This is a genomic window from Conservatibacter flavescens, from assembly GCF_002795425.1.
Classification (GTDB): Bacteria; Pseudomonadota; Gammaproteobacteria; order Enterobacterales; family Pasteurellaceae; genus Conservatibacter; species Conservatibacter flavescens.
This window is the reverse complement of the sequence record NZ_PHHA01000018.1, coordinates 173,015-218,459: the sequence shown is the minus strand read 5'-3', so window position 1 is coordinate 218,459 and position 45,445 is coordinate 173,015. Positions and strand designations below refer to the sequence as shown.

The following is a 45,445-nucleotide window of genomic DNA, read 5'->3' as shown; positions in this document are numbered from 1 at the left end:
AAAATTAAAAATACTTTCAACATTAAGTCAATCAACAAGTGCCCACACAGATTGTCTGATAAATTGTTAAAGAACTCTCTTCTATATATTTAGAAGCATAAGAAAGTGGTCGGCGAGATAGGATTTGAACCTACGACCCACTGGTCCCAAACCAGTTGCGCTACCAAGCTGCGCTACTCGCCGACAGAATATCTTAATTACATTATGATTAAGATGGGGTGGCTAATGGGACTTGAACCCACGACAACCGGAATCACAATCCGGGGCTCTACCAACTGAGCTATAGCCACCATTGAAATGTTGCATTGACTCTGGCGCGCTCGACAAGATTCGAACTTGCGACCTTTGGCTCCGGAGGCCAACGCTCTATCCAACTGAGCTACGAACGCGTGCTGCGTTGTTGCGGGGCGTATATTAAGAGTTTCCTATACGCTTGTCTAGCATTTTTTTAAATTTTTTTATTTTTTCTGTTTCTTTGTCGGTATTTTATGCAAAATGTTTATTTTATATCATATATTGCCTAAAGATTAGGCCAAGCTATTTGTGTAACTTCTTATAAATAGCGGTTAATACAGTTGTTGGTAACAATCTTACCGCTCCCCTCAGTAAAAATTGGGAAAAAATGACTATACTATTATCGTAATTCAGGCTTCGTTTTAATTGAGCAAGCTGCCATTCGCTTTTGAAATAAGCCCAACCTTTGCGACGCCCTACCATACCATTACCAACCCGCATATAAAGTAAGATTTCAGGCAAGTTTGCAGCATGATAACCATTTGCTAAAATTCGTAACCACAAATTATAATCTTCTAAATAAAGATGATGCTGATAGCCACCTAATGCTAATAACATACTTTTTCGATAGGCCACCGTTGGGTGATTAAACGGGCTACGCGTTTTAGAAAATTTCGCAATTTCTACCGCACTTGTTGGTACCTTACGTTCTCCTGTTAAAACATCTGGGTCAGATTCAAATTCCGCTAACTGTGTTCCAACAATGTCGACTTCTGGATTTTGTTGGATGTACGCTACTTGTTTAGCGAAACGCTCCGGATGGCAAAAGTCATCAGTATCCATTCGGAAAATCCATTCATAACTACATTGTTCAATTCCTGCATTTAACGCTTTTCCTAAACCAACGTTTTGAGGTAAGCGCACTATTTTTAGTGGTAAAAGTGCGGTGTATTTTTCCACAGTTTTTTCTAATTCGGTGCCAATTTCACCGTCAAAAACCAAAACAATTTCTGTCGCTTTGATTGTTTGTTGAAGTAAGCTATCAAAACATTGTGCTAAAAATACTGCTTTCTCTTTATAGTAGAGTGACATTAATACCGAAAAATTCATTACAAAAACCTTTTTAAATTCATTGCTAATTTAGGCGAAATACATATTACCATCGCAATTATTAGATGTTTAATACTATGGCTTAATTGGAACATTTTAAAATAATAACTTGCTGCCTGACGAGATAAACTCATCGCATAAGGATAAGACAAAATATAAAGTGAATTGAGAGCGAAATTTTTTGCCTGTATTACCGTTTTCACATAACGTTGCTGAATAAAATTCAATGCTAATTCCGTGTTTTGGCTATGAGTTGACACACTCGCACGCTTAGTGTGGAAGGTGCAAATACTCAATGGCTGTGCCAGGTAAACTGCATTTAACTGTGGAGATGAAACCAGTTTTAGGACAAATTCATAATCCTCTAATGATTTTAAACCGGTTTCTAAGCCACCTAATGCAAAAAAGAAGGATTTTTTGACTGCTAGCATTGGCATTCCCCCCATTTTATTGGCCATTAATAAATTATCTAACGTTAAGTTTTCAGGCAATATTGGCTTTGTTATATACTCAAAACCCTCATTCACCATCACGCATTTTGCAGGGTGATAAATCAAATTCGCTGTGTCATTTTCTTCAATCGCTTTGGCGAGTAAAGCACATTTGCGATCATCAAAACGGTCATCATCATCTAAAAAAAGTAACCATTCGTTGCTCGCCTGCTCTGCCCCGATATTGCGACTTCCTGCTGCCCCTTGATTGACAGCATTACGGAACAGTTTTACAGGAAAAGTGAATTTTTCATGAATTTCAACCGCTTGTGGCGAACAATCATCAATAATCACAACCTCAAAATTCTTCACCGTTTGCTGTTCAAGGCTATGCAATAACGCTTGTACTTCTGCATTACGGTTATAAGAAGGAACAATAATACTAAACATTTTTTGCCTCAGATTGCTTAAACAATACAAGCATTTTGCCATGTGAACCGAATAAAGATAAAAACATTAATAATACCAACATAATGCCGGGAAATGCGTACGTATCTGCTTTAATATTTAACACGCTCAATATCAATAAAAGAGAAAGCGTAAACTTCCAACTACCTTCAAACCAGTTATCTGCAATACGTTTTACAAAATAAGCGGTGAATAAAAAACACACCAAAATATACCCCACCCCGCCATATAAAGCCTGACGGATAAAACCTGAGTCCGAACCGCCATAATAACGAAAATCAGGCGTATAATAATAACCGTCACCCATTAACAGTTGCTTGAGCTCTGGCATAAACAGGTGTTTTTGCATTAATGTATCGGTAGATGAACTAATTTGAGAGAAATCAGTGTCACCCCAATCCCCGACGTTATACATCACTCGAGATAAAATATTGATCACTGGTTCTAAAGCATGTTCCACATAACGATTGTCTGGAAGATAAATCGCCAATCCCAGCACAATCGCAACAAATACTATTAAATAAGGCACATACCGCCATTTAAAATAGAGCAAAATACTCAACGCCGAAAGCACAAAAAAAGTTCTGCCCGACATCACACCAATAAATAAAATCAGTAACAGAAAAATGCCCTGCTGTCGGTTTGTTTTTTCATTATAGGCCAACCAAAAATGCAGTAGTACCACAAAAAACGCACTCAATTGGAAAAAGGCCGATGAGGTAATATTATACAAACGATATTCTTGCTCTGATCCTGCAAAGCGAGGCAAAATGGCACTTGTATTTGTGCCTAAGGCAATGTCCACAAAAAGGCTTATACCTGTTAAAGCCAATAGCCCCATTATTGCTTGTGCAATCACCCCTCGCTCTAGATCTCGAACACATTGCCCCTGAGAATTTGCCGTCCGATAAAATGCGTTATAGATCATCACCCCAAAGCTAAATAACAGTAAGGTTTTAACGTACATTATCAAAACACCTAATTCTTTCGTGCCATTGATAAGCAAAGGAATAATTGATAGTACTATTAACGCAAAAATAGCAATAAAGCTATCCATTGGCACTTTGATCCCATCAATTTTTTGGGTTTTCCACAAATAGAAAAGATAGCCGAATGCGACTATGCCCATTACAAAGCTCATGCGGATAACGTGCATTACCCAAGGATCATAAAGATAAAATAAATTAATTGCACTGCTCATCATGTTAAATTACGTTTTATAGCTAAGGCTTTTTTCAATGGATATTTCACTAATTTTTTAAAAAGATTGTTATTTAATGATCCCCGAATACTTTCTAAATTGCTGACTAAGTCTGGATTTTCTATAGCTAATAAAGGTCTGATTACTCGCGTTTGCATTGCAAATTGCTGTTCAAATAAAGGGTAATCGTCTGCCAACCAATAGGCTTTATGCTGGGTTAAAAATATTAAGAATTTTCTAACCGCACTTTTTTTAATTAAATAACATACCGTACCCGCGAAATAATTTTTATAAGGGAAAGCATAACAATAATTTGTATTGCCAATTTTCGGGCTTAAAACTTCAAAGGTAATGGGGTAATTAATTTCCAACTCAATATCATTAAATTGAAGAATTTTAGATTGTCCCGTTAAAATAATATCGGCTTGTATATTTTGTTGGATAATTTCATCAATTACAGATTGAAAGTTCTCAGCAAATAACGCATCATCTTCACAAATCAAGCAAAATTCATCTTCAGCAATGGCTGAATTATCGGCAATTTTCTGATAAATCGCTAAATGGCTTAACGTACACCCTACCTCGCCTTTCGTGACTTTCCGCCCATAATGTTGCTCAAACTGTGTTAAATCAAAGCGCTGCGCTAGGGTTTCTTCTGTTTCATTCATTGTATTAATGGCGCTGAACACCTCAAAATTTTGCGTGTCTGGCTGCGCAAAGAATAACTCTCTTCTCGCTACATCTTTATCTAAAGAAACTAAAAATTTTTTCATTTTATACCGCACTTTTTATTTTATTGCTGATTATGCCAAATCCTTCAATGGAAATTGATAATAATAAATCAATGAAATCACCAATCTAGTCAAACTACCACCAATTAGCGCATAAGCCACACCAAGTAATTGCTGTTCTCTAAATAGGTAAAATAATCCAATGAATACGACCAATGAAATCACTTGACGCGTAAATAATAATACCTGCTTACCTAAAATAAGCATTTTTTGCGACAACACCCAAGAAAGCCCGGCAAGAATGGCATTCAAAATAAATAACACCAAAGTTGGGGCCACTTCAATATAACGTTCACTAAAAAAGAAACGCACCACCGGCTCAGCGAATAATGGGACTAAAATTAACGTAGCCAGGCTCATTAACGCCATGATTGCTAATACCAATTTTAGTCGATCAAGTTTATTCAATAGGCCAGCATAATAATAATCCACTAACATATTAATAAAACGTGTGGCAAGCGCATCAAAAGCAATGCACACGCTATATAACCCCAGAGTATAACTATTCATTAACGCGGCAATGAGAAATTTATCAATATTGGTCACTGTTGCACCAAACAATTGAAATAAATTTTGTTTGAGCCATGTTGTAAAAAAGAAAGATCGATCAATAGGTTGCAGCTCATTACCATGCTGGCTCGTGAATTTTTTGCTAATACGTTGCAAATAAAATAGACAAAATAAGGATTGAATAATAGAGATGACCGTTAATAACTGAATGACTACGCCTAATGATTGCTCCCCCAAAAGCCAATAACAGATACCATATAATAGCACCGCAAACAGTGGCTGCTGCAACACTAAAGTGCGGTAGGTTTTCAGCTGTGAATCTATTTTGCTTTTTTCTAAAGTGATATTAAAAATAGCCGTTAATAACACGTTTAGTATGAACAATAGAGTAAAATCATGCAATTCCAACACAAATAAAGCCACGAAACTCGCCAACAAAGCATAAAGCAAGAAAATAGCAAGATAGCGCTGCCAATGCCAATATTGCTTTTGACGCATTGAAAGCGTAAGGGCAAACCCGACACCACCACAACTTAGCGTGGCAAGATAAGTAACAGAAGTGATGAACAATTGGAATACGCCGCGCTCCTCCACTGATAATAGACGAGCGAGCAGGAACGAGCTTGCCATCATCAAGAGCGAACTCGCAAAGGTCACAAAGATTAATGTAAAAAGATTACGATCAGTTTTCATAACGTTCACTATAATCAATCTCTTTCGTCCATTGATTATAATATCCACTATTTTTACCGTATGAATTATCGCAAACTTGATTAGGAATACCTAATAAACAAGAAAAAATATGCCCATGCAACCGACTTGTTACCACGACATCATAACGTAAAAACTCCGTATAACAACGGGTAATTACCGCATTCGCATATTGATACCATTGCTCATTAATCTTATTTTTTAACCAAGTAAAATGCAATTTATTCGCTAATTTAGCAAGCTTACTATAATATTTTTCTATTTTAATATCTTTCGTCGTTAGAATATCTTCCCAATCTTTCACTATTTCATCTGAATGTAATTGTGCCTGAATATTTTTCTCAATATGGCTTGCCTCAATATCCTTACGCAAAAAGTATAAAACTTTATTATTTTTAACCGCACTTCGTTGCATTTCCTCTCTAACAGGTAATACGCCGTACAACTGATGTGCCATATCCGGACACAGCTGCACATGTTGTGAAAAATTTTGCATAAGATTAAACGTCGGCAAATCACGCGCAAATAAATAGCAGTGTTTATGTTGAGCAAAAATCGCTGCCGCTTTTTTCATTGCACCATCATTAGAAAAAAAAGCCGTTTGTGGTAATACAATAATCCGATTATGTGGAAATGTCTGAACGAGCGCTTCTCGCATTTGCTGTAAGGCTGGATATAAATCACCAAAATTCCCTCCCCCGTGACACAGGATAGTCGTATTGGGATTGACATATTTCTTTACTTCATCAATATCAAAAGCCTGAAAACAACGTCTTAAACGAACATGAATCTGATAGTCACGAAAAAACTGTTCTGTACCCGCATAGATCAATAAATCCCCTACATTTAAATGTAGCGGGTAATCAAAATATAACACATCATTTTTATCCGGAATTAAATCCACTATTTTGTGCAATTGGTGTTTAAGAGAAGTTAACACACTATTCATAGAAAACCATTTTTATTATTAAACAAAATTTTTAAAGGCGTTATCATAGCTTTAACACCTTAAACCTACAAGAAAAATTCATTATTTAGACATTTAGAAGAATATGAAGTTCATTTGATTTCCAATGATAAATTATGAATAATATTCCTATGTTATCTCTTAAATAAAAAATTATGTTTGAATTAACTCGTTTGATTAGCACCTTAATTCTTCCGCCTGCCAATATACTGATTCTTTGGCTGCTATCCCTCTTATTGCTCAAACTCCAATATAAAAAATTAAGTTTATTTACCGCACTTTTAAGCGCAAGTTTACTGTATATCGTGAGTATCCCCTATACAACAGAAACACTCAGTAAAACGCTCGTGCATGAAGATCATCTATCCATACAAGATTATCGCCAAGCGCAAGCTATTGTGGTTTTGGGTGCCGGACTGCGTGATAACAAAGAGCTTTACAGCTCGCTTACTGTTCCTGCAATTGCTTTGGAACGCATGCGCTATGCCGCTTATTTATATCAAGAAACCCATTTACCGTTATTGGTTACAGGCGCAAGCCCCAACGGCAATTCCGAAGCAAAAGTGATGGCTAGAGAATTTGAACAGTTTTTTCACACCCCCGTCAAATGGCTAGAGGAACAGGCATTAAACACTAAACAAAATGCTGTATTGAGTAAAAAAATCCTAGAAAAATCAAACATTAACAAAATTATTTTAGTCACGAATCAATGGCACATGCAACGGGCTAAATTACTTTTTGAACAACAAGGGTTTCAAGTATTCCCTGCAAGTGTTGGGCAAGGCCTTCCCCCACAAAGTTATGGCATAAAGTTCATGCATTTTATTCCACAAAGTGCCGCATTAAATGCCAATATGCAGCTATTAAAGGAATGGATTGGTTATTGGAAAGAAAAATAAAATTGGTTTAGATAAAAAATAGGGCAATATTGCCCTATTTCTGCAAATACTATCTATCCACGACTTCTCTGACTAATCGTCCGATTTCGTCCCAGTTTTTCGCTTTAATCAACGATTTTTCCACAAACCAAGAACCACCGCAGGCAACCACATTCGGGATAGCAAGATAGTCTTTAAGATTATGTGGCCCAATTCCCCCAGTCGGCATAATTTGCAAGTGGCTATAAGGCCCGAGTAAGGCTTTAATCATCTTCACCCCACCGCTGGCTTCCGCTGGAAAAAATTTCACCGCTGAAATTCCTACTTCTAACGCCGCTTCAATCGACATTGGATTATTTACGCCCGGCACAATCGGTAGCCCTAAATCTTGGCATAATTGCACAATTTTCGGATTAAAACCCGGTGTGACAATGGCATCTGCCCCAGCATTTTTCGCAGCAACCACCTGTTCAGCCGTTAAAACTGTGCCCGCCAAAATCAAAATATCGGGATTATGTTGACGTAATAAACGAATTGCCCCTTCTGCGGCTTCTGAACGGAAAGTAATCTCCGCTACCGGTAAGCCATTTTCGCTTAACGTGTCCATTAATGGTAAAATATCTTCCACATTATCTAATGCAATCACAGGAATCACTTTGAATTCACGTAGCTTTTCAATAATTTGTTGTGTAGTGTATGACATAATGTTTCCTTATATTTTTACTTAACATTTGGGTTAACCCAGTTACTTATCGGTGGCTCAGATTCCAATGCAGCAATCAAATTATCTACCGCACATTCCACCATTTTTAATCGAGTTTCTGTTGTCGCTGAACCGATGTGTGGTAATAACACAGCATTGGGTAGTTGTAATAATGGCGAAGTTGTCGCCAACGGTTCTTGTTCAAATACATCAAGCCCCGCTGCCTTAATTTGGTTATTTTGCAATGCTTCAATCAATGCGGCTTCATCAATAATTTTGCCTCTCGCACCATTCACCAAAATCGCCGTTTTTTTCATCAGCGCTAGTTTTTCCCGACTAATCAGCTTTTCCGTTTTCTCTGTTAATGGCAAAGTAATACAAATAATATCTGCTAATTGGAGCAGCTCATCTAAACTGCAATGTTTTGCCTGATAATGCTGTTCAACAAATTTATTCGGACGATTACTCATATACAACACAGGCATATCAAAACCACAAAAAGCGCGTTTCGCCAAAGCCTGTCCGATACGTCCCATGCCTAAAATGCCGATGGTTTTATGATGTACATCTGTGCCGTAATATTCGCTGCCGATACTATTTTTCCATTTTCCATCCTGTACGAGCGAAGACAACTCTACGGCTCGACGCGCTGTCATTAACACGAGCATAAATAACATATCAGCTGTCGTGTCTGTCAATACATTGGGTGTATTCATTAAACGAATACCCTGTTGATTTAAATAAGCAAGATCAAAATTGTCATAACCCACAGAAATGGTTGAAATGGCTTCTAAGTGCGGTGCATTTTTTAAAATTTTTTCAGGCAGCTCCAAGCTAGACCCAATCAATCCATTTGCGGTTTTAAGGGCTTCGATGAACTCCGCATAATTTTCTTCGTTGACTTCATCAAATGCAGTAACATTAAAATGCTGCGCTAAGCGATGTTGTTGTTCTTGTGGTATTTTTTTATACAGTACAATATTCTTTTTCATTGATTCACCGCCTAAAATGCCCCTAATTGTTCACGTGTCGGCAAACCTTCGCTGTCACCGATAACTTGAATAGCCAATGAACCGATCTTATTGCCTCTTAATGCTGCTTGGTGCAAGTTTTTGCCTTCCAATAATGCACTAATTGCGCCAACCGCAAATCCATCACCCGCGCCAACCGTATCCACGACATGTTCAACCAAACAAGCGTTAACATAACCTTGTTCCCCTTGATTGTCTTTAAAATACGCGCCCTGTTCTCCTAATTTGATAATGACGGCCTTTACACCACGTTGCAGATAGAAGTCAGCAATTTCCTGTTCCGTTGTGAGCCCTGTTAATATCCGTCCTTCTTTAATACCAGGTAAGAACCAATCCGCTTTAACTGCAATTTGGTTTAAACAATTTTTCATTGTCTCTTCATTTTTCCATAAACTTGGGCGCAAATTTGGGTCAAATGAGATCGTTTTACCTAATGCTTTCATGTTATCTGCCAGCGCTAATGCCAATTGATAAGAAGATTCCGAAATGGCCGCCCCCACCCCCGTTAAATGCAGATGTCTTGCTTTTGAACAATACTCAGGATTCAAGTCCGTCGGCGATAAATAACTTGCTGCCGACCCTTTTCGAAAATATTCCACTAATGGATCACTACCGTCCTCCACTTTCGATTTTAATAAAAAACCGGTTGGATATTGCTTATCTCGACTAACAAGTGCGGTCAGAATTTTCTCTTTTTTTAATACATTTAAAATAAAATCCCCTAAAGAATCCTGCCCTACTCGGCTTTGCCAAGCCACTTTGAACCCTAAACGGGCTAATCCAATGGCAACATTTAATTCTGCACCGGCTGGGCGTTTTACAAAAGAAGAGACTTCTGATAATTCACCACATTCCGTCGCCACAAACATTGCCATTGCTTCGCCAAATGTGATGATATCAAGATCTGATTGTTGCATAATTTACCTCACAATATTGTAGATTTTCGGACAATTAATTCTCCTGGATAGAGTACTGTTTTAAATTTAGAACGATCACCTTGTATTCGTTTCAATAGCAATTCAAAAGCACAATATCCAATATCCAATGTCGGTTGACGTATCGTAGTAATCCCATCACCAAGTACCGCAGCCCAATTCGGATCATCAAATCCAATTAATCCGATGTCACGCCCCCATTCGATATTTAGACGTTTCAAGGCAAGCGCTGTATTTAATGTTGCCACTCCATTCACCGCTAAAATCGCTTGTTTTTTCCCCTGCCCTGATTGATAAAATGCCTGTAAAATGGGATCAATTTGCTGCGGTTGAGAAATATCTAAAACTTCAATAATCTCTCCCTTACATTGGGGATAACTTTGCATCAATTGATAAAATGTTTCTGAACGCTGTTGACGCGCTTGTATATCTTCAATTTTTTCCGTAATAAATAACACCTGTTCGAACGCATTTTCAATTAAATGTGTTACCGCCAGTTTTGTTGCTTGGATATTATCAAGATGCACTAGATCCGTTTCACACCCATGAATTGCTCTATCAATGGATACCATCGGTAAATTAAAATCATAAAAATTATGATCATGAGTTCTTAAAGCTTGAATAATCACCCCTTCAACCTGGTAACTCGTCAAGAGTTGTAAAATCTTTTTCTCTTGCTCACTTTCATTATTGGCATTAAAAACCAACAAAGTGTAATCATTCTCCCGACAAGCTGTTTCAACGCCGCGCATGATTTCCATCGCATAAGAAATACTTAAATCCGCAAAAACAAGCGCAATCAACTTGGTTCTACCTTTTTTCATGCCACTGGCCAAACGACTGGGCTTATAATCCAATGTCTCTATAGCAAGTTTAATGCGCCTTTGTATATCTTCAGACAACACTTTAAACTCCCCATTTAAATAGCGAGACACGCTAGTTTTCCCGACTTTAGCTAATTTGGCGACATCGCTAATCGTCGCTTTCTTGGTTAACGTCATAACAACATATCCGTTAATAAAATAGATGGTACAAATACAACAAGTGCTAACACAAATAAGATCACGATAATATAAGGCAATACAGCTTTAAATGAACGGCCAATCGGTAGATCACCAATTACACTTGCTATCAATAAACACAATCCATAAGGCGGTGTCACTAAACCAATAGATAATGTGATAATAATGATAACGCCTAATTGAACAGGATCGATACCCAATGCTTGTGCGACAGGATAAATCACAGGAACAAACAATACCATTGCAGGGATCGCGTCCATAAACGTGCCAATAAAGAGGAAAAATAAAATAATTAATCCTAAGAAGAGATATTGGCTGTTGCCAAAATGATTAAAAAATTCCGCTACAACCATATTAATTCGAAAATACCCTAAAAACTCTCCCAAAGCAGACGCAGCAGCTAATGCAAACAAAGATAAGCAGCTTAATTTTAAGGTTTCGACTAATATTTTCGGCAGATCTTTATAAGTGATCGTTTTATAATAATAGGCACTGACAAAATAAGCATATACCGCTGAAAATGCGGCCGCTTCTGTCGGGGTGAAAATACCGAATACAATCCCCAAAATAATGATTAACGGTGTCACTAATGCGGGAATGGAATCTTTGAACAATTGAAAAAACACATGCCAAGGCATTTTATTTTCTTTTGGCAAAGACTGTTTAATCGCCACATAATAAATAAATGCCATCATACCAAGCCCAATGAAAATACCCGGTAAGATTCCTCCCACAAATAATTGTCCAACAGAAGTATTCGTCAGCCCCCCATAAATGACCATCGTAATACTAGGCGGAATAATGCCACCAATCGTAGAAGAAGCGGCAGTTACTCCGACAGCCATTTCTTTGCTGTAGCCTTTTTCAATCATATTTGGGATTAAAATTTTACCTACTCCAGCCGTATCCGCTTGGGAAGAACCACTCACCCCAGCAAACAACATGGAGACCATCACATTAGCATGCCCTAATCCGCCCGGACAACGTCCTACAATCCCTAAAGAAAAATCAATGAGTTTTCGAGAAATATTTCCCTGATTCATAATAGTGGCCGTTAATACAAACAAAGGAACCGCTAACAACACGTAAGAATTCAGACCGTAAAACATTTTCATCGGGATCATCGTATTCGGAATACCGCTTACCGAGCTAATTCCCACCAACGCCGCGATACTGATAGAAAAAGCAATAGGAATACCAATAATAACCAATAAAATAAATAATAAGGTCACTAATAATAATGTCATGGTTTAATTTCCTCTTACTAATTTAATGGTTTGATGAGTAATATCTTCTAGCAAATAAATGCTCATAGAAATAAAAGTAATCGGCAAAATAAGCCAAGCATAGCCTTGCTTTAAACTCGGAATGGTTACCCAGCGAGAATGCCAAAAGGTTTGTGTAATTTCCATGCTGTATAGCGTGCATAATAGGCAAAAGATCAAAATAATGACATTCTGAAAAATAATAAATAAGTGCTTATTTCTTGGTGAGAAAAAGTTATCTAACAAATTGAAACTAAAGTGCTGTTTTTTTCTCACCATGACTGCTGCCCCCAACAACATCGACCAAATAAACGTATTGACCGAGACCTCTTCAGTCCAAGTGGCACTAATTCCTAAATAACGCGTAATGACTTGAATTAAGGTAACAGATACAAAAACCACTAGAAATACCGTCCCCAAGATCAATTGCATTCGTTCTAAGTAATCAATTAATTTTTGCATAATGTCACCTTTACCTTATTCACTGGGTCTGACGAATTTGATTTAATATTTCTGTCATACCTTCATGCTGTGCAGCCCATTTGTCTTGAACTGCTTTCGCGACTTGGCTAAACGGCGTTTTATCCACAGCATTTACCACCGCGCCATCAGCAATGGCTTTTTCTTTATACTGATTTTCCTCCGCATAAATCGCATTGCGTTCAATTCTCGTCGCTTCTTTTACGGCTGCTTCCAGTACGGCTTTCTGCTCATCGCTCAATTTATTCCATGTTGCTGCTCGAATCAGTAAAAATCTCGTCGTATAATCATGGGCAGTCTCAGAAATATATTTACCATTTGTCGTCCGATGATGTTCCATTGGCACCAAATAAGGATAAGCATTTTCTGCACCATCTACCACATTACTCGCCAAAGCTTGATATAGCTCAGCCCAAGCGACTGAGGTTGGAACAGCTCCGATAGCAGTCCAAAAATCGGACACCACCCCAGATGTCTGCGTTCTAATTTTCAACCCTTTCGCATCTTCCACCACAGTAATTGGTTTTTTACCATACCAATGTCTTACCCCAGCACTCCAGTATCCCAACACACGATATTTATTGCCGGATTTCTGATAAATAATATCCGCTATTTTTTGTCCAATTTCACTATCAACAATTTTTTCCCAATGGGCATAATCATTAAATAAGTACAATAAAGAAAATAGATCCACTTCATCAATACCGGCTGAGGTCATAAAACCTGGTGAAACCAAAACAATATCTGCCCCACCCAATACCAATTTTTCTACCAATTCATTTTCATTTGTACCGATAGTCCCCGCATGCACTTCCACTTGAATCTGATCTGACTTTTCAGCTTCTTCTTTTAATTTCAGCATACCGGATTGATATGGGCTAGAAAGATTCGTTTGGTTATGAGCCGCCACTAGTTTTACAGACTGCCCCGCCCCAGTTTCAGCCGTCGCACTAGGCTCACTACAACTTGCCACCATGAACGGAATCAAACATATGAATAGTTTTTTCATAAAAAGTTACCTTATCTAAGTTTTAGTGAATACTCCCAAAAAACGTCATTAATCTATCATGGAACCGGTTCCATAAATAGTGGTATTTAATCAACTTGTGATCACTATCACATAAAAAATAACCAAATATACTTATAGTGAAATAGACTAAAGTGAGCGTTTAAAATAGTGGCTATATTCTTTCTCAAAGTGATCTTTATCTAAAACATATCGATAAAGGTGTTTCTCAATACAGGCTTTTACGCTTTCTTTATCCTGCTTTCGGATCGCCGCTAAAATATCTTTATGTTCTTCTAAAGTGGTAAAAGAAGGCTTATTTTTAAAAATACAAATTCTTGCACGGTCAAAATGAATATTTAGCCCTCTCATCAATGCATAAATATTTTCTTTGTTCGTCAATCGAAAAAATAAATGATGGAATTCATTATCTAACTCTAAAAATTTTTCATAATTCTCATTCTGTAAGTAGAATTCTTGCAATTTCAAATTATCTTCTAATAAATAAAGATCTTTATGATATTGCTCTTCACACAGCAATGAGGCTACTTCCTTTTCTAGGGTCAAACGTAAAAAACGAGCCTCTTCAATAAGAAAAGGATCAATAAAAGAAATAAAAGTTCCTTTTTGTGATACGACTTTAACTGCACCGCTTTTCTCAAGATCAATTAAGGCTTCACGGATTGGTGTTCGGCTAATACCTAATAATGTACCTAATTCCGTTTCACTGACTTTATCGCCTGGCTTTAATTCCATATTGACGATCATTTCTCTTAAATTACGATAGGCAAATTCCCGTGAACTTTCTCGATGTTTTGGCTCGTTCATTTTAATTCTCAATTCAGATATTTTTGTAAACTCGCTCGTACAGAACCTTTTCCAATGAGCATTTCATTAAAATAAAGTTCTACCTGCTGCGCTAATCCCACATCATACAGATCCACACCGAAAATATTTTTATCGGATAAAATCGGTTTTAAACTGTCTGTTGATACATTTTCGCCCAGTTTAACACAAGAAAGTTTAGCTTTTAACTCAGATAGTAACGGATCTGGGCTAAGCTCAAATAAGTTTCCTTCATCATCTACACCCAATAAATAGCGTAGCCAACCGGCAAAAACCAGTGGAATTGCGACTAATTCTCCAAGATCTTTATTATTTCGGAGATAAGATCTTATCGTTTCGCCAAAACGAATGGATAATTTTTGTGAAGTATCTGTTGCAATCCGTTGTGGTGTATCCGGAATAAATGCGTTAGGTAAACGAATATTTACAACTTCGTCAATAAACTGTTTAGGATTAATAATTTTAGGATCAATAACCACAGGCAATCCTTCTTGATAACCAATACGGTTGACCAATGCAAGCAATTCAGGATCTTGCATTTCCGCAGCAATGGAATTATAGCCTAATAAACAACCGAATATTGCAAGTCCTGTATGCAAAGGGTTTAAACAGGTTGTGACTTTCATTGTTTCAATTTGATTGACGATTTCTCTGCTAGTAAAGATCACACCGACTTTATCCAATGGTGGTCGCCCATTCGGAAAATCGTCTTCAATAGCGAGATACTCCAATTCTTCTGCGTTAACAAAAGGAGCCACATAAGTATTTTTTGAGGTAATAACTGGCTCAAGATTTTCAATACCGTCTGCTTGTAATTGTTGTTGCACATAACTATCAGGGCGAGGGGTAATTTTATCGATCATTGACCAAGGAAAACTTATTTTATTTGAATTTAAATAGTCAATAAAATCTTGTGAAATCACACCGCACTTTTTCCACTCTTGAGCAAACTCTAAGATAACACGCTGTAATTTTTCTCCATTTTTTGACATATTATCCATGCTCACTAACGCCAATGGGTAAGCACCATTTATAAAACGACTGTGTAGTAACGCGACAATTTTACCGATATAACTTTGTGGTTTATTTAGTCCTTGCGAAAAATCTGTTTGTACTGCAGCAGTATACTCACCTTGTTGGTTTTTAATTAAATAACCTTTTTCAGTAATAGTAAGTGAAACCATTTGTAACGAAGGGGAACAAAAAATTTCTTGTAAGCGGTTAAAATCTTCTGCAAATTTACAATCCATTTTTAATGATTCGCTGATACTACCAATAATGATTTTATCAATGGTATGATCGTTTTTTAAACGCGCAAAAATAGATAAATTATCAAAAGGGCGGTAAGCTTTTTCAATAATTTCTTCATCAAAACCTTCTGCAACGATAATCCCTTTATCTGTTAAGCTCTGATTGAGTAGCTGCTGTTGGAGATTTGCTAAAAAGGCACGAAATATATTGCCTGCACCTAAATGTAACCAAATCGGTGCTTGCTTAGTCTGCTGCGCAACCTGAACAACATCATAATTAGGCAAGGAATACCCTTGCCATTTTTCACAGTCTTGTAATGAAGCATAATTCAGTTTCATTATTTTTCTCCTTGTTTGGCTTTCTCAAAAGCATCCCACAGCCCTTGAATATACATAATACCGAGTGCGCGATCATATAATCCATAACCTGGTCGGCATTTTTCCTCCCAAATATGGCGACCGTGATCTGGACGGTAATAACCATCAAATCCTACTTCATGATAGGCTTTTACAATTTCTGTTATATCCAATGAACCATCGCTAGTTAGATGAGAAGTTTCCAAAAAATCTCCATTCTCAAAAACTTTAATATTACGAATGTGAGCAAATGGAATCCGATGATGGAAGGCACGAATCATTTTTGGAATATCGTTGCTTAAATTAGGACCTAATGCACCACTGCATAATGTAATACCATTAGACGGACTGTCTACCATCTCTACGATTTTTTGTAAATCCTCGTAGCATTTCACAATTCGTGGTAAACCGAATACGGAAAATGGGGGATCATCGGGATGAATAGCCATTTTAATACCCATTTCTTCCGCTACAGGAATAATTTGATCTAAGAAATATTTTAAGTTCGCACGTAAATCTTCTTCTTTAACCTCTTTATACAGATCAAACAATTTATCCAAGTGCTTTAACCGTTCCGGTTCCCAACCTGGCAAAGTGAGTTCTTTAGAATTTTCTTCAAATTGCTTGACCAATATTTTCGGATCAATCCCATCAATACGTGCGTGTTCATAGAAAAGTGCGGTCGCCCCATCCTCCGTTTCTTTAAATAAGTCGGTACGAATCCAGTCAAACACAGGCATAAAGTTATAGCAAACCACTTTTACGCCATATTTACCCAGATTTCTGAGAGTTGTTTTATAATTTTCGATATACTGCTCTCGTTCAGGCGTACCCAATTTAATGGACTCGTGAATATTGACACTTTCTACTACATCAATATTTAAACCGTAAGGTTCTACTTGAGCTTTTACCTCAGCAATACGCTCTTCCGGCCACACCTCACCTGCTGCCATATCGTGTAGTGCCCACACTACACCACTCATACTAGGAATTTGTTTAATATAGCTTAATGGAATTGTGTCATTGCCTAATCCATACCATCTAAATGTTGTTTTCATAATTTATCCTTACCACTCTAATAATACTTTACACACGGTATTTTTTTCATTTTTGATCACATCGAATGCCTTCTCAATATCGGTAAATTTGCAGGTATGTGTAATCATTTTTTCTGGCGTCACTTTGCCTTGTTCAAATAGCTCTATCACTTCAGGAAAACGCTTATTATTTAAACGAGTACCAAATACATTAATGCCTTTTTTGGTAAATGCTACTTGCGGAATTTCTGATGGTGTCGCACCTGTACCTAACACAACAAATCGACCAGACGGCGCAACGATATCTAAGGCATCTAAAATACTTTGTGGCGAACAAACCGCATCAATAACAACATGGGCTCCTTCATTTTCAGTAAACGCGGCTACCGCTTCATGTAAACTATGCTCTTTTACGTTAATCGCGTTGGTAGCTCCCATTTCACGCGCCAAAGCTAGACGTTCATCAAATACATCTGTAATGAGTACCTCTGCACCTCTCGCTACCGCAACTTGCATTGCTGCCAAACCAGCGGGACCCGAACCGAATACCACCACTTTGTCACCCGCTTTTACATCGGCACGGGTGTTAATTTCTACTCCTACTGCATAAGGTTCAATTAAACAGGCTGTTTTTTCAGAAATTTTATCGGTATCAACAAAATATACATTTTCCGACCGCACTTTAGCATATTCTGCAAACCCGCCATTCACATGTACGCCAGTCACATTCAAGTTTTTACACACGTTATGATGTCCTGTTCGACAGGCATAGCAATGACCGCAGCTATTAACAATATCGCTAACAACAAAATCACCAACTTTTACATGTTTTACCGCTTGCCCAACTTTTTCCACTCGCCCAACAAATTCATGTCCAATAATAATCGGATATTTCGCCAGAGAATTAGCACCGGTATAAATCCCAATATCCGAACCACAAATGCCGCCATATTGCACCTTGATAATGACATCATCATCTTTTTCAATTTCATAATTGGGGATATCGTTAATGCTAAGCTCAAAAGGTTTTGTTACATTAATGACTTTCATTGTGTTCATCCTTATTTAGTAAAAAATTCAAGAGGTTGCATAAATAAACTTGGGAATAAAATCAAACCTAATACCACAATCAAAATAGCGAGTAGGAATGGCCCAATTTTGCGAACAATACGTTCCATAGTGATTTTCCCTGTACTTGCTGCAACATTTAACACTGTACCTACGGGTGGGGTTAATAGCCCCATCACACACAGAATAATAAATACCACACCGAAATATACGGGGTTAATTCCTGCTGTTTTAACTGCTGGCATTAATACTGGAGTAAGAATTAAGATTGTGGGTACAACATCCATTGCTGTGCCGACAAGTAATACCAATCCTGCAATAACCAACATTAATAAAACTGGAGAGTCAATAAACGGATGCAATAAATCAGTCACAATACGTGGAATATTGCCAATAGTCATCAGCCATGCAGATACCATAGCCGCTGCAGCTAGAAACATAATGGCACTACTCGCTTTAGCAGAGGCGATCATACTTTCTTTAATATCCGCAAAAGTTAGTTCACGATAGACGAATACGCCAATTACAAGAGAATATACAACAGCCATAACACCTGCTTCTGTCGGCGTAAACATCCCGCTACGTAATCCAAGTAAAATTCCAATAGGCATAAAAATTGCCCAAATTGCTTTACGTAATGCCGTAACAACTTCCTTGAAAGATTTACGCGGCAGAGGCTCTGCCGAATCCTTACGAGAAACAATAGCCCAAACAAGACAAAGCATGACCGTGATATATACCGCTGGTGCAATTCCTCCCATAAAAAGATCGGTAACAGAAACGCCCGCCGTTACACCAAAAATAATCATCGGAACGGAAGGTGGCATAATCGGTGATAAAATATTACCACCAGCAATCAAGGCAGTAGAACGATCCCGGTTATATCCAGACTGTACCATCATCGGAATTAAAATTGCGCCAAGTGCTGCAGTTGATGCAACAGCTGAGCCGACAAGGCTAGCGAATAATAAAATTGCGACAATCGCGACATAACCTAAGCCTCCTCGAATATGTCCTACCATAGCAGTTGCAGCATCTACAATCTTGGTGGTTAAACCGCCACGATTCATTAAATCACCGGCAACAACAAAAAATGGGATTGCCATCATTGAAAAACTATCTGCACCATTAAAGAGATTTTGAGACAAAATCTGTGCATTAAACACATCTAGGTACAACATTAGCATAATGCCTGAAAATAGAAGTGAGAATGCAATTGGCACACCAATAATAATGCCACCTATAAGACTGGCTAGAAAAATAACAATCGTCATAATAAATTACCTATAATTAGTCGCTATCTGATTCACTCATCAATACAGCTTGATGAATAGCATTAGGATTTCTAATGACCTCGATAACATTTAGCACACTGATTAAAATAATTGCAGCCCCAGTAATCACACCAGTAACATAGACAAAAGAGAGTGGTAATCCTGTTGCTGCCGCTTTTGCTGTCATTGATTGCATCACCATGGCATAGGAGCCTTTCACCAAGATTCCCATCACAACGACAATAATGATTCGACCTAAAACAAATAAAAGCATTTTGATTTTTTCAGGCACATTCTTAATCAATGTATCTACACCCAAATGGGCATTTTCTTTCATTGCTACAATTGCACCGATATAAATCACATAAACAAACACATATCTTGAAACTTCTTCCGACCATACTAGGCCCGAATTAAAGAAGAAACGAAGAATGACATTAAAAAAGACTAAGGCAATCATCACAACTAACATCAACCCCAATAAAAGGGATACGCCTTTAAATAATTTATCCGTTAGTGCTTTCATACTCTATCCTCTTGATTAATCAGTGTTTCTTATACGCTCAACAAGATCTTTTGCCCAATCGTATTTTTTGTATAAATCATCATAAAGTGGTCTCATTTTTTCCACGAGTAACGCTTTATCTGCCTCACTTGGCGTAACGACCTTACCGCTTTTTTCTGCAATAAATTGTTTATCAGCCTCAATACTCGCTTGATATAAGTCCCAACTTTTATCTGATGTAGCTTGCGCGGCTTCTAAAAACACGGCTTTATCTTCGTCACTCAAACTTTCCCAGAATTGACTATTAGCAAGTAATTCCAACGAAGAAATCATATGATTGGTTTCATAAATATTTTTATTCACTGAATAGAAACCTTGCTGTACAAAAGTAGAAAGAGGATTATCTTGACCATCTACCACACCTTGCTCTAAGGCGCTAAATACTTCACCTAAACTCATAATTGCAACATTTGCACCCAGTAACTCTGCTACTTTGACGTGAATAGGATTATTTGGCATACGCATTTTTAGCCCCTTAAATTGTTCCGGTGTAGACAAAGGTTTGCTTGATGAAAATACACGAGCACCATTTGGCATCCATGCTAAAAACTTGATAGGTTGAGAGGATTCAAAACTGTCCGCAATTTCTTTACCAATTTCACCTTGATAAATTTTTCGGGCATGAGCTACATTTTTAAATAAGAAAGGAAAATCAGGTACAGACATTTTCGGTACTTCCGACCACATTACAGTCCCTAAAACAGATAAATCAATAATTCCTTGACGGGTATAATCAAAAGATTGTTTTTCATCACCTAATTGGCCAGAATCATAAACATCGATCTGAAAACGCCCTTTAGTTTTTTCCTCAATCATGGGCTTAAACACCTCTTTTAAAGCCACTGTAGAAGGATGTGTCGCCGCAACAACGGAAGAAACTTTAACAACTTTATGTGAAGCCGGCGCTTGTTCATTACATCCCACCACAGATAACAACATTACGCTCGCGATCAAAGTTTTAAAAAAATAACGTTTTTTCATAGTGTTCTCCATTTAATTCCCAATATTAAATACTAGTATACAAGTAATAAGCAAAAAAATTTATCAGATATATTTTTAGCATAACAAAATATAACACTATAATCTGTGATAAGTATCACAAAATTAGAAACTCATTTCCTTTGCAATATATAACAAAAAAGACCGCACTTTCATACTATTGACAGAGTATGATTTCTTTTGGGGCGCATTGTATACGCCCATTGTCTTGCTAAGTTTGTCAGCGGTCTGACTTTTTATGCCAATCACTAAAAAGTGCGGTGTAAATAAATAAATTTTTATCAACGCCTCACTACAAAGTCACTCCACTTTTAAAAATCGCTAATTCTCTAAATTCATTCAATTCATTTTTAGTCTGTTTGCCATTCACAATATCGACGATTAAATCAATAAAATCGCTTAATAATTGTTCTATGGAAATATCACCAACCAATTGACCGGCATCGAAATCGATCCAATGTTTTTTCTTGATGGCTAACTCTCTATTAGTCGCGATTTTCATTGTAGGAACAAACCCACCATATGGCGTCCCTCGCCCTGTAGTAAATAGCACCATATGACAGCCAGCTGCAGCAAGTGCGCTAGTCGCCACAGCATCATTACCTGGCGCACTGAGTAAATTTAATCCGCTAGTTTTTAGTCGTTCACCGTATTTCAGTACATCGACCACTTGGCTATGCCCTGCTTTCTGTGTGCAACCAAGCGATTTATCTTCCAACGTAGTAATACCACCAGCTTTATTGCCTGGTGATGGATTCTCATAAATGGGTTGATGATGATCAATAAAATATTGTTTAAAATCATTGACTAAACGCACCGTTTTATGAAAGGTCACTTCGTCTTTGCAACGGCTCATTAAAATATGTTCAGCGCCAAACATTTCCGGTACTTCAGTCAATACTGTTGTGCCACCATGACAGATCAAATAATCGGAAAAATGCCCAAGTAGCGGGTTAGCCGTAATACCTGAAAAACCGTCTGAACCACCACATTCTAAACCAAACTTCACCTCGCTTAATTTACCCACTTGTCGACGATCTTGTCTCATCTGCTGATATAATGAATTCAGCAAAGCAAGCCCCTGCTCCACTTCATCATCATAATGCTGTGAGATCATAAACTTCACCCTCGTCTCATCATATTCGCCTAAACTAGCCTGAAATTCGCCCACTTGATTATTCTCACAACCTAAACCAATGACTAACACCGCACCAGCATTAGGATGTTTCACCATATTTTGCAAAATAACTTTCGTGTTTTGGTGATCATTTCCCAATTGCGAACAACCATAGCTATGGTTAAAAGTGAATACACCATCAATATCCTCAAGTGAATGCTGTTGTATAAATTGCTTTTTAATTTGATTAGCAATCCCTACAACACAACCCACTGTAGGAATTATCCAAAGTTCATTACGAATACCGATTTCACCATTGCGACGGCGGTAAATCTGCACATCACGATCTAGCTGTTGTGGCATAAGTGCGGTAGATTTTGGTAAATATTTGTATTCATTAATCTCGTTTAAATTAGTTTTAACATTATGAGTGTGAACATGTTCTCCTGCTGAAATAGACTGTGTGGCATGTCCAATGGGATAACCATATTTCACTACGTTTTCCCCTTGTGTAATGGAAAATAAAGCAAATTTATGTCCCCTCGCAATGTCCTGTAAGAGCACAATGTCTAATTCATCAAGTATTGTACCTGCCGGCAAATCCTGCAATGCCACCGCCACATTATCCTGTGGCTGAATTTGAATAAACCGCTTCATATCTACTCCTTACAGTAAATCTCTAAAGCTTTCCGCATACCTTGTTGGAAAATGCTTTCCAATTGCGCGACGACCATTTCCACCAAATTCGGTATTAGCGTTAAATTCTGTTCCCAGTGTTCGCTTTGTGACAATACATTGTAGACTAGACCATGCAATGTCAGCTCACCACTATCCACTTGCTGCCACCATGTAGCAAAATTGCTCAGCCAATATTCATCATCTTGCAGCGGGATCAACTGCTCATTGCGTTTGCCACGATAAAAGGCAATTAACGCAGCCAAAGCAAAAGTTAAGTGCGGTGGTAATTTCTCGAATTTTTGCTGATACGCCAACAATTGAGGCAAGATCCGTGTACGATATTTAGTCATACTATTTAAAGCAATAGATAATAATTGATGCTGAATAAAAGGATTTTGGAAACGTTTTATCACCGCTTCAGCAAACTCATGTAATTCATTTTCAGGCAGAGATAACACAGAAATAATCTCATTTTTGACCGCACTTCGTACAAATTCATATAATTTAGGATCACTCATTGCTTCGCCCACTGTATCCATGCCAGCTAAATATGCCACTGGTACAAGAGCGGTATGCGCACCATTTAAAATAGCAACTTTTCGTTCTTTATAAGGCTTAATATCATCTACGATCACAATATTCATTTTCACTTGATCCAAGCGGAATAATTTTTCCAATGATTTCGGTCCTTGAATAACAAACAAATAGAAATATTCCGCAGCATCTAAAAAGCTATCTTGATAACCGAGCTCCCGTTGCAAGCGCTCTGCTTCATCATGCGGATAGCCTGTCACAATCCGATCTACTAAAGTGGAACAAAATGTATTAGCAGTTTCGATCCATCGCACAAAATCCATACCCAATTGCCATTCTTGCCCATAACGTAATACAAGTCTTTTCAACTGCTCCCCGTTATAATCAATTAATTCACAAGGTAAAATAGTAAATCCGTAGTTCGGATTGCCTTCCGTCACCTTAAAGCGTTCATATAATAAACGGGTTAATTTAGCAGGGTAACTGACAGGCGGGCAATCATCGAATTTATCATCAGCATGATAGCTAATCCCCGCCTCTGTGGTATTAGAAAAGATAAGATGAATATCAAGATTATGCGCTAATGCCAAATAATCTCCAAAATTTTGATAAAGATGAATTTCTTGATTTACCGAGCGAATAATACGTGGCTGATTTATCACGTCCCCTTTTTCATTCAACCCCCGAATAATCGTTGTGTATAAGCCATCTTGCTCATTTAATGATGAGGAAAACGAGGAGTTACGTGGACGAACAATCGCTATACCGGAATTAAAATCCGTTTGTTCATTTAAAATGTCAATTTGCCAATCAATGAATGCTCGTAAGAAATTGCCTTCACCAAATTGAATGATTTTAGTCGGGTATTGAGCACCGGGAAAATTTGTTCGGTTTAACCTTTTCATTGCTGTTTCCTTAATTACTTTAATTCAATACCAAAATAGTCTTTCGCATTGTTAAAACAGATATTTGCCACCATTTCACCTAATAATTTCATATCGTATGGTGCCTCACCATCACGAACCCAATGACCTACCATTCGACATAAAATACGACGGAAATATTCATGGCGAGTATAAGATAGAAAACTACGGCTATCTGTAAGCATTCCCACAAAATGACTGAGTAAACCAAGCTGGCTGAGCTGAGTCATTTGTCGCTCCATGCCATCTTTTTGATCATTAAACCACCAACCTGTGCCAAACTGCATTTTGCCGCGAATACCTGCTTGCTGGAAGTTGCCTATCATCGTACCTAACACTTCGTTATCTCTAGGATTGAGGCAATATAAAATCGTTTTTGGCAAACTATTCATTTTCGCTTGAGCATCAAGTAAACGAGAAAGGGGCTGCGCCACCGGTGCATCATTAATGGAATCAAAACCGCTATCAGGCCCGAGTAACCCCATCATCAAAGTATTATTATTACGCAATGCACCTATATGATATTGCTGCACCCATTGTCTTTTGTGATATTGCGAGCCTAAAAAAACTAAAAGAGCGGTCTTAAATTTCGCAATTTGTGATTGGCTCAATATTTGCCCATGACGTTTTGCATGAAGAATTTGATTAAGTTCGGCCTCATTTGCCTCTTCATATAACACGACATCAAGTGCATGATCAGAAATTTTACAGCCATGCTGAGCAAAATAATCAATACGGTTCACAAGGGCCTGACAAAGATCATTAAATGAAGATATCTCTATATTGGTCACTTCTGCTAAATGTTGCAAATAGGCGTTAAAAGTTTCAAGCTCAATATTCATGGCTTTATCCGGTCGAAAGCTCGGTGCAACTTTGGTATGAAAACTTTCATCTTGCATAAGCATACGATGATATTCCAGTGAGTCAGTGGGATCATCGGTAGTACCAATGAATTTTACATTCATCTTACTGATAATACCTTTAGCTGAAAAATCATCTTGGGCTAATAATTCATTGCAGCGCATCCAAATAGACTGCGCTGTCTTAGGGGAAAGTAATGTATCTGTAATACCAAAAGGGCGACGCAATTCTAAGTGTGTCCAATGATAAAGTGGATTGCCAATAGTATAAGGAACGGTTTCACACCAAGCTAAAAATTTGTCAAAATCCACCGCACTTCCCGTACAATATTTTTCATCAACACCATGAGTACGCATAGCACGCCATTTGTAATGATCACCTTTCAACCAGATATCATATAGATTCTTAAATTTATAATCTTGGGCGATTTGCTCTGGTGGTAAATGGCAATGGTAATCAAAAATAGGTTGTGGCTCTGCATAATCGAAATACAGCTGTTTAGCGACTTCAGTATCGAGCAGAAATGTATCATTAATAAAATTTTGCATAAAAAGCTCCTTGCTTAACCCAACGTGAATATATTATACCAATTAAAGAAAAAAGTAATATAAAGTTTTGAGATCAAGATCACAAAACCAAAAATATGTATGACATATATAAAAACAAAAATGCTAATATAGCCAAAGATAAAAACCAATATGACAAATTTTCTTTAATCTACGTCAGGAGCTCACTATGAAAACGAAAAAAATACTCATCAATACACTTTGTGTGACATTGCCCATATTATTTGCAAGCCATTCTGTTCTTGCCAATAAAGTAACTTTAAAACTTGCACACAATCTTGACCAATCTCACGTTGTACACAAAGCTCTTGCCCAAATGGCAAAGGAAGTTCAGGATAAATCCAATGGTGAATTGAAAATACGTATTTACCCAAGCGGTCAAATGGGTGGTCCACGTGAAACTATTGAACTTATTCAAAATGATGCTTTAGATATGACTAAAGCCAGCGCGAGTGAAATGGAATCATTTGTCAAAGAATTTTCTGTGTTTAGCTGTCCGTATCTCTTCGATAATGACGAGCATTTCAAAAAAGTCTTATTTGGTCCAATTGGTAAAACCTTAACAGATAAAACCGAATCTAGCGGTTTTAAAGTTGTCGCGTCTTATGTTGCTGGTACGAGAAGTTTTTATGCAAAAAAACCAATTCATTCACCTAACGATATGAAGGGAATGAAAATTCGCGTAGTTTCTACGCCAACAACAAATAAACTGATTGAATTACTCGGCGCTTCTCCTGCACCGATCCCGTTTGGTGAAGTTTATACTGCTCTGCAACAAGGCGTGATTGATGGGGCTGAAAATAATATCCCTTCTTATAACCAAACTCGTCATGTGGAAGTCGCTAAATTTTATATTGAAGATCAACATACTAGCGTACCGGACTATTTGATTATCTCAAATAAAGCATGGGAAAAACTGAATGAAAATCAACGCAATATTCTCACACAAGCGGCAAAAAACTCCGAAATCTACCAGCAAAAATTATGGGATGAGGAAGTGACCAACTCTCGTGCAGAAGCTGAAAAAGCCGGTGCGACATTTATTCAAGTAGATAAACAACCTTTCCGCGACGCATTAAAGCCCCTTTATGAAGAGTTTGCGAAAAATCCTCAGCTAGAAAGTATTATTCAACAAATTAATGCAACAAAATAATCCCGTTGGCATTTCTGAATAAAGAAATGCCATCAATATCTGGAGGTTATATATGCGATTTGAGCAACTCAAAAAACCGGTTGATCTTTTTATTTCGACCTTTTCAATTATCATGATGGGGTTATTGGTGATTTGTGTTACTTGGCAAGTGTTCAGCCGTTATGTGCTACAGATGCCAAGTACGATCACCGATGAAATTGCGCGTTTTAGCATGATTTGGGTAGGGCTACTCGGTGCGGCTTATACCGTTGGGCTGCAAAAACATTTAGCCATTGATTTATTTACTCATAACCTTACAAAGAAGAAAAAATATCTAAGCAACATATTGATTAATATATGTATTTTTTCTTTTTCACTTGGCGTAATGGTATTTGGTGGATATACCCTAGTTTCCAATGTTTATCAATCAGGACAAATATCCCCCTCAATGCAACTTCCAATGGCATATGTGTATCTAGCGCTCCCCTTAAGTGGTGTGTTGATGATGTTTTATAGCCTTTTATTTCTGATTGATAATAGTTTATTACTCAAGGAGAATAAATAATGGAATGGTTAGTTTCTTGGGAATGGTTTATTCCCTTAGTCATGTTCAGCACTTTCTTCATTTTAGTTTTTTTAGGCATCCCGATTTCCTTTTCAATCGGGCTAGCAACACTGTCAGCAGGCTTTCTTATGCTACCAGCAAAAACAACATTAATCGTAGCAGGACAGAAAATAGCGACCGGATTAGATAGCTTTTCACTTTTAGCCATTCCCTTTTTTATCTTAGCTGGCTCATTAATGAATAGCGGTGGAATTGCGACACGCTTGATTAACTTCTCACAAATTTTAGTCGGACGTGTGCCCGGTTCACTTGGGCATGTAAATGTGCTTGCGAACATGATGTTTGGCTCAATTTCAGGATCCGCTGTTGCAGCTGCGGCTGCCGTCGGAGGAACAATGTCTCCATTACAACAAAAAGCCGGTTACGATCCGGCATATTCAGCCGCAATAAACGTATCTTCTTGTATTACAGGTTTGCTTATTCCGCCATCTAATGTCATGATTGTTTATGCTTTAACTGCTGGGGGTATTTCCGTTGCAACATTATTTATGGCCGGCTATATTCCGGGCATAATGATGGGTTTAGGCATTATGCTCATCAACTATATCATTGCCAAAAAACGTCATTATCCTATCTCAGCAAAGCCCACTGTCTCACAATTTATTAAATATTCCATAGAAGCCATTCCCAGCTTATTAATGGTGCTTGTTGTTATTGGAGGGATTTTAGGCGGTATCTTCACCGCAACTGAAGCATCAGCTATCGCAGTAGTCTATACTTTTGTACTTTCTGTTCTCATTTACAAAGAAATTAAATTCCGTGAGCTACCTAAAATCATATTAGAAGCGGTTGTCACCACATCTATTGTTTTATTTCTCATTGGAGTATCTGTTGCAATGTCATGGGCAATGACAAATGCTGACATTCCTTATATGGTTAATGAACTACTTATCAGCATATCCGATAATTTACTGGTTATCCTGTTAATTATTAATATCCTATTACTCATCATCGGGATTTTTATGGATATGACTCCAGCAGTATTAATCTTCACTCCCATCTTTTTACCTATTGTAAAAGAATTAGGAATGGATCCTGTGCATTTCGGCATTATGATGATCTTTAATCTTTGTATTGGACTTTGCACACCACCTGTGGGCAGCGCCTTATTTGTGGGCTGTTCTGTATCAGGCGTAAAATTACAAGATCTCATTAAGCCAATGTTGCCATTTTTTGCCATATTACTGCTTACCTTATTACTCGTCACCTATATTCCACAACTGTCCTTATTTTTACCGCAGTTACTCGGCATTTAAACTATAAATTGTTGCTGTCCCCCAAAGATAGCAACAATTCTCTTTTGTATACTCTTAATTTTCATAATATATGATACAATTTATCATATTTTATCCTCGAATGGTAATACAACTATGAAATGGACTGATAACCAACGCCTTTATCAACAGCTTGCACAAGAACTCAAAAACAAAATCTCCTCAGGTTTCTACAAAGTCGGAGAAAAGTTACCCGCAGAACGTTTTATTTCAGAAGAAATGAATGTCAGCCGAACTGTCGTAAGAGAAGCCATTATTATGCTTGAAGTGGAAGGTTTTGTTGAGGTCAAGAAGGGTTCCGGTATTCATGTGATTGCTTCACAACCTAAATATTTAACCTCAGTTCAACAAAATAAAGGCCTTGAATTTTCACGTTGTGGCCCTTTTGAATTATTACAAGCACGTCAACTCATTGAAAGCATTGTTGCGGAATTTGCCGCCACACAAGCCACTAAAGAAGATATTATTGAGATTATGGAAATCCAAAAAAATGCCCGCCAAGAAGACCGCTTCCGTGATTCAGAATGGGATCTTAAATTCCACACTAAAATTGCACAAATCACTCGTAATAGTGCGTTGATCACCATCGTGCAAGAAATGTGGCAACAACGCATTCTGAATCCTTATTGGCGTAAACTCCATGAACACATTGATGAAAAATCCATAGACAGTTGGTGTGATGAACATGATCGCATACTCAAAGCCCTCATGGACAAAGACCCGCAAGCCGCTAAAATTGCCATGTGGCAGCATTTAGAAAATACCAAACAAATGTTGTTTAATGGTGCCAACGATGACTTTGAAATCGGTATTGATAAATATATGTTCTCCGATAATCCCCTTATTCATCTCTCAGAAAGCATAGTCGCATTAACGAAAGATAAAAAATGAAAAAACTCACCGCACTTTTGCCAGCCGACATCCCGATGGATAAAAAGTGCGGTCAGTTTTAATTTAGTTTTTAGTTAGCCACCCCATACACCATATTTGGCAACCAAGTGGAAAGTGTTGGAATATAAGTAAGTAACAGTAATTCCACTAAAAGCAGAGCCCAAAATGGAATAACATCTTTAATGAATTTTTCAATCGGTACTTCCGTAATAGAACAAGTGGTGAACATTACTGTACCAAGTGGTGGCGTAATTGTACCGATAGCACCATTAAAGATAAACACGATACCGAAATGAATCGGATCGATACCGTAAGCATGAGCAATGGGTGCCAATAATGGTGCGAGTACAATCATAATCGCATTGCCCTCCAAAAACATTCCTAATACTAACAAGGCAATATTCACTAACATTAAGAAAGTTAACGGACTATCCACTATAGTTGTCATCCAACTTGCCAAAGCTTGCGGTACACGCTCCCATGTCAAAAATTTAGAAAATGCAACGGCAACACAAATAATTAATAACACATTTGCGGCACCAAGAGCAGACTCCTTTGTTGCCAACCACAATTTTTGCATATCCATATTGCGATAAATGCCTGTGCCTAAAATGACAGCATAAATCACCGCTACCGCACCGGCTTCTGTTGGCGTAAATATGCCCATGCGAATACCACCGATAATAATTACCGGCAACAACAACGCAAGCACGGCATCTTTTGCAGAAATAGCGATTTCTTTACAGCTTGCACGTTTTTCACGAATCGGTAAATAGCCTCGTTTTTTGGAAATAATAGACACTAAAATCATCATTAATATACAAAGCATTACGCCCGGTATTACGCCAGCTAAGAATAACCGACCAATAGAGACGTTATTCACATAACCGTAAATGATCATGGCAATGCCCGGAGGGATAATCGGTGTAATTAATGAACCAGCAGCCGTAACCGCAGCGGAGAATGAAGCTGTATAACCACGTGCCACCATTTGAGGCACAAGTAATTTAGAATTCATGGCAGCATCTGCTATATTGGAACCCGATAATCCCCCCATCAAAGTACTTAATGCCACGTTGACTTGGGCTAAACCACCATTCATATGACCAGTTAAAACCTCACAAAATTTCAATAAGCGCCCACTAATCCCCGTGTGATTCATAAATACACCAGCCATAATAAAAAACGGAATGGCAAGCAGCGTAACCGACTCCAAACCGCCCGCTAAACGCTGAATTAACATAATCATCGGTAAATCACTCATTAAGAAATAACTTAATGTAGAGAAAAAAATACAAAATGCGACCGGAGTACCAATAATAAATAAAAATAATAGAATACAAATCGGGATTACAACGCTCATGACTTATTTACTCCCTTTCACAGTTTTAACATAGACATAAATTTTACGGATTTCATATAAGCACATAAAACATGCACTAATGGGGATGGCGGCATAAATGTAAACATAAGACACTTGCAAGGCTGGTGTAAATCTGAGCTTAGACATCGGTAATAGTTTAAAACCCAAATAAAGCATAAAACTCAAGCAAAACAACATAATCAACGGTTGAATAACACCATCAATAAAACTGGCCACTTTAGATGGCAATTTTGTAAGCAAATAATCAATGCGGATTAACTCATTGTTTTTACATAACGCACTGGAAGCGAGAAAGGTAAACCAAATAAAAAATACTACACAAATTTCCTCCACCCAAGCACTCGGTGCATTCAGGAAATAACGAGTAATGACACCATAGCCAGATAAAATCACAATCAAACCTAAAAATATGGAAGCCAATATCTCATCAATGTCACTGAGCCAAAATTTCTTTGTTGTCGTTAAGGTATTCATCGTTTAATCCTTTTCGGAAGTTCTTAGACGTTCGGTTTTACCAAACGTCTAAAAGTGCGGTTAAAATTGAGCGAGTTTTTCTTGAATGTTTTTATATAGATTTGGCGACCATTCAGGAAAACCTCGAGAAATGGCATCACGTACCGCATTTTCAAAGGCATTTAAATCGACATCATTAATGGACACTCCCGCTTTTTGTAACTCATCAAACGCCTGTTGTTCAGCATCATTAATTAACCCAGCGCCATATGCCACCATTTCACGAGCAGTATCCATAATAATTTGCTGCTGGTGTGGTGTTAGCTTATTCCAAAAGATAGTGCCAGTAACAAATGGCGACATGTGCTTAGTATGTGCTGTTAAGCTTAAATTTTTCGCCACCTCATAAAATTTACCGCCAAATAGCACTACAGCAGGGTTCTCTAAACCGTCAATAATGCCTTCCGATAATCCAGGATAGACATCAGCTAATGACATCGGTGTTGGTGTGCCGCCCATTGCTTTAATGGTTTCTAAAAATAAACGGGAATGCTGCACACGAACTTTCACGCCCTTCAAATCTGCTGGTTTTTCCACTTTTTTCTTAGTCAATAAATGACGTGTGCCGTAAACCACATCAGGTACAACAATATGGAGTTGATGTTGCTCTAATTGACCACTGACCTCTTTAAACCAATCTGAATGCAATAATTTCGATTTTTTCTCAAAAGATTGACTAATATAAGGCGCGTTAATCACCCCTAAATCCGGTACGATATCCATTAACGCCCCATAATCGCTGATTGTTATAATATTCGCACCAAAACGTGCCTGTTCTAACACTTCGGTTTCCGCCCCAAGCTGGCTAGACGGAAATAATTTGAAAATAATTTCACCATTAGATTTCTCTTTCACTCTATCCGCCCAAAAGTGCATGGCTTTGTCAATGGGTTCCCCCGGTTGATTACCATATGCCACCATAATTTCTGTTGCAGCTTGAGTACAGAAAGTCGCGCCCAATAAACCTGTCGCAATTATCGTTTTAAACGTCTTAGCAAATGACTTCATAATTTCCTCTCTATCTAATCGTGGTTAACGGTAATTTTCAATGAAATAACATTAATAAAAGAAACCGAAAACAGCATGAATTGCGATTCTCCACCCCATCTGTTTTTTATCTGTTCTTTATTTCATTAAGTCTTATCAAAAAGGATCACGCTTTTTAATAAAGCGGTATTTCGGATAATTTTTTCTTCATAAACCTCAGCTAATTCATCAAAGTGAAATTGATGGGTCAGCATCATTTCCGCACTCAATTTTCCTTCTGCCATCAAACGCTGTACTTTGGCAAAATCTTCATAAGTTGCATTCCGACTTCCCAGCATAGTCGTTTCTTTCTTATGGAAATCAGGATCGTTAATTTCCAAATTGCCTTTAAACAAGCCCACAAACACAATCCGACCACCGTGCCGAATAAAATTCACTGCATTGCTCATCGCTTTTTGATTACCTGTTGCATCAATGACAACAAGTGGTAAACGCCCATGAAAGAAATCTTCAATATTTTGGTTAAGAGGATCGACTGTCGGAAGATTTAATCGTTTTTCAATATGCTGTCGGCGTTCCATGCTTGTATCTGCCACAACCACATTCGCGCCATCTGCTAAAGCAATTGCTGCAGCGCCCAAACCAATCGGTCCCGCCCCAACAACTAGCACATCATCATTTGCCTGAATCTGTGCTCGCCTCACCGCATGAGCGCTAATAGCAAAAGGCTCAATTAATGCGGCTGAAATATCATCAACAGAATCAGCAACAGAAAGTACATTGGATTCAGGAACTGCCAAAAATTCAGCAAATCCGCCATCCTGGTGAACCCCTAGTACCGAGAGTGTTTCACAACAATTGGTTTTACCACTTTTACAAGCCTCACATTGACCACAAGATAAATACGGCACCAAAGCAACGCGCTGGCCAACCTGATAATTTTTCACTTGTGAACCGATTGAGGTAATCCTGCCACTGACCTCATGCCCTAACACACGTGGATACTCGAAAAATGGCTGATTACCCGCATAAGCATGAATATCCGTGCCACAAATCCCCACAGCCGTAACTTTAATGAGCACGTCATCATCACCGACAACAGGTTCAGGCATACCTTGATAAGAAAAAGAATAGGGGGCATTACATATCAACACTTTCATCACATCTCCTCAAAAGCAGAAAATTAAAGCACGAGGTATTGTTTCTTAATTTTTCATTGCTTTCATAACTTCTTTGTATTAATGTGATGAAGCATTAAATTTTGTGTTTTTTATATGTTTTTTATTTGAATTTAAAGCCAAAAGGCAAGAAAAATGAGCAAAAATTTAAATTTACGGTACGATATTATTAATCAAATTATTGATTCTATTTTGAACGAACTATTAATTTCTCCCCTTCCCTCTCAATCTGCATTAGCAGACCTATATAATGTCAGCCGAACAACGATCCGCCATGCAACACAATATTTGGAAGAAAAAGGAATTATTGAATATCGTCATAACATCGCTTATATCCGCCGTTTACCCACATTGGAAGATAAGTGTCTTTATATTCATACAAAAAAATCTCACCACAATCATTACGAACGTATCGAAAATTATTTTAAATCTGCGATTCAAAAGAAACATATCAAGCCTGGTGATGAATTTAGCGAATTAGCACTTGCTAAAAATGCTAATGTTGATATTTTCACCGTAAGAGAATATTTAATTCAGTTTTCGCGTTTTAAATTAATCACCGCTTTAGCACGAGGTAGATGGAAACTCATTGAATTTACACCGCACTATGCTGACAAGCTCTTTGAACTACGGGAAATGTTGGAATGTCACGCCTTAAATTGCTTTATGAATTTACCCAAAAGTGATGTTAGATGGAATGAAATGAAGATTCTCTTACAAGAACATCGCGCGTTAAGAGATCGCATTGTTGAAAATTATATGGATTTTTCTATCTTAGATCATAGACTACATCGCTTAATTTTATCCGCCGCAGAAAATCCTTTTATTGATGACTTTCTAGAATTACTTTCCGTCATTTTTCATTTTCACTATCAATGGGATAATAGTGACCTTATTACTAGAAATATTCTAGCCGTTGAAGAACACCTCGCACTGCTCGTTAAAATTATTAGTCGCAATGATTTAGGCGCTATTACCGAATTAAAAAGACATTTGCAAACAGCGAAAAAAACATTGCTCAATAGTATAAAAACCTAAAATGCCTTTCACGATAGCCCTTGATTATTATCCATAAACACGACTTGTCTATGAAATAGACGTTATGTGCTTTCTGTATGGCAACATTCTCTACCGTCTAATTTCATCAGTAATTTTTCGCCATATTCTTTACGCCAACCTTTTAATAATTCAGGTTGACTTAATGTGGTTTTATCTTCCGCCCATTGCCATGCTAACAAATTTTCTAAACTTTTTTTACTGGCTAGCACTTCAGGAGCAAGTCCAATCGGGGCAACCTCTTTCAAGCCTTTCTGTAATTGTTTTATGGCGAATTTATAACGAGGATCATCTACTAAACGTTTAATTTTAGGCGGATAGCTTTCTGGAGATAAACGCTTAGCTTGTTCCACTAGTAAGAGCAATTTTTTACCATGTATACGAACTTCTGATTGATGTAAGCCCAAAGCTAATAAGTCAGAAGTATGCTTTGGGGCATATTTGGCAACAGCCCATAAACTGTCACTTTTTACTACAAAATTTAACGCAAGATCTCGTCTAATCGCTTCTTCTTGTCGCCACTTAGCCAGTAAGTGCAAACGCGCTAATTCTTCAGGATTCAGTTTCCAAGCATTAGGAATTGAAAAATAAGCATGGTGCGCATTTTTTTCCTGATTGCGTAGTTGGCAAAGTATTGCGCTGTCTTGTTTAGCTGCGTCTAACCAAGACGTTGAGGATAATTCAGCTTCCATCTTATAAAATAGTGGCAATAAGTACCATACATCAGCCGCCGCATATCGTAATTGTTGTTCAGATAAAGGACGTGCTAACCAATCCGTACGAGAAGCGCCTTTATCTAAAGTGAGATGGAAATAATGTTGAATGAGCGTTGCAAAACCAGTAGAGTTTGGGAAGCCTAAAAAGTTTGCCATCAACTGCGTATCATACATTGGTGCTGGACATTGCTGAAAAGTTTGTTGAAACACTTCAAGATCTTCAAAGCAGGCATGAAGTACTTTTGTCACATTGGCATTAGCTAATAATGCGACAAAAGGTGAAAAATCAGTGATTGTTATAGGATCAATCAAGCTAACCTGTTCGCCATCATAAAGTTGGATCAATCCTAGTTTAGGGTAATAACTACGTATCCGAATAAACTCTGTATCTAACGCAACTACGCTTTTTTGAGCCGCCTGAGCACAAACGCGTTTTAGTGCTTCATCTGTTGTCACAATAGTAAAGTGCGGTAGATTTTGAATTTCTTTTGGCATGGGGGTATTCATAAATAATTATTCCATTACAAGCAAAAACGAGGGCGAATAAATATTCGCCCTGAACCACTGACAAAGTCATTTATCGTGTCTCTGAGAATAAAAGCTAATTTGTAGGACGATTAGCCAATTCTTCATCGCGTAACACACGGCGTAAAATCTTACCTACATTGGATTTTGGCAATTCTTCTCTAAATTCAATCTCTTTTGGTACTTTATATCCGGTTAAATGTTCACGACAATGCTTACGCAATTCATCACGGGTTAAACTTTCGTCTTTTTTCACCACAAAAATTTTCACTGTTTCGCCCGAGACCTCATTGGGTACTCCAATTGCAACCACTTCAGATACTTTATAATTCAGCATGACAACATCTTCGATCTCATTTGGATATACATTAAATCCAGAAACCAGAATCATATCTTTCTTGCGATCGACAATACGTAAATAATATTGCTCATCTTGTATCACAATATCTCCTGTCGCTAGCCAGCCATCTTGCAATACTTCTGCTGTCGCTTCCGGACGTTGCCAATAACCTTGCATAACTTGCTCACCCTTGACCCATAGCTCACCTGGTTCACCAAGTGAGGCCTCTGTCCCATCTTCTTTAACAATACGAATATCCGTATTGGGGACCGGCACGCCAATGCTGCCGTTATGTTTTTCCATATTCACTGGACAAGCCGCAATAAGTGGTGAACATTCTGTCATACCATAACCTTCAATAATATGACACCCCGTTGTCTGAGCCCAACGGCTTGCCACAGATTGCTGCACAGACATTCCACCACCAACGGATAGCTTTAATGAAGAAAAATCAATTTCTTTGAAATTTTCATTATTTAATAAAGCATTAAATAACGTATTTACTCCCGTAATCGCAATAAAACGGTGTTTTTTCAATTCTTTCACAAAGCCATCAATATCACGCGGATTCGTGATTAAAATCCCTGTAATACCTAATTCAATAAACAATAAACAATTTACTGTTAATGCAAAAATATGGTACAGCGGTAAGGCAATAACAGCTTTACGAGTTTGTTTATTGTTTCCAACAAATGGCTCCGCGATCCACATAGCCTGAAAAACATTCGCAATAATATTGCCATGAGATAACATCGCGCCTTTTGCAACACCGGTTGTTCCCCCTGTATATTGTAAAAAAGCAAGATCATTGCGACCTAAATCCGGCCTAACATATTGACGATGTTTCCCTATACTTAACACTTCTCGGAATGTAGCAGCATGAGGCAGCTTATATTTTGGTACTAATTTTTTAACATACTTCACCACAAAATTAACTAATGTACGCTTGCCAAAAGAAAGCTGATCGCCCATACGCGATAAAATAACATGCTTAATTTGGGTATTAAACACAACTTTTTCCAGCGTTGAAGCAAAATTAGAAACGATCACAATCGCCACTGCCCCACTATCTTGCAATTGATGCTCTAGTTCTCTCGGCGTATAAAGAGGGTTCACATTAACAACCACCATACCCGCACGCAAAATACCAAATAATGCTATCGGGTATTGCAACAGATTGGGCATCATTAAGGCCACTCTGTCTCCTTTTTTCAGTTTCAATTCATTTTGCAAATAAGCGGCGAACGCTCGGCTGCGTTCTTCTAATTTACGAAAAGTTAATTCTTGCCCCATATTAACGTAGGCAGCACGATCTGGGTGTTCACGCACCGCATTTTCAAACATATCGAGAATTGAGGCATATTTTTGCGTATCAATTTCTCGCTCAGCACCTTCAGGATAATTTTTAAACCAAGGCTTTTCCATTTTTAATCCTTTTTTTAATATAAGTTATAACGTAAACGAGGCTCTGGACGGAAAAAGAAGAATCCACCAAAACGGCGACTTTCCCAGTAATCATACCAATCATCGGGATCATAATAATATTCTTCAACTAATTTCCAACGTTTATAATGCTGTACTTGAATGAGGGGATAATCATAATTCGCCTCATCAATTTTTCCTTTTTCCATTCCCATTAAACGACCAACTACCGTAATATATTGGTCTTTCAATGTTTCAGGGTCGACAAATCCCTCTAAATATGCCATAAAGCGCCCATCACTGGTAGAAGTTAACACGGGCTTTGCTGAAAAACTGGCGATAGGTAAGCTCAAGACTTCAATTTTAGTTTTATTCTGCAATGCAGTCGCAGCAATAATTTTGCCACCAAAACGCACTTCTTTACACTGGCAAGCATAATCGTCAGGGCTCAGTTTACGTAAATTTTGCACTCTAAATTCACTTTTCTCTAAACCTGGAGGCGCGGATATACAAGCGTTTAACAATAAAAAGAGCGGTAAACAAATTAATAGTTTTCTCATGCTTAATCCCTCTATTCTCGGCCGGGTAATTTTTTCCACGTAACTTCATTACGCAAATACACAGGTTCAATTTCAATCGCGCTAATAAATTGTTTTTGCTGCCAAAGAGGCAAGGCCAAACATAACATATAACGTGCTGATGGCAAATGAATGTCCGTACTTTGGCCATTGATTGACTGCAGCAACTCGTATGCTGTCCAACCAGTTCCTACCTTATACCAAGTATTATCTAAGCTCTCACATTGTGCGACTAATTTTTCGGGACTAATGACTTGTTCAACTTGTTGTTCTCGCCAATACAAAAAATCACCAAAATCAGACCGCACTTTTTCGGCAACTAACTGAGCAAAATAAACCTCATTCATTCTCGCATCAATTGCAGTAAGCACTTTCGTCACGCCGAGTTGCTCATAAGCCGCTTGAGCCATCGCAACTAAGTTGGACACTGGAATCACTGGCAAATCCGCACCAAATGCTAATCCTTGTGCGATACCCGCACCAACACGCACACCGGTAAAACTGCCCGGTCCTCGTCCAAAAACTAAGGCATCAACCTGCGATAAACTCACTTGTGATTCAGCTAAAATCCTATCAATTAATGGCAAAATACGCTGAGTATGTGTTCGTTGTGCCAACTCATCTATATGAGTGATCTCACCGTTGTGCCATAATGCCACAGAACAAGCTTCCGTTGATGTATCTAAAGCTAATAAAGTTGTCATAGTATTATCACGATATTAAGGTCTATCGCCCTAAATTATTTTTACAAAATTAGAGAGAATTTTATCATAGTTGTTTCGGCTTACCAACAGCGCAAATAAAAACAAGAATCAACAAGCCCAATTGTAAATCCTCTTGGATTCCATCAGGAAAATACATATACTTTGAATGTGTTTACCTACTTTAATAATACAAGGAACATAAACCATGACAATCACAACACCATTACATATTCAATCCCTTACCCCGCATCCTTCGGTAGAATATTGGTCTGTGTGCAAAGTTGAGGCATTATTTGAGACACCTTTTTTAGATCTTATTTTCCGAGCTGCTAACGTTCATCGTCAACATTTCAATCCGACCACAATTCAGTTATCAACACTGATGTCTATCAAAACCGGTGGCTGTCCCGAAGACTGCCACTACTGTCCGCAGTCTGCCCGCTATCAAACGGGAATACAAAATCAAGCGCTGCTAGACATTGAAGATATTCTCGCAAAAGCGCGAATTGCGAAAGCTAGAGGCGCTGGACGTTTCTGTATGGGGGCCGCATGGCGAGGCCCTAAACCCAAAGACATTGAGAAAATGACGGAAATCATTAAAGGAGTAAAAGCCTTAGGGTTAGAAACCTGCGGCACTTTTGGGCTACTACAAGACGGTATGGCAGAAAAACTCAAAGAAGCGGGTTTAGACTATTATAACCACAACCTCGATACTGCCCCTGAGCATTATCATCAAATTATCGGCACTCGAGACTTTGATGATCGATTAAATACGCTAGGCAAAGTACGTAATGCGGGATTAAAAGTGTGTTGTGGTGGAATTATTGGCATGAACGAAACCCGCAAAGAGCGCGCCGGTTTAATTGCCAGTCTAGCCAATTTAGATCCTCAGCCGGAATCAGTTCCTATTAATCAACTGGTTGCTGTTGAAGGGACACCTCTATTTGATGCAGAAAAACTAGATTGGACAGAATTTGTTCGAACTGTTGCTGTCGCGAGAATTACTATGCCTAAAAGCTATGTACGTTTATCTGCCGGTCGTCATAATATGAGTGAAGAAATGCAAGCAATGTGTTTCATGGCGGGGGCCAATTCTATTTTTTATGGGGATAAATTATTGGTCACTGAAAATACGGAAGAAGATCGAGACAGAGATTTAATGTTAAAATTAGATCTCGTACCAGAAACAGAAGAAAACCGCTCTTGACCTATGCCTATTCATGTCGAAACAAGATAAACAAGTACAAATAGTGCAATAAGTATGGCTGGTCTAAAAGACATTAAGCCCATAATAAAAGCCACATTTCTGTGGCTTATCTTTATCATGTTCCTAAATAAAAAGCTAAAATACTTACTTTGAAATCAAATTACAGTTTATCTGCGTGTTGTTTTAAATAGCTTGCAACACCATCTGGATTGTCTTTCATGCCTTCTTTACCTTTCTCCCATTGTGCAGGGCAAACTTCACCATGCTCTTCATGGAATTGTAAGGCATCAACCATACGTAACATTTCATCAATATTACGACCTAATGGTAAATCATTTACTACTTGATGACGAACAACACCGTGTTTGTCAATTAAGAAAGAAGCACGTAAAGCGACGCCCGCTTCAGGATGCTCAATACCATAAGCTTGTGCGATTTCGTGTTTTACGTCAGCCACTAACGCATATTTCACTTCACCGATACCCCCTTTATCTACTGGGGTTTTACGCCATGCATTGTGGCTATATTGTGAGTCGATAGATACACCAACAACTTCAACACCACGTTTTGCGAATTCTTCATAACGGTGATCAAAAGCAATTAACTCAGATGGACAAACAAATGTAAAATCTAAAGGATAGAAAAAGATCACTGCAGGTTTACCCGCTACATGTCTTTTAAAATTAAAGTTATCAACGATTTCACCGTTGCCTAATACTGCTGCTGCATCAAAGTCTGGTGCTTGACGAGTAACTAATACCATCTTAAGGATCTCCTTTTGTTTAAATGAATAGGTTCAACTTCCTAAGGAAGATTACTTTGTCATTTTAAAAAACAGAATTTAAATTGAATAGTTGTTTTTATCTATTAAATCAATTATTTTAATCGAACAAATTGTGTTAACTGCTGATTTTTAATGATGTCTTGAGGAAATATATGAAAAAAAATAATTTATCTACCGCACTTATTCATGTAGGACGTAATCAACGTGTCACTCAGGGCAGTGTTAACCCTGTGATTCAACGAGCCTCTTCTCTGGTGTTTGAAGACTTAGCACAAAAAAAACATGCCACCATCAATCGCGCAAAAGGTGAGTTATTTTACGGTCGTCGTGGCACACTCACTCACTTTGCCTTACAAGATGCGATGTGCGAATTAGAAGGCGGTGCCGGCTGCTATCTTTATCCATGTGGAGCTGCAGCTGTCAGTAACAGCATTTTGGCTTTTGTTGAACATGGTGATCATATACTCATGACGGGTGCAGCCTACGAGCCAACTCAAGACTTTTGTAATAAAATTCTCAAAAAAATGGGCATAGAAACGACCTATTATGATCCGATGATTGGGGCTGATATTGCCAACCTTATTCAACCGAATACTAAAGTCCTGTTTCTAGAAAGCCCTAGCTCACTGACGTTCGAAATACCTGACACTCCAACCCTTGTGCAGACCGCACGTCGTATAAACCCCAATATTGTTATCATGATTGATAACACTTGGTCAGGAGGGGCACTATTTAAAGCATTAGAACATGATATTGATATTTCAATCCAAGCGGGAACGAAATACCTCGTTGGCCATTCTGATGCCATGATCGGAACAGCAGTTGCTAACGCACGTTGCTGGGATCAATTACGTGAAAATAGTTACTTAATGGGGCAGATGGTTGATGCGGATACCGCTTACATGACTGCTCGTGGCCTACGAACTTTGGCTATTCGCTTAAAGCAACATGAAGAAAGCAGTATTACGATCGCAAAATGGCTCGCAACTCAGCCAGAAGTCAAGGCGGTTTACCACCCTGCTTTAGCGAGTTGTCCTGGACATGAATTTTTTCAACGAGATTTTCTCGGTGCAAGTGGCCTATTCAGTTTTGAACTGAACCAAAAACTTACCCAAACACAACTCGAAGCGTTCATGAATCATTTTGAGTTATTCAGCATGGCTTATTCTTGGGGAGGATACGAATCTTTAATTCTCTATAATCAACCTGAAGAGATCGCCAAAATCAGACCCAATATTCACCGCACTTTAACCGGCACATTAATTCGTATACATATTGGATTAGAAGCGGTAGAAGATTTAATTACCGATCTTAAACATGGATTTGAACGCTTAAAATAGCGCGATATAATCTGTCTAATATTTAGATGCTAACCTATCAATTTAAACATGGCGGATAATATCCGCCATGAATCATTTTATTTTAGTGAAATTTAGACAGCTTATGACTTGGGCGTAAATATTCTTCTTTATTTGGATCAACTAATTTCGACTTTTGAATCATTTTCTCAATCGTCACACCTTGAATCAAAATAGAGAACATCACAACAGCATAAGTCATAATCAGAATTAAATCGCTCACATCCATATTACTGTCTCCAATGAAAGCGACACCTTTCGGCACTGATAACGCCATAGCAAGGGATAAACCACCACGTAAACCACCCCAAGTTAATACTTTTAACGTATAAGGATTATAGGTTCTAAATTTTTGCATCACTTGGAATGGCATCCAAAGACTTGAATAACGAGCCGCTAAACAAATTGGAATAGCCAACAACATTAAAATAAACCCTTTAAACGTAAAATCTACTAACAATAACGCAAAACCGATAAGGAAAAATAACAATGAATTGAGGAAGTGATCAATCATTTCCCAAAAATGATCTAAATAGCGCTGACTTTGTTCAGAAAAACCTTTATGGCGTGTCCAGTTCCCCACCATAATTCCAGACACCACCATCGCTAATGCGCCCGATACATGTAACACATTCGCTAACATAAATCCTGCAGTAGGAATGGTTAAAGTTAATAGAATCTCTAAACTTCCATCATCAGTATTCGAAATCAATAAGTGTGCAACAAATCCGAGTACTAAACCAAATAGAATACCGCCGACAGCCTCTTGCAAAAATAACCCTACAATACCGCCAAAGGTAGGCTCTTGACCACCAAATGCCACGGCAAAAACCGTCGTAAAGATAACTAAACCTACACCATCATTAAATAATGACTCGCCTTCCACTTGCATGGATAAACGCTTCGGCGCTCTTAAATTTTTAATGATCGCCAATACCGCAATCGGATCGTCAGGAGAAATTAACGCGCCAAATAAAATACAATAGACTAAATCAATGTCTAATCCAATTAAATGTGCAACGCCATAAATAGCAAAGCCGATAAGGAATGTTGATGCAAATGTAGAGAACAGTGCGAAAGTCGTAATTTCCCACTTTTGGTCTTTCATGACAGGCAATTTAATTCCTAATGCACCCGCAAATAATAAAAAACCAAGAATACCATTTAACAAGAAACTCTTGAAATCAATCTGTTTCATCGTCTCTGTGGCAATGGTATCTAAATTAAACCAACCTAGATAACCAAATAATAACAATACAAGGGAGCCAATCATTGCCGAAGCACTAATCGCAATTGTTGATTGAATCTTATCGCTGATTTTACTCGTCAAAAAACCAAGTAAAATGGATAATGCCGATAAAAAACAAATATAGGTATAAATACTCATACATATGCCTTAAACAAGAAGGTTTCACTCACATTTTATTAAAATGTCAGCCGTTTTTAAGTTTTGCCAAACTATGCAAATTATTATAACATATGACATAGGCGCAATTTCACACCGCTGTAGTATAAGTAAGCTCCGTAAAATTACAAAGACAAATATTTCAAATACTCAAAAATGCGTAATCGAAAACTTTTACTTTATCCACTTTTCGCTTTTTTGGCGCTCGCCATCGTCTTTCTACACTATAGTTTTGAGATCTATAGTGAGCCTAAAATTACCCTAAACAGCAAATATGCCAAAAAATATCAACCATTGGTTTCCACGAATGAACAACTGTTCTGCTATGCCGCACGTTTTGAGACGCCAATCATTTTTCCGACAGAATTTAATTTGCTGGTTTGGAATCTCCACAAAGGCATTGATAAAAACTGGGAAGACGAACTTGATAAACTTTCTCATCATACCTCTCTTGCATTACTTCAAGAGGTCAGCACAAAACAAAACTTACCACAGCGACTTGCCACGCGTTTCCCCTATTCTTTGTATGCCTCAGCTTATGAATTTTTAAGCCACCAAAGTGGCGTCAATATTTTATCTTCATATCCTCCCGAAAGCTATTGCGTAAGCTCCGAAGAAGAGCCTTGGATCCAAATTCCTAAACTAGGTATCTCTAGCTCATACCCGCTAGCAAATGGCCAATCTTTATTAGTCGTTAATCTACATATGGTCAATTTTGAATGGCACCCAACTAACTACCAACAACAATTGAATGAAATTATTACGGTTATTAGCGCTCATCAAGGCCCGCTCATTCTTGCCGGTGATTTTAATACCTGGAACAAAAGTCGCTTAGCATTAATTAAAGCAGTTACTCATCAACATCAATTACAAGAAGTTCACTACGAAAACGATGTGCGTACACGCTTCCTAACAAACCCGTTAGATCATGTTTTTGTTCGAGGAATAGAAGTCCTGCAAGCTGATGTCATCGAAACCGATAGTTCCGATCATAATCCTCTATTATTAAAATTAAGCGTACAATAACCTGATATTTTGCCCTATATCATCATTTTAGGATCGGGATATTGATACACAAACCCGAGTTCATGACAAATTTTATCACCAAGAATAATGCGCTGAGGAGCTTGGTCAGAGCTGATAAAGTGCGGTACATTTATGCCGAGTTTTTCTGCACAATATGTATAATAATCCTGCTTAGTTGGGTGTATTGGCGCGGATAAATGATATACACGTTGAAAACTTGGTGTTTCAAGCAAAAGTTGAATTGCACGCGCACAATCATCTAAATGTACCAAATTCACAGGTTGATTCCCGCCCACCACATTTTCTCGTTTAGACAACGTATGTACCGGATGTCGCCCCTCTCCCACTAATCCTGCAAAGCGAATAATATCCATATGAATATGCTGACACGCAAGCAAACGTTGTTCAATTTCATATAATCCCTTCGCCGTTAGTGAGGTAGGTTGTGGCAGAATGGACTCATCAAATTGACCAGATACCTCAGGAAATACCGATGTCGAACTAATAAAAATAACCTGTTGC

The 45,445-nt window shown here is 38.1% G+C and carries 43 protein-coding genes and 3 tRNA genes (1 of these 46 only partly in view); 9 read left to right on the top strand and 37 right to left on the bottom strand.

The genetic code is table 11. From position 1 onward, the window contains the following. Positions 1-106 precede the first annotated feature (106 nt). The 9 genes from CVP05_RS08210 to CVP05_RS08170 form a co-directional block, all read right to left on the bottom strand. A tRNA-Pro gene (locus CVP05_RS08210) sits at positions 107-183 on the bottom strand. 31 nt (positions 184-214) lie between these two features. Beyond that, positions 215-290, bottom strand: a tRNA-His gene (locus tag CVP05_RS08205). Between the two features lie 22 nt (positions 291-312). Then, positions 313-389 (bottom strand) — tRNA-Arg (locus tag CVP05_RS08200). Between the two features lie 148 nt (positions 390-537). Continuing rightward, the gene (locus tag CVP05_RS08195; protein WP_100289084.1) at positions 538-1,344 is read right to left on the bottom strand and encodes a glycosyltransferase family 2 protein; all 807 of its coding nucleotides are present in this window, start codon (positions 1,342-1,344) and stop codon (positions 538-540) included. Continuing rightward, a complete protein-coding gene (locus tag CVP05_RS08190) occupies positions 1,344-2,225 on the bottom strand; it encodes a glycosyltransferase family 2 protein (RefSeq protein WP_100289083.1) in 882 nt (293 codons plus the stop codon). The genes CVP05_RS08195 and CVP05_RS08190 overlap by 1 nt, the downstream gene beginning before the upstream one ends. Continuing rightward, on the bottom strand, positions 2,218-3,444 hold the full coding sequence (locus CVP05_RS08185; protein ID WP_100289094.1) for a hypothetical protein: 1,227 nt from the start codon (positions 3,442-3,444) through the stop codon (positions 2,218-2,220). Before CVP05_RS08185 ends, CVP05_RS08190 begins: the two co-directional genes overlap by 8 nt. Next, positions 3,444-4,217: a glycosyltransferase family 25 protein gene (locus tag CVP05_RS08180; protein WP_100289082.1), complete on the bottom strand. Its 774-nt coding sequence runs from the start codon at positions 4,215-4,217 to the stop codon at positions 3,444-3,446. Before CVP05_RS08180 ends, CVP05_RS08185 begins: the two co-directional genes overlap by 1 nt. Positions 4,218-4,247: 30 nt before the next feature. Then, positions 4,248-5,438: a lipopolysaccharide biosynthesis protein gene (locus CVP05_RS08175; protein ID WP_100289081.1), complete on the bottom strand. Its 1,191-nt coding sequence runs from the start codon at positions 5,436-5,438 to the stop codon at positions 4,248-4,250. Next, positions 5,428-6,405 carry a polysaccharide pyruvyl transferase family protein gene (locus tag CVP05_RS08170; protein WP_100289080.1) on the bottom strand — a complete coding sequence of 326 codons (978 nt, stop codon included), beginning with the start codon at positions 6,403-6,405 and terminating at the stop codon, positions 5,428-5,430. Before CVP05_RS08170 ends, CVP05_RS08175 begins: the two co-directional genes overlap by 11 nt. Positions 6,406-6,578: 173 nt before the next feature. Here CVP05_RS08170 and CVP05_RS08165 point away from each other — a divergent pair, with 173 nt between their 5' ends. Continuing rightward, positions 6,579-7,322: a YdcF family protein gene (locus CVP05_RS08165; protein ID WP_100289079.1), complete on the top strand. Its 744-nt coding sequence runs from the start codon at positions 6,579-6,581 to the stop codon at positions 7,320-7,322. A 49-nt stretch (positions 7,323-7,371) separates the two neighbouring features. Here CVP05_RS08165 and CVP05_RS08160 read toward each other — a convergent pair whose 3' ends face one another. The 17 genes from CVP05_RS08160 to uxaC form a co-directional block, all read right to left on the bottom strand. Beyond that, a complete protein-coding gene (locus CVP05_RS08160; RefSeq protein ID WP_100289078.1) occupies positions 7,372-8,004 on the bottom strand; it encodes a bifunctional 4-hydroxy-2-oxoglutarate aldolase/2-dehydro-3-deoxy-phosphogluconate aldolase in 633 nt (210 codons plus the stop codon). 17 nt (positions 8,005-8,021) lie between these two features. Beyond that, a complete protein-coding gene (locus CVP05_RS08155) occupies positions 8,022-8,996 on the bottom strand; it encodes an NAD(P)-dependent oxidoreductase (RefSeq protein ID WP_100289077.1) in 975 nt (324 codons plus the stop codon). An 11-nt stretch (positions 8,997-9,007) separates the two neighbouring features. After that, complete coding sequence (locus CVP05_RS08150) at positions 9,008-9,952, bottom strand: sugar kinase (protein ID WP_100289076.1); 945 nt, start codon at positions 9,950-9,952, stop codon at positions 9,008-9,010. Positions 9,953-9,960: 8 nt separating this feature from the next. After that, complete coding sequence (locus CVP05_RS08145) at positions 9,961-10,971, bottom strand: LacI family DNA-binding transcriptional regulator (protein ID WP_100289075.1); 1,011 nt, start codon at positions 10,969-10,971, stop codon at positions 9,961-9,963. Beyond that, on the bottom strand, positions 10,968-12,239 hold the full coding sequence (locus tag CVP05_RS08140; protein ID WP_100289074.1) for a TRAP transporter large permease: 1,272 nt from the start codon (positions 12,237-12,239) through the stop codon (positions 10,968-10,970). The genes CVP05_RS08145 and CVP05_RS08140 overlap by 4 nt, the downstream gene beginning before the upstream one ends. A gap of 3 nt (positions 12,240-12,242) precedes the next feature. Further along, positions 12,243-12,719 carry a TRAP transporter small permease gene (locus CVP05_RS08135; RefSeq protein WP_100289073.1) on the bottom strand — a complete coding sequence of 159 codons (477 nt, stop codon included), beginning with the start codon at positions 12,717-12,719 and terminating at the stop codon, positions 12,243-12,245. Between the two features lie 19 nt (positions 12,720-12,738). Next, the gene (locus tag CVP05_RS08130; RefSeq protein ID WP_100289072.1) at positions 12,739-13,746 is read right to left on the bottom strand and encodes a TRAP transporter substrate-binding protein; all 1,008 of its coding nucleotides are present in this window, start codon (positions 13,744-13,746) and stop codon (positions 12,739-12,741) included. 147 nt (positions 13,747-13,893) lie between these two features. Beyond that, positions 13,894-14,571: a GntR family transcriptional regulator gene (locus CVP05_RS08125; RefSeq protein ID WP_100289071.1), complete on the bottom strand. Its 678-nt coding sequence runs from the start codon at positions 14,569-14,571 to the stop codon at positions 13,894-13,896. Between the two features lie 8 nt (positions 14,572-14,579). Then, positions 14,580-16,178 (bottom strand): mannitol dehydrogenase family protein, encoded by a 1,599-nt coding sequence (locus tag CVP05_RS08120; protein ID WP_100289070.1) that lies wholly within the window; start codon positions 16,176-16,178, stop codon positions 14,580-14,582. Then, positions 16,178-17,254 (bottom strand): mannonate dehydratase, encoded by a 1,077-nt coding sequence (uxuA, locus tag CVP05_RS08115; RefSeq protein WP_100289069.1) that lies wholly within the window; start codon positions 17,252-17,254, stop codon positions 16,178-16,180. The genes CVP05_RS08120 and uxuA overlap by 1 nt, the downstream gene beginning before the upstream one ends. A 9-nt stretch (positions 17,255-17,263) precedes the next feature. Then, positions 17,264-18,283, bottom strand: a complete 1,020-nt coding sequence (locus tag CVP05_RS08110; RefSeq protein WP_165773142.1) for a zinc-binding alcohol dehydrogenase family protein — start codon at positions 18,281-18,283, stop codon at positions 17,264-17,266. A gap of 11 nt (positions 18,284-18,294) precedes the next feature. Continuing rightward, a complete protein-coding gene (locus CVP05_RS08105; RefSeq protein WP_100289067.1) occupies positions 18,295-19,575 on the bottom strand; it encodes a TRAP transporter large permease in 1,281 nt (426 codons plus the stop codon). Positions 19,576-19,591: 16 nt separating this feature from the next. Beyond that, positions 19,592-20,101, bottom strand: coding sequence for a TRAP transporter small permease (locus CVP05_RS08100; RefSeq protein ID WP_100289066.1), 510 nt, complete (start codon positions 20,099-20,101; stop codon positions 19,592-19,594). 15 nt (positions 20,102-20,116) lie between these two features. Continuing rightward, entirely contained in the window at positions 20,117-21,121 is a 1,005-nt protein-coding gene (locus tag CVP05_RS08095) for a TRAP transporter substrate-binding protein (RefSeq protein WP_100289065.1), read from the bottom strand. Positions 21,122-21,431: 310 nt separating this feature from the next. After that, a complete protein-coding gene (locus tag CVP05_RS08090; protein WP_100289064.1) occupies positions 21,432-22,913 on the bottom strand; it encodes a UxaA family hydrolase in 1,482 nt (493 codons plus the stop codon). A gap of 2 nt (positions 22,914-22,915) precedes the next feature. Next, entirely contained in the window at positions 22,916-24,373 is a 1,458-nt protein-coding gene (locus CVP05_RS08085; RefSeq protein WP_100289063.1) for a tagaturonate reductase, read from the bottom strand. A 14-nt stretch (positions 24,374-24,387) separates the two neighbouring features. Then, positions 24,388-25,800, bottom strand: a complete 1,413-nt coding sequence (gene uxaC / locus CVP05_RS08080; protein WP_100289062.1) for a glucuronate isomerase — start codon at positions 25,798-25,800, stop codon at positions 24,388-24,390. Positions 25,801-25,987: 187 nt separating this feature from the next. On the opposite strand from uxaC, the gene CVP05_RS08075 reads away from it, so the two are divergent. The 4 genes from CVP05_RS08075 to exuR all read left to right on the top strand — a co-directional run bounded on the left by CVP05_RS08075 (position 25,988) and on the right by exuR (position 29,740). Further along, positions 25,988-26,971, top strand: a complete 984-nt coding sequence (locus tag CVP05_RS08075; protein WP_100289061.1) for a TRAP transporter substrate-binding protein — start codon at positions 25,988-25,990, stop codon at positions 26,969-26,971. Positions 26,972-27,023: 52 nt separating this feature from the next. Then, entirely contained in the window at positions 27,024-27,515 is a 492-nt protein-coding gene (locus CVP05_RS08070; RefSeq protein WP_100289060.1) for a TRAP transporter small permease, read from the top strand. Then, positions 27,515-28,831, top strand: coding sequence for a TRAP transporter large permease (locus CVP05_RS08065; protein WP_100289059.1), 1,317 nt, complete (start codon positions 27,515-27,517; stop codon positions 28,829-28,831). The genes CVP05_RS08070 and CVP05_RS08065 overlap by 1 nt, the downstream gene beginning before the upstream one ends. A 114-nt stretch (positions 28,832-28,945) precedes the next feature. Continuing rightward, positions 28,946-29,740 carry a transcriptional regulator ExuR gene (exuR, locus tag CVP05_RS08060; RefSeq protein ID WP_100289058.1) on the top strand — a complete coding sequence of 265 codons (795 nt, stop codon included), beginning with the start codon at positions 28,946-28,948 and terminating at the stop codon, positions 29,738-29,740. Between the two features lie 70 nt (positions 29,741-29,810). Here the strand turns inward: exuR and CVP05_RS08055 are convergent, their stop codons facing one another. From CVP05_RS08055 to CVP05_RS08040, 4 genes are all read right to left on the bottom strand, one after another. After that, positions 29,811-31,103 carry a TRAP transporter large permease gene (locus CVP05_RS08055; protein WP_100289057.1) on the bottom strand — a complete coding sequence of 431 codons (1,293 nt, stop codon included), beginning with the start codon at positions 31,101-31,103 and terminating at the stop codon, positions 29,811-29,813. Between the two features lie 3 nt (positions 31,104-31,106). After that, complete coding sequence (locus CVP05_RS08050; RefSeq protein WP_100289056.1) at positions 31,107-31,598, bottom strand: TRAP transporter small permease; 492 nt, start codon at positions 31,596-31,598, stop codon at positions 31,107-31,109. A 60-nt stretch (positions 31,599-31,658) separates the two neighbouring features. Continuing rightward, entirely contained in the window at positions 31,659-32,645 is a 987-nt protein-coding gene (locus CVP05_RS08045) for a C4-dicarboxylate TRAP transporter substrate-binding protein (protein WP_100289055.1), read from the bottom strand. 125 nt (positions 32,646-32,770) lie between these two features. After that, on the bottom strand, positions 32,771-33,784 hold the full coding sequence (locus tag CVP05_RS08040; RefSeq protein ID WP_100289054.1) for a zinc-binding alcohol dehydrogenase family protein: 1,014 nt from the start codon (positions 33,782-33,784) through the stop codon (positions 32,771-32,773). A gap of 153 nt (positions 33,785-33,937) precedes the next feature. Here CVP05_RS08040 and CVP05_RS08035 point away from each other — a divergent pair, with 153 nt between their 5' ends. Further along, positions 33,938-34,840: a GntR family transcriptional regulator gene (locus tag CVP05_RS08035; protein WP_100289053.1), complete on the top strand. Its 903-nt coding sequence runs from the start codon at positions 33,938-33,940 to the stop codon at positions 34,838-34,840. A 62-nt stretch (positions 34,841-34,902) separates the two neighbouring features. Here the strand turns inward: CVP05_RS08035 and rnd are convergent, their stop codons facing one another. From rnd to tsaB, 4 genes are all read right to left on the bottom strand, one after another. Beyond that, on the bottom strand, positions 34,903-36,069 hold the full coding sequence (gene rnd / locus CVP05_RS08030; protein WP_423739128.1) for a ribonuclease D: 1,167 nt from the start codon (positions 36,067-36,069) through the stop codon (positions 34,903-34,905). A gap of 106 nt (positions 36,070-36,175) precedes the next feature. Further along, complete coding sequence (gene fadD / locus CVP05_RS08025; protein WP_100289051.1) at positions 36,176-37,864, bottom strand: long-chain-fatty-acid--CoA ligase FadD; 1,689 nt, start codon at positions 37,862-37,864, stop codon at positions 36,176-36,178. Positions 37,865-37,878: 14 nt separating this feature from the next. After that, a complete protein-coding gene (locus CVP05_RS08020; protein ID WP_100289050.1) occupies positions 37,879-38,421 on the bottom strand; it encodes a Slp family lipoprotein in 543 nt (180 codons plus the stop codon). Between the two features lie 11 nt (positions 38,422-38,432). Further along, on the bottom strand, positions 38,433-39,143 hold the full coding sequence (tsaB, locus tag CVP05_RS08015; protein WP_100289049.1) for a tRNA (adenosine(37)-N6)-threonylcarbamoyltransferase complex dimerization subunit type 1 TsaB: 711 nt from the start codon (positions 39,141-39,143) through the stop codon (positions 38,433-38,435). A gap of 205 nt (positions 39,144-39,348) precedes the next feature. Between tsaB and bioB the strand changes: the two genes are divergently transcribed. Beyond that, positions 39,349-40,350 (top strand): biotin synthase BioB, encoded by a 1,002-nt coding sequence (bioB, locus tag CVP05_RS08010; protein WP_100289048.1) that lies wholly within the window; start codon positions 39,349-39,351, stop codon positions 40,348-40,350. A 160-nt stretch (positions 40,351-40,510) separates the two neighbouring features. On the opposite strand, the gene CVP05_RS08005 is transcribed toward bioB, so the two are convergent. Continuing rightward, entirely contained in the window at positions 40,511-41,113 is a 603-nt protein-coding gene (locus tag CVP05_RS08005) for a peroxiredoxin C (RefSeq protein WP_100289047.1), read from the bottom strand. Between the two features lie 173 nt (positions 41,114-41,286). Between CVP05_RS08005 and metC the strand changes: the two genes are divergently transcribed. Further along, positions 41,287-42,474: a cystathionine beta-lyase gene (metC, locus tag CVP05_RS08000; RefSeq protein ID WP_100289046.1), complete on the top strand. Its 1,188-nt coding sequence runs from the start codon at positions 41,287-41,289 to the stop codon at positions 42,472-42,474. A gap of 82 nt (positions 42,475-42,556) precedes the next feature. Here the strand turns inward: metC and CVP05_RS07995 are convergent, their stop codons facing one another. Then, the gene (locus CVP05_RS07995) at positions 42,557-43,879 is read right to left on the bottom strand and encodes a cation:proton antiporter (RefSeq protein WP_100289045.1); all 1,323 of its coding nucleotides are present in this window, start codon (positions 43,877-43,879) and stop codon (positions 42,557-42,559) included. Between the two features lie 174 nt (positions 43,880-44,053). Between CVP05_RS07995 and CVP05_RS07990 the strand changes: the two genes are divergently transcribed. Continuing rightward, positions 44,054-44,923, top strand: a complete 870-nt coding sequence (locus CVP05_RS07990) for an endonuclease/exonuclease/phosphatase family protein (RefSeq protein ID WP_100289044.1) — start codon at positions 44,054-44,056, stop codon at positions 44,921-44,923. 14 nt (positions 44,924-44,937) lie between these two features. Here the strand turns inward: CVP05_RS07990 and CVP05_RS07985 are convergent, their stop codons facing one another. Next, a protein-coding gene (locus CVP05_RS07985) for an SDR family oxidoreductase (RefSeq protein ID WP_100289043.1) crosses the window boundary here: on the bottom strand, positions 44,938-45,445 show its 3' portion. 311 nt of this gene lie beyond the right edge of the window; only the last 508 of its 819 coding nucleotides appear in the window; its start codon lies off the right edge, out of view; its stop codon occupies positions 44,938-44,940.

Bases quoted from the DNA above. Each gene is read 5' to 3' on its own strand.
- CVP05_RS08195 (WP_100289084.1), bottom strand. From the start codon at position 1,344: ATGAATTTTTCGGTATTAATGTCACTCTACTATAAAGAGAAAGCAGTA.
- CVP05_RS08190 (WP_100289083.1), bottom strand. From the start codon at position 2,225: ATGTTTAGTATTATTGTTCCTTCTTATAACCGTAATGCAGAAGTACAA.
- CVP05_RS08185 (WP_100289094.1), bottom strand. From the start codon at position 3,444: ATGAGCAGTGCAATTAATTTATTTTATCTTTATGATCCTTGGGTAATG.
- CVP05_RS08180 (WP_100289082.1), bottom strand. From the start codon at position 4,217: ATGAAAAAATTTTTAGTTTCTTTAGATAAAGATGTAGCGAGAAGAGAG.
- CVP05_RS08175 (WP_100289081.1), bottom strand. From the start codon at position 5,438: ATGAAAACTGATCGTAATCTTTTTACATTAATCTTTGTGACCTTTGCG.
- CVP05_RS08170 (WP_100289080.1), bottom strand. From the start codon at position 6,405: ATGAATAGTGTGTTAACTTCTCTTAAACACCAATTGCACAAAATAGTG.
- CVP05_RS08165 (WP_100289079.1), top strand. From the start codon at position 6,579: ATGTTTGAATTAACTCGTTTGATTAGCACCTTAATTCTTCCGCCTGCC.
- CVP05_RS08160 (WP_100289078.1), bottom strand. From the start codon at position 8,004: ATGTCATACACTACACAACAAATTATTGAAAAGCTACGTGAATTCAAA.
- CVP05_RS08155 (WP_100289077.1), bottom strand. From the start codon at position 8,996: ATGAAAAAGAATATTGTACTGTATAAAAAAATACCACAAGAACAACAA.
- CVP05_RS08150 (WP_100289076.1), bottom strand. From the start codon at position 9,952: ATGCAACAATCAGATCTTGATATCATCACATTTGGCGAAGCAATGGCA.
- CVP05_RS08145 (WP_100289075.1), bottom strand. From the start codon at position 10,971: ATGACGTTAACCAAGAAAGCGACGATTAGCGATGTCGCCAAATTAGCT.
- CVP05_RS08140 (WP_100289074.1), bottom strand. From the start codon at position 12,239: ATGACATTATTATTAGTGACCTTATTATTTATTTTATTGGTTATTATT.
- CVP05_RS08135 (WP_100289073.1), bottom strand. From the start codon at position 12,719: ATGCAAAAATTAATTGATTACTTAGAACGAATGCAATTGATCTTGGGG.
- CVP05_RS08130 (WP_100289072.1), bottom strand. From the start codon at position 13,746: ATGAAAAAACTATTCATATGTTTGATTCCGTTCATGGTGGCAAGTTGT.
- CVP05_RS08125 (WP_100289071.1), bottom strand. From the start codon at position 14,571: ATGAACGAGCCAAAACATCGAGAAAGTTCACGGGAATTTGCCTATCGT.
- CVP05_RS08120 (WP_100289070.1), bottom strand. From the start codon at position 16,178: ATGAAACTGAATTATGCTTCATTACAAGACTGTGAAAAATGGCAAGGG.
- uxuA (WP_100289069.1), bottom strand. From the start codon at position 17,254: ATGAAAACAACATTTAGATGGTATGGATTAGGCAATGACACAATTCCA.
- CVP05_RS08110 (WP_165773142.1), bottom strand. From the start codon at position 18,283: ATGAAAGTCATTAATGTAACAAAACCTTTTGAGCTTAGCATTAACGAT.
- CVP05_RS08105 (WP_100289067.1), bottom strand. From the start codon at position 19,575: ATGACGATTGTTATTTTTCTAGCCAGTCTTATAGGTGGCATTATTATT.
- CVP05_RS08100 (WP_100289066.1), bottom strand. From the start codon at position 20,101: ATGAAAGCACTAACGGATAAATTATTTAAAGGCGTATCCCTTTTATTG.
- CVP05_RS08095 (WP_100289065.1), bottom strand. From the start codon at position 21,121: ATGAAAAAACGTTATTTTTTTAAAACTTTGATCGCGAGCGTAATGTTG.
- CVP05_RS08090 (WP_100289064.1), bottom strand. From the start codon at position 22,913: ATGAAGCGGTTTATTCAAATTCAGCCACAGGATAATGTGGCGGTGGCA.
- CVP05_RS08085 (WP_100289063.1), bottom strand. From the start codon at position 24,373: ATGAAAAGGTTAAACCGAACAAATTTTCCCGGTGCTCAATACCCGACT.
- uxaC (WP_100289062.1), bottom strand. From the start codon at position 25,800: ATGCAAAATTTTATTAATGATACATTTCTGCTCGATACTGAAGTCGCT.
- CVP05_RS08075 (WP_100289061.1), top strand. From the start codon at position 25,988: ATGAAAACGAAAAAAATACTCATCAATACACTTTGTGTGACATTGCCC.
- CVP05_RS08070 (WP_100289060.1), top strand. From the start codon at position 27,024: ATGCGATTTGAGCAACTCAAAAAACCGGTTGATCTTTTTATTTCGACC.
- CVP05_RS08065 (WP_100289059.1), top strand. From the start codon at position 27,515: ATGGAATGGTTAGTTTCTTGGGAATGGTTTATTCCCTTAGTCATGTTC.
- exuR (WP_100289058.1), top strand. From the start codon at position 28,946: ATGAAATGGACTGATAACCAACGCCTTTATCAACAGCTTGCACAAGAA.
- CVP05_RS08055 (WP_100289057.1), bottom strand. From the start codon at position 31,103: ATGAGCGTTGTAATCCCGATTTGTATTCTATTATTTTTATTTATTATT.
- CVP05_RS08050 (WP_100289056.1), bottom strand. From the start codon at position 31,598: ATGAATACCTTAACGACAACAAAGAAATTTTGGCTCAGTGACATTGAT.
- CVP05_RS08045 (WP_100289055.1), bottom strand. From the start codon at position 32,645: ATGAAGTCATTTGCTAAGACGTTTAAAACGATAATTGCGACAGGTTTA.
- CVP05_RS08040 (WP_100289054.1), bottom strand. From the start codon at position 33,784: ATGAAAGTGTTGATATGTAATGCCCCCTATTCTTTTTCTTATCAAGGT.
- CVP05_RS08035 (WP_100289053.1), top strand. From the start codon at position 33,938: ATGAGCAAAAATTTAAATTTACGGTACGATATTATTAATCAAATTATT.
- rnd (WP_423739128.1), bottom strand. From the start codon at position 36,069: ATGCCAAAAGAAATTCAAAATCTACCGCACTTTACTATTGTGACAACA.
- fadD (WP_100289051.1), bottom strand. From the start codon at position 37,864: ATGGAAAAGCCTTGGTTTAAAAATTATCCTGAAGGTGCTGAGCGAGAA.
- CVP05_RS08020 (WP_100289050.1), bottom strand. From the start codon at position 38,421: ATGAGAAAACTATTAATTTGTTTACCGCTCTTTTTATTGTTAAACGCT.
- tsaB (WP_100289049.1), bottom strand. From the start codon at position 39,143: ATGACAACTTTATTAGCTTTAGATACATCAACGGAAGCTTGTTCTGTG.
- bioB (WP_100289048.1), top strand. From the start codon at position 39,349: ATGACAATCACAACACCATTACATATTCAATCCCTTACCCCGCATCCT.
- CVP05_RS08005 (WP_100289047.1), bottom strand. From the start codon at position 41,113: ATGGTATTAGTTACTCGTCAAGCACCAGACTTTGATGCAGCAGCAGTA.
- metC (WP_100289046.1), top strand. From the start codon at position 41,287: ATGAAAAAAAATAATTTATCTACCGCACTTATTCATGTAGGACGTAAT.
- CVP05_RS07995 (WP_100289045.1), bottom strand. From the start codon at position 43,879: ATGAGTATTTATACCTATATTTGTTTTTTATCGGCATTATCCATTTTA.
- CVP05_RS07990 (WP_100289044.1), top strand. From the start codon at position 44,054: ATGCGTAATCGAAAACTTTTACTTTATCCACTTTTCGCTTTTTTGGCG.